The organism is Bacillus cereus group sp. Bc010 (genome assembly GCF_027716745.1).
GTDB classification, from domain to species: domain Bacteria; phylum Bacillota; class Bacilli; order Bacillales; family Bacillaceae_G; genus Bacillus_A; species Bacillus_A pacificus.
The window spans coordinates 1-57,671 of record NZ_JAQFUY010000015.1; the positions used below are offsets into that span (position 1 = coordinate 1).

Consider the following 57,671-nt stretch of genomic DNA (forward strand, 5'->3'; position numbering starts at 1 on the left):
TTGACCTCACTATCATCCCACCCCTAAAGGGGGTACTATCGCACCGTAGTGGGCTTTCCTATTCGGAAAATCTGTAATATGGGTGGGAGATGGAAAAGCTGATATTAGTAAATTGAGCATAAAAATTTCATATGCATCCAGATAAGTATTAATAACATTTCTCTCTCTGAACGTAAAACTATACACATATTATGCTAGATAATATAGGCGTTATTCTTATTATATTGCTCTAAAATAATCAAACCAGTTTATTTGAAGAAAGGAATGGGAATATGAACATTGGTGAACGGATTCGACAAATACGTATACATAAAGAATTCACGCAAGGGGAAGTAGTATCAGGGGTATGTTCTATAACTTATTTAAGTAGAATTGAAAATGGACAAATTAAACCTTCAAATTCTGTTTTAAAAAAAATCGCTAAAAATCTAGATATTGATTACAACTTTCTTGTAGGTGCAGATTATGAGGATATTGAAGCTAAGATTCTTGAAATATGTAATAGGTATAAAAATGATAATGTTATAAACTCTAAAGACTTATCATCTTTAGAGTTATATGTTCGCGATACAGACTCTATTCTCTTATTATTAAAGGCCTATGGTGTTCTAATATACTACCATTCTCGAAATAATAACTTATTACATGTAGCAACGATTGTAAATGAGGCTTCGCAAGTACTTCCAAATCAAGTAGCCTCCCTGTATACTCAAGACTTTATATATTATTTAATGGCTCGAGGTTATTATTTTTCTAATAAACAAGACTATATGACTGCAAATGAAATTTATATGCAGACAGAGAGTTTACTTGGTCTAGATGAAACTAGGCTACACGCTGATATATATTATAATCTAAGTCTAACAAATCAAAGTCTTTATAAAGATCAAACGATTAGTCGTTTGTATGCTAAAAAAGCCTACAGATTGTATGAAAAATTAAATGTAGAAAATCAAGTAATAAACATTCTTATAATCATTGCACTACAATATCAAAAAGATAATCTACCCGAGAAAGCTCTTGAATCTTTAAAACAAGCAGAAATTAAAGCAGAGGTTAGTGCTAATCCCATGTATTTACCTTTGATTGCATATAATTATGGGAAAATATATCAAGGATTAAAAGATTACACCAATTCTATTAAATACTATGAAAAAAGTTTACAGACTAGCAATCTCTATCCAGATCAAGCTCAAAAAATATACGCAGTAAGAAACTTAATAGAAATTTATATAGAATCTAAAGACTGGAAAATTGTTAATAAACTGATGGATGATGCATTAGAAATGTTATCAATTTCTGATATGCCACACGCATATGTTGAAATATATGGACTGAAGGGGAAAATATCCAAATTAAGGGGCGATAATCATGGATATGAGAAAAATATGCAAAAAGCTATTGAAAGGGGTCTAGAAAAAAAGCAATACCCTCTAGTTCGTGAACTCGCTACTGAACTAGGAAACTATTTTTATGATAATCGCGCTTATAAAATGTCAGCAAAGTACTTGAAAATATCTAGTCAACTCCCCACTTAAGCTACGCTTAAGTGGGTTTTTTTATGTATTGATCTAATAGGGAATTAACACTAGTAAAACTACTATGTTTATAACGCTCCCATTCAAGTACATTACTTTCGTCAAATATCTAGTTAGGGGAGTAAATCCTTCTGAAATTTCCAAAAAGGTAAAATATCAAGTTTAAAACAATTGATAATTCGCTAAAATTTTAATGGAATTTTACTAATTGTTATTAACATAAATGAACATGTATATTTTAAGTACAGAAACTCAAACAGCAAGGAGGGAGTTATTCTGATGCAAGAGAAAAAATGATCTACAAATATGATAGACAATATAAATTATCATTTGAATTAGAGTAAAGGTTATAATCAATATTTTAAAATCCTTTCAAATGAACGTGAAGTATTGCCATATCATGTTTATAAACACTCATAGCGGAAACATACATCACAAAAAGAATGGATGAAAAAGACAGTATTTAAGCAAATGCAAATGAGATGAACAAAAAAATTGATGGCACTGAAGATACAATGCAGCATACTTTACTTAATAAATAAGAAAGAGGGATACATATGAAAAGCAACGAAACGGGAACTAAGCGAAAAGTAGTAAGATATACGGGTGGAATTGCAATACTTTTATTATTGATATCCTTTATATATCAATGGAAAAATGGTTTAGAGGTTGATACTACTGAAAACTTCAGTCTGGCATTAGTTGTTGCCATTTTCCTTTCTAGTTTTATTCCTGAAAGAAAAAGAGATAGTTAAATAATTGAATAGGCAATTGGGATCTATTTCTCAATTGCCTATTTATGCAAATATAAATTCAAACTAAGAGATAAATGCTTAATATCGGTGATTACATACTTGAATAACAACTAATTTCTATTCAATATTTAATTATCTTTTAAAGTTTTTTAGATTTAGGCCTTGATAGTAGTGCTACTAGTTTTCTACTCTTTGAGGAATATAAGCGTTGCTACCAGGCTTTGCTTTTATTTCATTCCAAGCAGCGATAGCATCAGCTTTTGATTTCCCTTTGTTATTTGGATCTTCGAAAAAGTCGCGAGTAAAGCGATTGTATTCAAACTGCGGGCTGATAGTTGTTTTATAAGTAGGATCTTTTTTTCGTTCGTTCTCTTCATACCAAAACGTTATCGCGTCTTCATATGTTTTGCCAACATTCTCTTTAAAAAACTTTTGAAGAGCTACTGTAAAGCGGAAGTTTGCTCCAATTTTTTCTTTGAAAAAAGCACGAACATCTTCGCTACAGCGGTGATTGTTAGTAATAATTGTTTGAAGAGAAAGGTCTTTATAAGAGAGGGAAGCTTTACTCACCTTTTGAACAGAGTTGTTTTTTAATATTTTACCAGTATGTAAATAATGGGAGATACGCTCGGTTATTTCAATCTTAGAGCCACTAGCTGGCAAACCATGCTCACGACAAAATGTTTGGAGTTCTGCTTTTAACCAATAATAGTTTTGGAAATCTTCAAGTGATATAAACTTTGTTAAAGGTGGACGCATGAATGTAACAACTTCTTTCTTCCATAATTTTCTTTAATTATAAAACATACGTTCTTTTTGTGGAAGGATTAATTTGTAAATATAACGGGAAGAGGAGATTATATATGGAAAATGTAATGCAAGTTCGTGTAACCGGAATTTTAATTGAAGATGAAAAGGTATTGCTAGTAAAGCAAAAAGTGGCTAATCGAAATTGGTCTTTACCTGGGGGAAGGGTAGAGAATAGTGAAACGTTAGAAGTAGCGATGATTCGAGAAATGAGAGAAGCAACAGGGTTAGAAGTTAAAATTAAGAAGCTACTCTATGTTTGTGATAAACCAGATGTTAGGCCATCTTTATTACATATTACGTTTCTGCTTGAAAGGATTGAGGGAGAAATTACGCTACCTTCTAATGAGTTTGATCATAATCCAATTCATGATGTGCAAATGGTACCGATTAACGAATTAAGTCATTATGGTTTTTCGGAAACTTTTATAAAATTGGTAAATGAAGGGTTTGCAAATGCAGGGAGTTATCAAGGCTTGAAACAAAATGTAGGCCTGTAAATATAGTTGAAGGATAGCCGTTAGCTATCCTTCATAAACATGTTTTACACTGCTGACTGTAAAGAAGAAACAAGTTGATTTAAAAACTCATCCCCAGTCATAACCGCTTTTCCGCCGCCGCGCGCACTCTTTCTATTTCCGCCGCCTTTTCCTTCGATTGTAGGAAGTGCCTTTTTTAACAGAGCATTCATATCGAGCGTGACTGTTTTTCCGCAAGCAAGGATGCATTGTAGTTTGTCATCATTTTCAATGACAAAGTATGTAATGGCGTGCTCTTGTTGTTCTGTAATAATAGCAGAAAGCTTTGAGACTTCTTGCATAGAACGATTTGTAAACATTTTAGAAATAAGTATGCCAGCATGTATTTCGGTAGGGTGTTGAAGTAGTTCGTTTGCCTCTGCATATAATAATTTTTCAGTCATTGTTTGTATTGTTTTTTCGTTTTCTTTTTGAGAAGTAAGCAGTTGTGCTACTTTTGCTGGAATATCACTTTCGCTACTGTTTAATTGTTTGGAAACATCCTTCATAATTTGTTGCTGTTGCCCCACAAGTTTTAGTGTGCGCCAGCCAGCGATAAACGTTAGTCGTATGCCACCTTTATTGCGTTCCCAGCTAAGAACTTGAATAGGACCTACTTCACCAGTACGTTTCGGGTGTGTTCCGCCACAGCCGTTATAATCAAAGTTTTCGATCATAACAACGCGTATATTTTCAATCATAGTCGGTTCTTTACGAAGGGGTAACGTTTTTGCTGCTTCTAAGTTCATCCACTCTATACGGATTGGATGGTTTTCAAAAACTATATTGTTTGCAATTTGTACTGCTTTTTCAACTGTTTCTGTATGCAGATTTTCTGTTTCTAAATCAATTGTTACTATTTCTCTACCAAGATGGAACCCAATCGTAGGTATGTTAAAATGATCCCAAAAAGCAGCAGATAAAATGTGTTGAGCCGCATGTTGCTGCATATGATCAAAACGACGCTCCCAATTAATTTTACCTTCTACTTCTTCTGTATGTAATTGTTCTGTAATGAAGTGGCGGATTTCTTCATCGACTTCTTCAACATCGAGTACAGCAATACCATTTAAAGTTCCAGTGTCATGGGGCTGCCCGCCACCTGTCGGATAAAATGCCGTTTCGTTTAAAACAACGTATAAGTTACCGTCTTTATCATAATTTTGCTTTATAACTTTTGTAGTAAAGTCTTGTTTATAAGCGTCAGTGTAATATAATTTTTGCTCCAATTTTCTTTCCCCTTTCGTGTTCACTAGTTTCATTGTAAAGCAATCGAAATTAGTTTCCTAATATTTCAGAAGAAAGAAACTTTTTTTGGAATTTTCTTGCTATAATAAGAAAAAGAAAATGCGGGGGTGGAATGAATATGTTATATGAAAACGGCGTAGATAAACTGCTTAGTTTAAGCAAAAATATTTCTGAATTGTATCGAGAATTAAATGAAATGACCCGGATTTTAACGGATTGTAATCGAGAAAGTGTGAAGTTTGATCGGTTATATGTAAAAGAGGTACTGTGGAAGAAAGAAGATGTAATCGAGAAATATGACCAGCTGCTTGTGCAACTTTGTATAAATGAATGCTTTGATCTAAAAAGTGTTATTACAGGAGAATATAAGTATACATATGAAGAAGTAGAAAACATCGTTTTACAATTTAATGAGAAATATAATGTCGCAATTTTAATTAAAGATGTTTGTAAAGAATTACAGTTTACATATGGCATAGATATGGATATAACGAGAACAGCTCGGGTATCAACAACTCAAGTATAAAAAGGGAAAAGAGAGCAGATCCTTTGCTTTCTTTTTTTATGTGATAACAGGGAGAGTAGGTTTTTAAGATGAAGGGGAAGTTACAAAATATTCATCCGTTAGGAATGACAATTATAATAGGGACTTTATTTGCGAGGTTCGCCACGTCAATGAGTATCCCTTTTTTAGCGATTTATTTAACGACTATTAAAGGTGTATCAGCTGGAATGACTGGTGCTATTATTGGAACGAGTGCACTTGTTGGTGTTTTTGCTAGTTTTATCGGAGGGAATTTATCAGATCGATTTGGCCGGAAAATGATTATGCTCTGGTCCATGATTGTTTGGATGTTTGTGTTTATAGGTTTTTCACTTGCAGATCATGTTTTAAGTTTCTTTTTATTAAACGCTTTAAATGGATTATGTAGGTCGTTTTTTGAGCCAACATCAAGAGCATTATTATCAGATTTAACAAAGCCTGAGTATCGGTTACTCGTCTATAACTTGCGATATGGTGCAATAAATGTTGGAGTTGCAATTGGACCAATTGTTGGACTACAGATTGGAAGTGCAAAATCAACAATTCCTTTTTTAGTAGCAGCTGGGGTATATATTCTATATACAGCTATACTAGCGTTCCAATTTAAGAAGTATCCAATGGAAAAAAAGAAAGTGAGTACAGAAAAACCTGTTACAATGCTAAATGCAATGCGTATATTGCGAAAAGATATAGTATTTTTAGTTGCTTTAGTCGGTATTATTTTGAGTAATTGTGGTTTTTCACATTTGACGACGACGGTATCTCAATATTTTGCAAATGCACATATATTCCAGGATGGAGTGAAATTATTTTCATATATGTTAGCTTTAAATGCGATTGTTGTAGTCGTAATTCAATACCCTGTTATTCAAATATGTAAAAAGTATACACCGTTAGTATCCATTATGGTTGGAACTTTATTTGTGAGCGGAGGATTGTTTGGATTTGGAATAATAGAATCTACGCTAGGTGCTGCCATTTGTACAATTATTTTTACAATTGGAGAAGTCTTAATGTTTTCAATGACGGATGTATTTATTGATGATATTGCTGTCGCGCATCTAAAAGGAACATACTTCGGGGCGATGGGCTTTTCGGGAATTGGAGCAGTAATTGGTCCGTGGTTTGGGGGCATACTTCTCGATTATTACGGGTACCAAAATGGGTTTGTAGTATTTTCAGCGCTAGCTATATTTTCAACTGTAGCGTTTCCAGTGCTGTTAGTTACGAAAAGTTTATTGAAAAAAAGATATGATGGAAATTCTAATATGGGATTACATGCGAAATAAAATAAGCCCCAGTCACCTGCTGGGGCTTATTTTTGTATTTATCCCGCTATTAACGGGCAGTAAAACTCCTGTTGGTTAAAGTTTTACTTTATTTTAATTCTCAATTTGAAAAAGAACTTTTTCCTCATGTTTATGAGCAACTTCATTTTTGGAAATATGAATGGCTAAATATCCATTCTCTAAGCAGGCTAGCATCTTTTTATAAATAATATTATCGGGTAAAGGAATGATTCTCTGCAAAGAAATATTTTTATGAAGTATGCAAATGTTTAGGCCTGTCTTCATCTTTTTAATGACTACATTTTGTTCTTTTACATTTGGTACATCTGTTTCCAAAATGTATTCTTGTTCCGTTTCACAAAGGTCAATATGAATTTGATTTGGGAAACTAAAGTTGCTACAAGAATCAGAACAAAACTGATCCATCCATTCTTCGAAACCATCAACATGAAAAAGACAATCCTTCTTTTTCTTGCCCATGTAAGACACCCTCCGTAAAATCTCAATTCATACTATGTTATGCATGAATGAAGTAGGGGTGAAGAATAAATGGAAAAATATAAACATTGTATGTGGAAAAGGTAGCTAGTGTGCATTTTTTGTTTTACATATCATGATGTGCATGATGTTTTTGGCGTGAATGGTTACGGTTTTTTACTTTATGAGATCCGCTTAATGGTTCGGGTTGTCCTTTTTTTTCTTTCGCTTCACGATTGTTTTTGCCCATTGTCTGTGACACCTCCTCTTTCTTTTTAGAATGAGAGAAGTTTGCAAATTTATACGAGAATGTTTTTAGAAAAAAAGGTAAAGATAAGTGGGACTAACTATTATGGAAAGGGGATTGTATAATGCCATATCATAAAGATAAGCAACAAGCTTTTCAAGCAGCGCAGCAAGGCGTTACACAAGCAGAAAATGCATTTAACAACATTGTGAAAAATGATCCAAACTACGGTCATGATTTAAAAGAATTACGCCAAGAGGTTCAGGAAGCATATGAACAAATTCAAAATGCACTAGAGGTAGCTTCAGAAACACAACGTCCACAACTTGAGCAATATGAAAGTAATCTCCAAAACATTATGCGAAATGTAGATCAATTAGAAAAGTAAATGAGATTGTTGGTGTTCGACAATCTCTTACTTTAATGAATATTATGCTAAAACAGAAAGTTTTTTTAGTAATTTTTTCTTTACTATGCGCAGTACATATATTTCAAGTGGAAAAAGTGGAAGCGAAAATGTTGCTCAGAAAAGAGCTAGAACCAACTGGCTATGTAACGTGGGAAGTACCTAATAATGAAAAGATTATTGCCATTACATTTGATGATGGACCAGATCCAACTTATACAACACAAGTTTTACATTTATTACGTCAATATAAAGCGGAAGCGACATTTTTTATGATCGGATTTCGAGTGCAGCGCAATCCATATTTAGTAAAACAAGTGTTGAAAGAGGGACATGAAATTGGAAATCATACGATGAATCATTTATATGCGAATAGTTCATCAGATGAAAAATTAAAAAAAGATATTTTAGATGGAAAGAAATATTTTGAGAAATGGGTAAAAGAACCTTTGTTATTCCGTCCACCTGGTGGATATATTAACGATGCTGTATTTAAAACAGCGAAAGAAGCTGGGTATCAAACTGTACTATGGTCATGGCACCAAGACCCACGTGATTGGGCAAATCCAGGTGTTGAATCCATTGTAAATCATGTAGTGAAAAATGCTAAAAGTGGAGATATTGTATTGTTACATGATGGAGGAAATGATCGTAGTCAAACAGTAGCAGCGCTAGCAAAAATTTTACCGGAGCTTCAAAAGCAAGGCTATCGATTTGTAAAGGTTTCGGAATTGTTACGTTATAAACATTAGAAAAAATCCCAAAAGGTGAATGTTCCTTTTGGGATTTTTCGTTACTGGTTCTTTTTGCGTTTCTTATTATTTTGTCGTTCTGCAGCAGTTAAGTTTTCATTTGCAAACTCTTCGTTATAACCAGCACCTTGTCCTTGTGCAGATGCCGCATTCATTCCTGAAATAGTATGATTTGCTTTTCTTTTACCCATTTTATTTCACCTCTATAACTTTTTTTGTAAGTTGAATGATGAGCAGTTCATAGTATGTATGAACTGTAAGTAAAGCGCTAATAGAGCACTTTACTTTATGGTAATAGTATTCATAAGGAGCATGAACACTATTCAAATTTAGAAACATAAAGAAAACTTATGATAATCTATAAGTTTCTTATTATTTACTTATTTAGAAAGTTGTAATAAGATATTATCGTAAGGTATTGAAAAGTTTGTCTACATTTTATATTCAGACAACTTAGTCACGTTTAACAGGGGGGAAACATAATGGTCAAACATAATCCATTTCAATCACGCGCAACTTTTGAAGTAGATGGAAAAACGTATCATTATTATGATTTGAAAGCGCTTGAAAACGCAGGGGTTGGCAACGTATCTCAATTACCATATTCCGTGAAAGTTTTACTTGAATCAGTACTTCGTCAAGTAGACGGACGTGTAATTACAGAAGAGCATGTTACAAATTTAGCGAAATGGGGAACGAAAGATGTGCAAGATATCGATGTTCCATTTAAACCATCTCGTGTAATTTTACAAGATTTCACTGGTGTTCCAGCTGTTGTTGATTTGGCTTCGCTTCGTAAAGCAATGGCAGACATGGGTGGGGATCCTGATAAAATTAATCCAGAAATTACTGTAGACCTTGTAATTGATCACTCTGTACAGGTTGATAGAGCGGGTACGGCAGACGCGCTTGCATTCAACATGGACTTAGAGTTTAAACGTAATGAAGAACGTTATAAATTTTTAAGCTGGGCACAAAAATCATTTGATAACTATCGTGCAGTTCCACCAGCTACAGGTATTGTACACCAAGTAAACCTTGAATATTTAGCACCAGTTGTTCATGCTGTGAAAAATGCGGAAGGTGACTTAGTTGCATATCCAGATTCATTAGTTGGAACAGACTCACATACAACAATGATTAACGGTATCGGTGTTCTTGGATGGGGCGTTGGTGGTATTGAAGCAGAAGCAGGAATGCTTGGACAGCCTTCATACTTCCCAGTACCTGAAGTAATCGGTGTGAAATTAACTGGTACACTTCCAAGTGGTACTACAGCAACTGACGTTGCATTAAAAGTAACGCAAGTATTACGTCAAAAAGGTGTAGTTGGTAAATTCGTTGAGTTCTTCGGTAATGGACTAAAGAGCATGCCTTTAGCTGACCGTGCAACAATTTCAAACATGGCACCAGAATACGGCGCAACTTGTGGATTCTTCCCAATCGATGATATTTCATTAGAATACTTACGTTTAACAGGTAGAGATGAAGAGCAAATTCGAGTTGTTGAAGAATACTGTAAAGCAAACGGTTTATTCTATACAGCAGACAGCAAAGATCCAATTTACACTGATCTTGTTGAAATTGATTTAAATACAATTGAATCTAACCTTTCTGGACCGAAACGCCCACAAGATTTAATTCCACTTTCAGATATGAAAGATGCGTTCCACAAAGCTGTTGTAGCACCAGTTGGAACACAAGGACTTGGATTTAATGAGCAAGAGTTCGATAAAGAGGTGAAGGTTACATTAGAAGATAAAGAAGTAACGATGAAAACAGGTGCAATTGCAATCGCTGCAATTACAAGCTGTACAAATACATCAAACCCGTACGTATTAATTGGAGCAGGTCTAGTTGCGAAGAAAGCAATTGAAAAAGGACTTAAAGTACCTGAATACGTAAAAACATCATTAGCACCAGGATCTAAAGTTGTTACAGAGTACTTAGATAAGTCTGGTTTAACAACATATTTAGATCAATTAGGTTTCCAAACAGTTGGTTACGGCTGTACGACTTGTATCGGTAACTCTGGTCCATTAGCGCCAGAATTAGAAGAAGCAATCGCAGCAAACGACTTATTAGTAACATCTGTTTTATCTGGTAACCGTAACTTTGAAGGTCGTATTCATCCACTTGTAAAAGCGAACTACTTAGCATCACCACCACTTGTTGTGGCATATGCACTTGCAGGTACTGTTGATATTGACCTGAAAAATGATGAAATCGGTAAAGATGCAAATGGCAATGCTGTTTACTTCAACGATATTTGGCCATCAGCTAAAGAAATTGAAGATGTAGTTCAAAGCGTTGTTACATCTGAACTATTCAAAAAAGAATATGCACAAGTATTTAATAGCAATGAGCGTTGGAATGAAATCCAAACTTCAAATGAAGCTTTATATACTTGGGATAATGATTCAACATACATTCAAAATCCACCATTCTTTGAAGGTTTATCTAAAGAGCCAGGTGAAGTTGAAACGTTATCAGGCTTACGCGTAGTTGGTAAATTTGGTGACTCTGTAACGACAGACCATATTTCACCAGCAGGTTCAATCGGTAAGCATACACCAGCTGGACGCTACTTATTAGAAAACGGCGTACAACCAGTTGACTTTAACTCTTACGGTTCTCGTCGTGGTAACCATGAAGTGATGATGCGTGGTACATTCGCGAACATCCGTATTAAAAACCAAATTGCACCAGGCACAGAAGGCGGATATACAACATACTGGCCAACTGGTGAAGTAACATCAATCTATGATGCTGCTATGAAATATAAAGAAGACGGCACAGGCCTTCTAGTTGTTGCAGGTAAAGATTACGGTATGGGAAGTTCTCGTGACTGGGCTGCAAAAGGTACAAACTTATTAGGTATTAAAGCAGTAATCGCAGAAAGCTTCGAGCGTATTCACCGCAGTAACTTAGTGTTAATGGGCGTATTACCGCTTCAATTTAAAGATGGTGAAAGCGCTGAAACATTAGGTCTTGTTGGTAACGAGTCATTTGAAATTCAAATCGACAAAACAGTTAAACCACGCGATCTTGTAAAAGTAGTTGCAACTGATGCAGATGGCAACGAAAAACAATTTGAAGTAGTAGCTCGTTTCGATAGTGAAGTAGAAATTGACTACTACCGTCACGGTGGTATTCTGCAAATGGTTCTTCGTGAGAAAATCGAAGAGTCTAAAGTGTCAAACTAAACAATTGAAATGAATGATAAGGAAGCTAACAACTGTTAGCTTCCTTATTTTATGGAAAGGGATGAAACCAAATGGTTTCATCCCTTTCTTTTTACTATAAAAAATGGAGGGGATATTATGAAAGAATATAAAAGAATTTTGTTACCGTTACAGAAAGAAAAAATATTAGTAATAGCAGCAGTATGCAGTGGGATTTTTGCAGCTATTTTAAATCTATCCCGTCCGCTATTCATGGGACTAATTGTAGATAACCTAATTCAACGAGAGCTGAAGGGAGCGTATTTTTACATTACTTTGTTTACAGTTAGCCGCTTGTTGATGTGGGTGAACAATCTTTCATTTGATTATGTAAGCTCAAAAGCAAGTCAACGAATATTGCAAAAGAAGCGTATAGATGTATTGCGCCATTTTTTCTTATTACCATTTGAAGAGAGTGAGAAAATCAAACAAGGAGAGTTAGAAACGTTAGTTGTGTCTGATATTCCAAACTGGGTCAGATTATATGGTTCTATATTAATAGAATATATACATGCCATTGCACAATTTATAGGTGCGTTCATAGCACTACAACATATAGATATACAGTTTATATTGTGGGTAACTCCGTTTTTATTTTTAAGTGCAACGGTTCCGATATTGATGGGGAAAAAGGTAAGAAATATTGCAAGTATTGCTCAAAACAATCAGTCAACTGTTGTAGAGATGGTGTCACAGTTTGTAAAAGGAGTACAAGATTTGCGTAGTTTACAAAAAGAAAAATGGGCCATTCGCTTATTTAAGAGAGTAACAGCACAATCTTATAAAACAGAAGTAAAGAAGACGATGATGCAACATTGCATTGGGGTAGTTGGAACGGTGATGGAAACAGGAGCATATATCGTTGTTCTCATTGTAGGTGTGCAAAAAATAATGAAGGGGGAAATAGAAGTTGGTTCACTTGTTGCAGTGTTAGCGACAATTGAAATGCTCTTTTTCCCTGTCCGTTATGTGGGCGATTTATTAATGATGACACAAGTTGCAATTGCTTCGGCAAATAGAGTTTTTTCCTTTTTAGATAAACGAGTGGCAAATAGTAATGTAGAAAGAGCGATGGGGATGACATTAACAAATGTTTCATTTCAGGAGAATGATGAAGAGAAATGCAGAATTTATAATATTGATTTGCAAATTAAACCTGGTGAACTCATTATGATTGTAGGAGAAAGTGGTGAAGGAAAAACAACGCTTTTAAAATTAATGGCAGGCTTGTATAAACCATCTAACGGTAGCGTTGCTTATTATGGAAATGAGGCTCGATTGACTACAGTGTGGCAAGAACCACGTTTTTTTCGGACGACAGTAAAAGAGAATATGTATTTCGGTGAAGAGTATATAGAACACCAGTTAGAAAAAAATATTGAACTTGTAAATGGAACATCAATTATTAGGGACTTGCCTGAAGGGATTCAAACTGTATTACATAAAAGTGGTGAAGAGTTTTCGGGAGGAGAAAGGAAACGTCTTGCATTACTGCGAGCAATTGTTTCAAATCCAAATCTTATTATTTTAGATGAACCGACTGCCGGATTAGATCCGAGCAATCAAGAAATTGTTTGGAATATGATAGAAGGGCTGGGAGGCGAGGTCACGAGAATTGTGGCTACGCATGATGTAGAGAAAGTAATACTAGCAGATCGCGTTGTCATCATGAAAGAAGGAAGTATTGTAGCATGTGGAAGTCCTGAAAAATTAATAAATAGTCATTCATTTTTTAAGAGATGTGAATAAAGATAAGAGCAATGCTCTAATCTTTATTCACCGTCATTTAGTTAATACTCGATAGATTCGGAGTGATTTAGATCAACGTTAAAAGTAGCAGTCATAAGGAAAGTGGCAATTCCAAGAATTAAGAAAAGGACGAATGAGACTAGAGAAACGTAGAGACAAATACGCCCTACTTTCTTTTTTTCAAGATCGTTACTAAAGAGTGAAATGATCCATGTAATAATACCGATTGGGTATAAAAGAAAACTAAGAATATATAATGTTATTTTTTCGAATGAATTCATAAAAAATCCCCCTTTTGTTGAAGTTTATATAACTACGAAAGTAAAAAGGTGAATAGGTCCATAAGAAAATAAACAACACTGCATTTATTTTTCTAATTATATGATAAAAAGGAAAAAAATGCACTTTAAATAAGAATATTCTAATTATTTCGACTGTGAATATTTCCAAGCTTGTCCGTATAAGCTAAAATAAGGTATATAGTATTTGAGTGATTAAGTTATAAGAAGATAAATACGTTAGGGTGATATAAAATGTGGAGGAAGCTTACGATTATTGTAGTGTTACTTTGTTTAGCGGGATATGCAGCTTATGAACAGTTTGGTAAAAACGATCAGGTAGTGCAAGGGGAGCAAACAAAAAGTGAAGCTGCTATGAAAGAAATGATTGCAAGTAATGGTATTGAAATAGGGAAGAGTGCGCCAGACTTTGAATTAACGAAGTTAGATGGAACGAATGTAAAGTTATCAGATTTAAAAGGAAAGAAAGCGATTTTAAACTTTTGGGCAACGTGGTGTGGGCCTTGTCAGCAAGAAATGCCAGATATGGAGGCTTTCTATAAAGAACATAAAGAAAATGTAGAAATTTTAGCAATAAATTATACGCCTTCAGAAAAAGGCGGGGGGATAGAAAAGGTAAGTAATTTTGCTAAGGAAAAAGGAATTACTTTTCCTATTTTATTGGATAAGAACATTGATGTAACAACAGCGTATAAAGTCATTACGATCCCAACTTCGTATTTTATAGATACAAAAGGTGTCATTCAAGATAAGTTTATTGGGCCGATGACGCAAAAAGAGATGGAGAAACGGATTGCCAAATTAAAATAACAGTGAAAAGGTAGAGATGAAATATAATCATTTCTGCCTTTTCTTTTTCACGTAGTGATAACTGCATGGTATGATAAAAGAAATATAAACGTTGAAAGATAAAGGAGTGTATTTGGAGTGGGGAATATATCCTTACCGTTAGATTATGTTGTAATTGACTTTGAAACAACAGGATTTAATCCTTATAATGATAAGATCATTCAAGTGGCAGCAGTGAAATATCGTAATCATGAACTAGTAGATCAATTTGTTTCCTATGTGAATCCGGAGCGTCCAATTCCGGACCGAATAACGAGTTTAACAGGTATTACAAATTATCGTGTTTCGGATGCACCGACGATTGAAGAAGTGTTACCTTTATTTTTAGCATTTTTACATACAAATGTAATTGTCGCTCATAATGCATCTTTTGATATGCGCTTTTTGAAAAGTAATGTGAATATGCTTGGTTTACCGGAACCACAAAATAAAGTGATTGATACTGTGTTTCTAGCAAAGAAATATATGAAGCACGCGCCTAATCATAAACTTGAAACGTTAAAGCGAATGCTTGGAATTCGTTTAAGTTCTCATAATGCATTTGATGATTGTATTACTTGTGCAGCAGTTTATCAAAAATGTGCCTTTATTGAAGAAGAGGCGAAAAGGAAATCGAATACAGAAGTACTTGATGAAACAGCAGTATATGAAGCGGTAAAAGAGATACTTGTACGAAATAAACGTGATATTGAATGGATTCGTTGCATGAATGTAGGAAGCTATTTAGATATAAAAGCTTTTTATCCAGTTATGAGATTAAAGGTAAAAGGGCGAAAGAAATACGTATTAACAGACATATTAGAAGATGATGTGAAAGAAATATGTACGAGTTTAGCCTGTGAACCGGCGTTAAAAAGTGAAGTTGGTAACACGAGAATTATGCTTAATAGCTTAGAGGACGTCCTGAAATTAGAAAGTTATATTTTAGAACAGTATGATTTTGTATTGCAAGCGCTGCATGATTATAAACAAAGTGAAATGAATGCAGATGAAAAACTAAAAGAATATTTGAATATTATGGTGTAAAAAACTCCGTGTACATTTTACTGTACACGGAGTTTTTTTAGGAGTACTAAAACATAAAATTTTCTTGCAAATCTGATTAAATAGTTTTTCCTTTGCTCATACTATGTAATAAGAAAGCGAAGGAGAGAGGGTGAACAGCATGAGAAGAAGTCGCCGTAAATCGTTTGACGAGCTTGTGAAAGAAAATAAACAACAATTATTAAGCGATCGCGATGCAATCGATCGCATTGAAGAGCGTATTGAAAAACGTTATGAAATGAAACTTTTTAAGCAAGCTGAATAATTCTTAACACTAGTACGATACTACTGTTAAGGAGGCGATAGTAATGGGTAATCCGAAAAAGAATTCAAAAGACTTTGCACCGAATCATATTGGAACACAATCAAAAAAAGCTGGTGGCAATAAAGGAAAGCAAATGCAAGACCAAACGGGCAAACAACCGATTGTTGATAACGGTTAAAGAAAAGGAGAATATTGTATTCTCCTTTTTTATGTATAAATTTGAGGGAAGATAGGTAATTTAAGATGGTGTGTATATACAATATTAGGAGGAAAGTACATGCCAAATCCAGATAATCGAAGTGATAACGCTGAAAAGTTACAAGAAATGGTGCAAAATACAATTGATAACTTTAATGAAGCAAAAGAAACAGCGGAGCTTTCTAATGAAAAAGACCGTTCTGCTATTGAAGCAAAAAATCAAAGGCGTTTAGAAAGTATTGACTCATTAAAAAGTGAAATCAAAGATGAATCTTAACAGAATGTACAAAAAGGGCTGACTTTTGTCAGCCCTTTTTCGTAATTGTAAAGTTTTCAACGAGTAAACGCCAATTTTGTGGAAATGGCAAGCCAATCTTCCAATAACTAATACCGCCAATGCCTTGTTCTTTCATTAAATTGAATTTACTTTGAATAGATCTCGCATCTTCAAACCAAACTTCGTGTTGTACACCGTTTTCGTCAAAGTAATTGAAATGTGGAGCTTGAGCTGTGAAATCATAGCGGATAGGAACATTGTATTTACGAGCAAGTGCAACAGCTGCAACAGAGCTAACTGCTTTTGCTGGTGGGTTTCCTTGTTTGAACGGAAGTTTCCAATCGAATCCGTATAAATTTTGCCCCATCATAATTTTTTGAGGAGGCATTTGAGATTTTGCGTATTGAAGTACTTCTTTTACAGGGCCGATAGGAGAGATTGCCATCGGTGGTCCGCCCTGCCATCCCCAGTCATATGTTATAATGACGACGAAATCAACAATTTGTCCTTGTGCTTTATAATCGTGAGCTTCGAAAAATTTTCCCTTTTGATTGGAACTTGTTTTCGGTACAAGCGTTGTACTTAATGTGTATCCGTTAGGTAAGCGTGTTTTCACATTTCGTAAAAAACGATTATACGCTTCGCGATCTTCGGGTGCAACACTCTCAAAATCGAAATGAATATCTCGCATACCGTACTTCTCAGCAGTTTGCAAAATATTTGTAATAAATTTGTTTTGGATTGTTGCGTCCCGTAAAATAACGGATGTTAGATCGGCACTGAAATTTCCGTTTTCGATGTTCGTAATAACGAGCATAGGGATGGTATTACCTTGCGTTGCAATATTAGCGATTTTAGCTGTTTCAGTTGGTTCTTTTAACGTACCATCTCTTTTTGCCTCGAAGCTGAAGTAAGCTAAGTATGTTAAAAATGGATTAATAGCACGTGTAGCATTAACTAAACTTTCTTTAATAGGTATAGTGGAAGGTTGTAAATAAGCGATGGATTCTACTGCACGTTTCGTCCCTTTCGGTATATATAATTGCTGTCCAACGTGGAGAATGGATTTTAAAGATAAGTTATTCACTTTAGCTAAACTAGCGAGAGGAACGTTATATGTTTGAGAGATTCGATATAGGCTATCGCCAGGCTGTACATAATAATTATTCCCTTTCGTATTCACGATCAGTGCCTGACCAACAACGAGTGTTTCAGCTGGATTTAATCCATTGTCTTTTACTATCTCGTCAGGTGTTGATCCATATTTTGATGCCAAGCTATATACGCTATCACCGCTACGAACCGTTACAATTTGAATCATATGCTTGCTCCTTTCGGTAAAAGATTCACTGTATTATGATTAAATGTATGCAAGGTAGCAGAAGTGAAAGAAGGCGAATATATATGTTTGTAGCAGAACATGAAGTTGAAATCCGTTATGCGGAAACAGATCAAATGGGTGTTGTTTACCATTCAAACTATTTAGTGTGGCTTGAATTAGGTCGCACGAAACTTATACAAGATTTAGGGTTTTCATATGTTGAAATGGAGAAAGAAGGAATTATTTCTCCTGTGTTAGATTTGCAAATTTCTTATCGTAAAGCGATGCGTTACGGGGAAAAAGCAATTGTAAAAACGTGGGTTGATACAGTGAGCCCGCTTCGCGTTGTATATGGATATGAAATATATAATGGTGAAGGTGAACTTTGTATTACGGCAAGTACGACAAATATTTGTGCGAAAAAAGAAGGGTTCAGGCCCGTATCATTTAAAAAGTTCTATCCAGAGTGGTATGCGAAATATGAGGAAATTAAGAAAAAATAAAAAAGCGTGGCGGAAGCCACGTTTTTTTATTTTTCATAATTAAATTGCGGGAAATCATCACCGTCGTTAAATGTAACAGATAAATTATGTCCATCGAAGAACCATTCATCATCGCTTTCAATAAAGAAGTTAATACCTTCTTCTTGAATTTGAACAGCAGGATGTGCAGGATCATCTTTACGAATACCTAAAGAAAGTCCTTTTTGCACAGTACTACAACCGCCATATTGTACGAAAAGGCGCAGTGTTTCACCCGATTGTAAGTTTAATTCGTTTTTATACCATTGTGCTGCTTCTTTTGTTACGGAAAGATTCATGTATAGTTCCTCCAAATTATGTTGCTTTTTCTTTAGTATAAAAAATAACGCAAAAAGACGCTATTAATATGCTTCACGTTTTCTTTTTGCGTTATGTGGGTTACGATCTTATTTTTTCTTTTTTGAAAAGTTTGCTTTCGGTTCAGTTTTATTTATAATTCGTCCAATATTTGCACGGTGTTTATAAATAACCATACCTGCTAATAAACACATCGCAATAATGAAGATTTTATCCCCGCTAACAATTGATGCGATAACGGCAACGACAGCTGTTACCATAGAAGAAAGTGATACGTATCTTGTTGTAAATAAAAGGCTGAAAAAGACAACAGCTAAAATTGCAAAAACAACTGGTGAGTAGCATAATAGCACGCCAGCAGAAGTTGCAACTGCTTTACCGCCACGGAATTTCGCGAAAATCGGATACACATGTCCAAGAACAGCTGCTAATCCGAACCATAGTGGATGAATGTCTAACGCGAAAATAATCGGTAGACTCGTTGCTAATGTACCTTTTAAAATGTCAGCAATTGTAACGATAAAACCTGCTTTTTTCCCTAGTGTGCGGAATGTATTTGTTCCGCCTAAATTACCGCTCCCGTGCTCACGAATGTCAATTCCATAACCAATCTTTCCAACGACTAGTGCAAATGGAATCGAGCCAAGTAAGTAGGCAACGATAAATAAAAGATATGTAGTAATCATAAGTTCAGTCTCCTTTATTCAAATGTGTTGATAAAGGGTAAAAAGAGTTTTTCCCGTATATTGTACCATACATTTGTAAAGAGCACATTTCTTTTTTGTAAATGAAAAATTCATTATTTCGTGCAAAAAATTTCACAGGAATGTTACATTTCTCACAGAAACCCTTTGACTATATGTAGTAACATTTTAATTAAAAGACAACAACATATTGGTGGAGGGTTATAAATGTTACAAAAAAATACACGTGGAGAAGAATTAATGAGAATATTTGAGACAATAGTCCACGGCAATGAACAAGATTTAATGCAAGAAAATGCAAATGTAGACGGCCGCTCTCCGATGGGAGTAATGGGAACGTTCGCATCTGAGAGTGCGAAATATTACGCTGTTGAAAATTTATTGTCAGATTCAGTGAAAAAAGCGATAAATGAAAATATATTATATCCGCATGATTTAGATTTTTATGCGACTGGAACGACAACTTGTTCGCAAATTCCGTTAGCGCAAATGCTTGCGAACGGTTTTCATACCGGACATGGACATATGAGACAACCGCAAGACATTAAAAGTGCATTAGCTCTTTCATCTATTATTTTTCAAGCGAATCAAAATATGCAGCACGGTGGTCAATCGTTTGCACTCTTTGATGTTGATTTAGCTCCATATGTGAGAAAAACAGTAGAGAGACATAAGAAACGATTACAGTCATATCCGCTTACGAAAGAACAAATAGAAGAATTTGCGTGGAAAGAAACAGAAAATGATACGTATCAGGCGTGTGAAGCTTTTATTCATAATTCAAATAGTATGCATAGTAGGGGCGGGGGACAAGTACCGTTTATTTCTATTAATTATGGAACAGACACATCGAAAGAAGGAAGACTTTTAATTAAACAACTTTTAAAAGCGACACAAGCTGGTCTTGGTAAAGGGGAAACACCAATTTTTCCTATTCAAATTTTTAAAATGAAAAAAGGTGTGAATTTTGAAGAAAGTGATCCGAACTATGATTTATTTGAATTAGCGTTAGAGACAACGGCTGAACGATTATTCCCTAACTTTTCATTTTTAGATGCGCCATTTAATGCTGTGCATTATGATGGAAGACCGGAAAGTGAAGTATGTTACATGGGATGTCGTACTCGTGTTATGTCGAACGTACATGGAGAAGAAACGGCGATTGGAAGAGGGAATTTATCATTTACATCTATTAATTTAGTGAAATTAGCGTTAATTAGTGGTTCAAAAGAAGCGTTTTTTGAAGCGTTAAATTATTATTTAGATGTAGGAATCCAGCAATTATTAGAGAGATTTGAGTATCAATGTACGAAACGAGCAAGAGATTTTCGATTTTTATATTCACAAGGTGTATGGCGCGGTGGAGAAAAGTTACAGCCTGAAGATTCTGTAGCATCGATTTTAAAGCAAGGGACGTTAAGTCTTGGTTTTATCGGTCTTGCGGAGTGTTTAGTAGCTTTAACAGGAAAGCATCACGGAGAAGATGAAGAATCATGGAAACTCGGATATGAAATTATTTCCTTTATGAGAGATAGAATGGATAAAGCGACAGAAGAACATGAACTGAATTTCTCAGTCATTGCAACTCCTGCAGAAGGGTTATCAGGGAAGTTTGTGAAAAAGGATAGGGAAGAATTTGGCGTGATTAGCGGTATAACTAATCATAATTACTATACGAATTCATTCCATATTCCAGTTTATTATAACATGCAAGCGATAAATAAAATTCGTTTAGAAGGCCCGTTCCACGCTCTATGTAACGGGGGACATATTACGTATATTGAACTAGATGGAGCAGCAATGCATAACAAGAAGGCATTAAAACAAATTGTACAAGCGATGGCAGAGAATGGCGTTGGATACGGTTCAATTAATCACCCTGTTGACCGTTGTAAGTGCTGTAGTTATCACGGAGTTATTGGAAATGGATGTCCGAGCTGCGGAAATGAAGATGAGGCTAACATAGAAAGAATTCGCCGTATAACAGGTTATCTTGTAGGAGATATGTCGAAGTGGAATAGTGCGAAACGTAGTGAAGAGATGGATCGGGTGAAGCATAAATGAAAGTGATGAACATCATTCATGATAGTGTAGTAGATGGAGAAGGGTTGCGGACAGTCGTGTTTTTTGCGGGCTGTCCGCATCGTTGTTTCGGCTGCCATAATCCGAAATCGTGGAATATTTGTAATGGAACTGAAATGACAGTAGAAGAAATTGTGAAAGAGATTGCAAGTAATCCATTAACTGATGTAACATTTTCAGGTGGAGATCCATTTTTTCAAGCTGCTGAAGTGAAACAAGTAGCAAGAGCAGTGAAAGATTTGAAAAAAAATTTATGGATGTATACAGGTTATACGTTAGAAGAGATACAGAGTTCTCAAAATAATGATATGATAGAGTTGTTACATTATGGGGATGTTTTAGTCGATGGAAGATTTGAAATCGAGAAAAAAGATTTAACACTTCCATTTCGCGGAAGCTCCAATCAACGTATTATTCGATTGAAAGAGTAAAAAGGCGGGATAGATTATATGAATAAAACAGTATTACTTGTCGAAGATGAAAGAAGATTACGTGAAATTGTTAGCGATTATTTTCGTAATGAAGGTTTTGAAGTAATCGAAGCAGAAGACGGAAAAAAAGCGCTAGAATTATTTGCAGAGCATGAAATCGATTTAATTATGTTAGATATTATGTTACCAGAAATAGATGGATGGTCTGTTTGTAGACGAATTCGAAAAGAATCAGCAGTGCCAATTATTATGCTAACAGCACGTTCGGATGAAGATGATACATTACTAGGATTTGAATTAGGTGCAGATGAATATGTAACGAAACCTTTCAGCCCGAAAGTGTTAGTAGCTCGAGCAAAGACTTTATTGAAGCGTGCGGATGGCGTGGTGGGAGTAGCTGAAGAAAATGCTATGTCTTTAGCTGGAATAGAAGTGAATCGTCTATCTAGAACCGTTTTAGTAGATGGAGAAGAAATTATATTAACACATAAAGAATTTGAACTTCTCGTTTATTTAATGGAGAACAAAGGAATTGTGTTGTCACGTCAACATTTATTAGATCAGTTATGGGGATATGACTATTACGGTGATGACCGAACGGTTGATACTCATATTAAAAAACTACGAAATAAGCTAGGAGATAAAGCGAAGCATATCGGTACTGTTATTCGTGTTGGTTATAAATTTGAAGAATAACGCGGAACGTATTGTGCGCTTCACTCTAGGAAAATAACAATTTTATATCCTCTTTTGCAGGTAGAATGTACAAAAAATGCTTTTTTTGTCTACAATGTTAAATAAGCGTATTTTTTTAATTGGATTTCACGATGAGTTCACAAGAAGGACACAAAACGTGACTATACTGAAAATACGAATTCACCAGAGAGGGGAAGTAAACATGGGATATTACGACGGACCAAATTTAAATGAAGAGCATAGTGAAACGAGAGAAGTGAGAAAATCGGGCAGTAAAAAAGGCTATTTTTTCACAGGTTTAGTTGGAGCTGTAGTTGGGGCTGTTTCAATTAGTTTTGCAGCACCATATATGCCATGGGCTCAAAATAATGGAGCGGCGGTATCATCATTTAGTTCAGATTCGAAAGTAGAAGGTACTGTAGTTCCTGTTGTCAATAAAGCAAAAAATGAGACTGATTTACCTGGGATGATTGAAGGCGCGAAAGATGTTGTTGTAGGTGTTATTAATATGCAACAAAGCATTGATCCATTTGCAATGCAACCGACAGGTCAAGAACAACAAGCCGGTTCAGGGTCAGGTGTGATTTATAAAAAAGCAGGAAATAAAGCATATATTGTAACAAACAACCACGTAGTAGATGGAGCAAATAAACTTGCTGTAAAACTAAGTGATGGTAAAAAAGTAGATGCAAAGCTTGTAGGGAAAGACCCTTGGTTAGATTTAGCGGTTGTAGAAATTGATGGATCTAATGTAAATAAAGTTGCCACTTTAGGTGATTCAAGTAAAATCCGTGCGGGTGAAAAAGCAATTGCGATCGGTAACCCACTAGGGTTTGATGGAAGTGTAACGGAAGGTATAATCAGTAGTAAAGAACGTGAAATTCCAGTTGATATTGATGGGGACAAACGTCCAGATTGGCAAGCACAAGTTATTCAAACAGATGCAGCGATCAATCCAGGTAATAGTGGTGGTGCGTTATTTAACCAAAACGGTGAAATAATTGGGATTAATTCAAGTAAAATTGCACAACAAGAAGTTGAAGGAATTGGATTTGCTATTCCAATTAATATCGCAAAGCCAGTTATTGAATCACTTGAAAAAGACGGAGTAGTGAAACGTCCAGCCCTTGGAGTAGGTGTTGTTTCATTAGAAGATGTGCAAGCTTATGCAGTAAATCAATTGAAAGTACCGAAAGACGTAACAAACGGCGTTGTATTAGGTAAAATTTACCCAATATCACCGGCCGAAAAAGCTGGTTTAGAGCAATATGATATTGTAGTAGCATTAGATAATCAAAAAGTAGAGAATGCTCTTCAATTCCGTAAATATTTATATGAAAAGAAAAAAGTAGGCGAGAAAGTGGAAGTTACATTCTATCGTAACGGTCAAAAAATGACGAAAACAGCTACTTTAGCAGATAACTCAGCTACAAAGAATCAATAATCGGAATAAAAGAAAGTCTCTTTCATATTGAAAGAGACTTTCTTTATCGGCTATACTAAAGGAATAGGAGGGATTAATTATGATGATTGAAAACCCAACTCGTACGGAAATTGGTGAAGTATTAAAGAAAAGCAAAACAATTGCGGTTGTTGGATTATCAGATAAGCCAGAACGTACATCGTATATGGTGTCAAAAGCAATGCAAGATGCTGGGTATCGCATTATTCCAGTAAACCCAACAGTAGATGAAGTGCTTGGAGAAAAGGCAGTTGCTTCACTAAAAGATATTAAGGAACATGTTGACATTGTAAATGTATTCCGCCGTTCAGAATTTTTAATGGATGTTGCAAAAGAATTTGTGGAGATTGATGCAGATGTTTTTTGGGCACAATTAGGAGTACAAGATGAAGATACATATCAACTTTTAAAAGAAAAAGACTATACTGTAATAATGGATCGTTGCATAAAAGTAGAACATGCAATGACAAAATAGTATAGATTGTAAAGTTAGAAAGATTGCTTCAGCCCTTATTATAGATAAGTAGGGCCGATGAACGAGGTGTTCATCATGAGATTTTTTAAAGGCTGTTTTTGGGGATTGTTACTTGTAATCCCGTTTTGGATCTTGATCATTTGGATCATAATAAAGGTTTGGAATATGTAATCTTGGCATACATATCCATTTCTCGTTGACAAACGATTATTTTTCTGAAATAGTAGCCTAGAGGAATCCTTGTGAAAAAACAAGGATTTTTCTATTGAAAATGGTATATAAAAGAGATAAGATAACTTGCCAAAACTATAGTCGAGGCGTTATTCTATAATAGAAACATATGTTCTGATTTTGGATTAGGAAAGGGGCAAGGAGTTTGGCGAAGCATCAGTTCCAATATAATGAAGATGCGATTCAAGTGTTAGAAGGACTTGAAGCCGTTCGAAAACGCCCGGGTATGTATATCGGGAGCACGGACAGCCGTGGATTGCATCATTTAGTATACGAAATAGTAGATAACTCCGTTGATGAAGCGTTAGCGGGATTTGGCGACGAAATTTCTGTCGTAATACATAAAGATAATAGTATTAGCGTTATTGATAAAGGGCGAGGAATGCCTACGGGAATGCATAAACTTGGGAAACCGACACCTGAAGTTATTTTAACTGTACTTCATGCAGGCGGTAAGTTTGGTCAAGGTGGCTATAAAACAAGCGGTGGTTTACACGGTGTTGGGGCATCAGTTGTAAACGCCTTATCAGAATGGTTAGTCGTAACGATTAAGCGTGACGGAAATATTTATGAACAACGCTTTGAAAATGGTGGTGTTCCTGTAACGACGCTTGAAAAAATCGGAAAGACGAAAGAATCTGGTACGACAATGCATTTTAAACCAGATACAACAATTTTCAGTACAACAAATTATAACTATGAAACTTTATGTGAAAGATTACGCGAATCTGCATTTTTATTAAAAGGGATGAAAATCTCAATAAAAGATGAACGAAATGATTTAGAAGATGTGTTTCATTATGAAACAGGAATTGAAGCTTTCGTTTCATACTTAAACGAAGAGAAAGATTCGATTCATCCAGTTGTATATTTCTCTGGTGAACAAAATGGAATTGAGGCAGAGCTAGCATTTCAATTTAACGATGGCTACTCAGAAAATATTCTATCGTTTGTAAATAACGTACGTACAAAAGATGGTGGAACACATGAAGCTGGATTTAAGACAGCAATGACGCGTGTGTTTAATGAGTATGCTCGTAAAGTTTCGCTATTAAAAGAAAAAGATAAAAACTTAGAAGGTACAGATATTCGTGAAGGTGTAGCGGCTATTGTTTCTGTACGTGTACCAGAAGAAGTACTTCAGTTTGAAGGACAAACGAAGGGGAAACTAGGTACAAGTGAAGCTCGTTCTTCAATTGATGCCATTGTATCAGAGCATTTAGCTTACTTTTTAGAAGAAAACCCGGACGTAGCTACACTTCTTGTGAGAAAAGCAATTAAAGCAGCACAAGCACGTGAAGCCGCTCGTAAAGCGAGAGAAGAAGCGCGTACTGGTAAAAAGAAAAAGAAATCAGAAGGTACATTAAGTGGTAAATTAACACCCGCACAATCACGTAATCCGCAGAAAAATGAACTGTACCTAGTAGAGGGTGACTCTGCCGGTGGTTCTGCGAAACAAGGACGAGATCGACGTTTCCAAGCGGTATTACCATTACGTGGTAAAGTAATTAATACAGAAAAAGCAAAGCTTGCTGATATCTTTAAAAATGAAGAAATTAATACAATCATTTATGCAATTGGCGGCGGTGTAGGCAATGAATTCGATGTGGAAGATATTAACTACGATAAAGTTGTCATTATGACCGATGCTGATACAGACGGGGCGCATATTCAAGTATTGTTATTAACATTCTTCTACAGATATATGAAACCACTTATCGAAGCTGGTAAAGTGTTTATCGCACTTCCTCCTTTATACAAAGTAAGTAAAGGAAAAGGAAAAAGTGAAGTAATTGAATACGCATGGTCAGATGATGAATTAGATGAAGTAACGAAAAAAGTTGGAAAAGGTTACATGTTACAGCGTTATAAAGGACTTGGCGAAATGAATGCGGATCAATTATGGGAAACAACGATGAATCCTGAAACGCGTACATTAATTCGCGTGAAAATTGATGATGCAGCGAGGGCAGAGCGCCGCGTTACAACATTAATGGGTGATAAAGTAGAACCGCGTCGTAAATGGATTGAGCGTAATGTACAGTTTGGTATGCAAGAAGAAGGAAATATTTTAGAAAATGAAATGATTATGGAGACGGAGGTGGAATAACATGCAAGCAGAGAAGTTTCATGACCTCCCGCTTGAAGACGTGTTAGGTGATCGCTTTGCACGTTATAGTAAATATATTATTCAAGATCGCGCGCTTCCAGATGCGCGTGACGGTTTAAAGCCGGTACAAAGACGTATTTTATATTCTATGTATGTAGAAGGAAACGTGCACGATAAAGCATTCCGTAAGTCAGCTAAAACAGTCGGTAACGTTATTGGTAATTATCATCCGCATGGCGATTCCTCTGTATATGAGGCGATGGTACGTTTAAGCCAAACTTGGAAAGTACGTAATGTTTTAGTTGAGATGCATGGTAATAACGGTAGTGTTGACGGGGATCCAGCAGCAGCAATGCGTTATACGGAAGCCCGATTATCACCAATTGCATCTGAGTTATTACGTGATCTTGATAAAGAAACAGTAGAATTCGTATCCAATTTTGATGATACGAGTGAAGAACCGGTTGTTTTACCAGCAGCGTTCCCGAACTTATTAGTGAACGGATCTACAGGGATTTCCGCTGGTTATGCAACAGAAATTCCTCCGCATCATCTTGGAGAAGTTATTGACGCTACAATGATGCGTATTGATAAACCGAATAGTACTGTTGATGATTTATTAACAGTTATGAAAGGACCTGATTTCCCAACAGGTGGTATTATTCAAGGGATTGACGGTATTAAAAAGGCGTATGAAACAGGTAAAGGTAAAATTATTATTCGCGGGAAAGCAGAAGTTGAAACGGTTCGTGGTGGGAAACAGCAAATCGTAATTACTGAAATTCCATACGAAGTAAATAAAGCAAACCTTGTTAAGAAAATGGATGAGTTACGTCTAGATAAAAAATTAGATGGCATTGCTGAAGTGCGTGATGAGACAGATCGTACAGGTCTTCGCATTGTCGTAGAATTAAAAAAAGAAGCAAATTCTGAAGGTATTTTAAATTATTTATATAAAAATACAGATTTGCAAATACCATATAACTTTAATATGGTAGCGATTAATAATCGTCGTCCAACGCTTATGACATTACCGAAAATTTTAGATGCATATATTGGGCATCAAAAAGAAGTTGTTACGAGACGTTCACAATATGAATTAAGAAAAGCAGAAAATCGTCAACATATTGTAGAAGGTTTAAAGAAAGCATTATCGATTTTAGACCAAGTTATTGAAACGATTCGAGCTTCAAAAGATAAGCGTAATGCAAAAGATAATTTAAGTGCGAAATTTGGATTTACAGAAGCGCAAGCGGAAGCAATTGTATCCTTGCAATTATATCGTTTAACGAATACAGATATTACAGCACTACAACAAGAGGCAGATGAGCTTAATAAGAAAATTATTGAGCTACAGGCAATTTTACAAAGTGAAAAAAGATTACTTCAAGTAATTAAAACAGATTTAAAGAGAGTTAAGAAAACATATAGTGATGATCGACGCGCGATTATTGAAGATCAAATCGAGGAAATTAAAATCGATGTAGAAGTGATGATCCCACAAGAAGATGTCATCGTTACTGTAACGAAAGAAGGATATGTGAAACGTACTGGATGGCGCTCACATAATGCCTCAAACGGCAAAGACTTCGGTATGAAAGAGGGTGACATCTTACTTGAACGATTCGATACGAATACGACAGAGACAGTCCTCTTATTTACGAATAAAGGAAACTATATATATTTGCCAGTATACGAAATGCCAGATATTCGTTGGAAAGATTTAGGTCAGCACGTTGCTAATATCGTTTCACTCGACCGGGATGAAACCATTATTTGGGCAACTGTCGTACCGAACTTTGAGGAAGAAAAGCGATTTATCGTATTTGTAACAAAGAATGGTATGATTAAGAAGACAGAATTAAACCAATATAAAGTACAGCGTTACTCAAGAGCGTTCGTTGCTGTAAACTTGAAAAAAGATGATGAAGTTGTTGATATATTTGCGACAGATGGAACGAGTGATATCGTTCTTGCTACACACGGTGCATATGCACTTATTTTCCATGAAGATGAAGTAAGTCCAGTCGGTGTAAGAGCCGCTGGTGTGAAAGCAATTAATTTAAAAGAAGATGACTATGTTGCTGCTGGTAAGCCATTAAATGGTGACAAAGATCAACTTATTCTCGTAACGCAGCGTGGTGCTGTAAAACGCCTAAAAGCATCAGAAATTGAGAAATCAACGAGGGCGAAGCGAGGTCTTGTTATTTTCAAAGAGTTAAAACGTAATCCATACCGCATTGTCGGTATTGAAGTCGTTAGAGACGATGAACTAGTTTACATGAAGACAGAGAAACATATAGTAGAAGAAATTGATCCGAAAGCGTATCGAAATAAGGACAGGTATAGTAACGGTAGTTTAGTACTAGATGTTAATGATACTGGTGAAGTTATTGAAACGTGGACGAAAAAACGCCCGGAATAAAAAAAGCATCTTGCCATGAATAATGGCAAGATGCTTTTTTCTAGGCAATTTATTATGTGAATAATAATAATCTTGTTATAATAATTGAATGAAATCGTTCTCATGAAGTGAAACTTAAATGAGTGGGGGTCTAACTGCCCACAAATAGCGGGATAAATGGAGGGGCAGCAACATGAAAAAAATAGGTGTAGGGATTGTAGGGTTTGGATTTTCTAGTACAACATTTCACATCCCATTATTACAAACGATAGAAGAATACGATATTCGTGCCATATTATCTTCAAAAGAAGAGGTAGTAAAAGAAATATTACCGAATGCTAACGTCGTTAGTACAATTGATGAATTGGTGAAGCGAGATGATATTGACTTAGTCGTCATTACTTCACCAAATACAACTCATTTTCCATATGTAAAAGAAGCAATATTAAACGGTAAGCATGTTGTTGTAGAGAAACCATTTGTTGTTTCAATTGAAGAAGGAGAAGAGCTTATTTCATTAGCAGAGCAGCATAATGTCGTATTAAGTGTATATCATAATCGTCGTTTTGATAATGATTTCTTAACAATTAAGAAATTATTAGAAGAAAATAGAATAGGGAACCTATACGCATATGAAGCGCATTTTGATCGTTTCCGTCCACATGTACGTGATCGCTGGAGAGAAAAGAACTTACCAGGATCAGGAATATTATATGATTTAGGATCGCATTTAATTGACCAAGCATTATCATTATTTGGGAAACCAAATGCGATAAGTGCAGATGTAATTAAGCAGCGACCAGGTGCAGAGGTGGATGATTATTTCCACATAGTACTTCACTACGGAGTTAAACGTGTCATTTTACGTAGTAGCAGTTATGTGAAAAAGGCAGGTCCACACTTTACAATGCATGGAGATAAAGGCTCTATCGTGAAATACGGTATGGATTCACAGGAAGAACAATTAAAAAAGGGAATGAAGCCAGGCGATAACGGTTACGGAGTAGACATTGAAGAGAATTTTGCTACTCTAGAAACAGAAGAAGAGTTAGTACGTATTCCAACAGAAGTCGGCTGTTATGACATGTACTATAAAGGTGTAAGAGATAGTATTATAAGTGGTGAGAAATTACCTGTAACAGCGCAAGAAGGTTTAGAAGTAATTAAGCTGATTCAATTAGCGGTTGAAAGTAGTGAAACGGGTAGAGTTATCACTGTAAAATAAAAAGACACGAATTTCGTGTCTTTTTTATTAGGAATATGAAAAATTATTTAGTTTAATCGCTTATCATACATTAACTGGATTTGGATGCCGTAAGGATCTTCAATAATACCATATGCTTCACTAAATACATTTTTTTCTAGTGGAGAGATTACCTTCACATTCTTATAGGAAATTAAATTATTATAAAATCTTTGTATTTCTTCTAAATTAGCGCTTTGAATGCAAAGTGACATGTTATTTCCAATGTTATAACCTTCGTTAGGATTCATTGTATCTTCTGCTATCATTAGCTTTGTATTCCCAATTTGTAAAACAGAGTGAGCAATATGATCTTTATTTTCACTTGTAATTTTGAAAGAACTATCTCTTTTCGCCAGTTCTTCATACGTAACAACCATTAACTTTTTGGCTTCTAAATTACGTATATAAAAATGAATTGCCTCCTTTGCTTGCCCATTCATTGAAAGAAAAATAGCTATTTCTAATGTCATAAATTTATAACTCCTTTATTAGTTAATAATTATAATATAGACTAAAAAGGTTTCAATACATGACACCTTTCGAGGAGGGAAATATGAAAAAAACGGAACGAATAAATGATATGCTTATTTTCTTAAATAATAAAAGATATTTTAATTTAAAAGATTTAATGGTTAGATATGATATTTCTAAAAGTACCGCGTTGCGAGATATTCAATCATTAGAAGAAATAGGTGTACCAATATATTCTGAACTAGGCAGAAATGGAAGTTATAAAATTATAGAAAATAGTGTGTTGTCACCAATTTATTTTAGTGTGGATGAAATGTATGCATTATATTTTTCAATTCTTACATTAAATGGATACAAGACAAAACCATTCAATATAGAAAGTATTGCGCTTGAAAATAAATTTAAACATGTCTTACCTGATAATGTGCGTAAAAATATTGCAATTATGGAACGAACGCTTTCTTTTGAAGTAACAAATCATAGTAATTTTAGTCCGTTCTTAAAAGAAATTTTGCAGGGGATTTTTGCTGAGCGAGTTTATCATTTAACATATTTAAAAAAAGATGTGGAGAAAGCCTTGATTGCACAATTTATTCGAATAGAATCTAAATTTGGCCAGTGGTATGCTAAAATCTTTAATTTTGAGACAAATAATGTTCAAATAATTAGATGTGATAAAATTCTTTCTATTATGGAAACAAGTAATACGAAGCCAAAAAATCTTGAGGAATTATTAAATTATCTTGCTACTTTTCACAGAAAACCTGATGCAATTGATTTTATTGTCATTGTTAATCAAAGAGGAAAAGACATTTTTGATAAAGAGAATTATCCTTCCATGAGGATACAAAAAGAAAATGAACATTATATTATAACAGGCTATTTCAATAAACAAGAAGTTGATTTTATCTCGAACTATTTTCTGAATTTCGGTGAAACGATTATCTCAATTCAGCCTGTTATGCTAAAAGAGTTAATCTATAATAAGGTGTTATCTATAAAGCAGCATTTCACTTCTTTAAGGTAAAGTTAGTTTTAGCCATTTATTTGACATGAAAAAGCCCTTGAGATTTAAATATCAAAGGGCTTTTTGTTGATTTTATTTGTTCTTTAGATACAATTATTTTTCTGGGACGGACAGTCCATAAAAGAACATCGTAACGATATCTTGTATATGTTTTTCACGATCTCTTTCAAGAAGTTGTGCTCCGAAATCATCCCCTAATTTAGTGAACATTTGAATGTAAAGTAACATCATTTCTTTAGTAAGGTGGGGATTAATTTCATTTTTTTGCTGTGCTTGTTCTAATATTTCTAAATACCAAGGCAAGATTTTTTCGTTTTGATAACTATAAATAAACTTTCGGAGCTCTTCATCTCTTTGCATCATTTGTAGTAACATATCCGGCTGAAATAACCCACCAGTATTCATTTTTCTTACAATCATTTTTTGCATCATATCATGAAAAGGTAATTTTTCCGCTGCAAGATCTTTATAATATTGAAATTCAGATATAATAAATTCTTGTATAAGCTCTCGAAATAACGCATCTTTACTTCCGAAATGATTATAAATGGTTACTTGAGAAACGTTTGCTTCTTTTGCAATATGTTCTATTTTCACTTCATTAAATCCGCGTTCTGAAAATAATAAGAAGGCTGCCTCTTTAATAGCACGTTTTTTCTTTTCTTTCACTTTTTCAAAGCCGTTCAATGCAATCACCTCAATTAAAATATACAAGAAAAAATAATGAAAAACAATAATATTTGAAATATAGACATATAAATATTTCAAAAAGTTGTTGCGAATATGAAAGATGAGGAGTACAATAATTTTGAAATATCATATATTAAATATTTCAAAAAATGAGGTGGAATTATGATTTCAGTTCAAAATGTCACAAAAAAATTTTCAAATGGAAAAGGTTTGTTTCATATCACATTTGAAGTGAAAGAAGGGGAAGTATTCGGTTACTTAGGACCAAATGGTGCCGGGAAATCCACAACAATTCGTAATTTAATGGGGTTTATAAAACCGACAGATGGTAAAGCGACAATTTTTGGATTGGATTGTTGGAATGAAGCAGCGAAAATTCAAAGAGAAGTTGGCTATCTACCAGGAGAAATCTCTTTTATTGAAGGAATGAACGGATTAGAGTTTTTGAAGTTAATGCAAGGAATGCGTGGGCTAAAGGATACGAAAAGACGAGATGAATTAATAGAACGTCTTCAATTTGATGTGAAAACACCAATTCGAAAAATGTCTAAAGGAATGAAGCAAAAAGTAGGGATTGTCGCTGCATTTATGCATGATCCAGAGGTGTTAATTTTAGATGAACCGACATCAGGACTTGATCCACTTATGCAGCAAGTGTTTATAGATTTAATAGTAGAGGAAAAGCAAAGAGGAAAAACAATTCTTATGTCTTCACATATTTTCACTGAGATTGAGCGTACATGTGACCGAGTAGCGATTATTAAAGATGGGCGCCTTGTAACGGTTGAAAATATTCATGATTTACAAAGTATGAGACGACAAGTGATAGATGTAACCGTATCATCAGAGGAAGAGATTAAATCTCTTACGCAATGTAATTTACAATTTGAAGCGGTAAAAGGTAGAGAGGCATCGATTATTGTACAAGGAAACTATCAAATTGTTTTACAAATACTTTCAAACTATAATGTAACAGCGCTTCAAACGAGAGCGATGGATTTAGAATATTTATTTATGCATTATTACGATAAGAAAGAAGGGGTAAAGCATGAATAAGCAATTGTTTTTAGCTAGTTTGAAAGAGACGCAAAAAAGTATTTTGAGTTACGCAACTGGTGCAGCTCTATATTTATGGTTGTTAATTTGGATATTCCCTTCAATGGTATCAGCGAAAGGTTTAAATGAATTAATAAGCGCTATGCCTGATAGTGTGAAAAAAATTGTTGGCATGGAAAGTCCGATTCAAAACGTAATGGATTTTTTAGCTGGTGAGTACTATAGTCTATTGTTTATTATCATATTAACAATTTTTTGCGTTACAGTTGCAACACATTTAATTGTCCGGCATGTAGATAAAGGGGCGATGGCATATTTATTAGCGACACCTGTATCTAGAGTGAAAATTGCAGTCACGCAAGCCTCTGTTCTCATATTAGGACTACTAATTATTGTAGTTGTTACGTATGTAGCGGGCATAGTAGGTGCGGAATGGTTTTTACAAGATAATAATTTAAATAAAGAATTATTCCTGAAGATAAATATAGTCGGAGGGCTCACATTTTTAGTCGTTAGTGCTTATTCATTTTTCTTTTCTTGTATATGTAATGATGAAAGAAAAGCACTTAGCTACTCAGCAAGTTTAACTATTTTATTTTTTGTACTAAATATGGTAGGTAAATTAAGTGATAAGTTAGAGTGGATGAAAAGTCTATCGTTATTTACACTGTTTCGTCCAAAAGAAATTGCGGAAGGAACGTATAATATATGGCCAGTAAGTATAGGTTTAGCTGCGGGAGCGCTTTGTATTTTTATAGTAGCGATTGTATTGTTTAAGAAGAGGGATTTACCGTTGTAGAGTAGAAAGTCCACTATATGAGTGGACTTTTTTTGATGAGGAGGAAACGAATGAGTTGCAGCTATATGTAAATGATGTAGAAAAGTCATTATTGTTCTATGAAGAAGTAATTGGTTTAAAGTTGTATAAACGAAATATGCATGCAGCACGTTTTAATTTCGACCAGTTTTCTTTATTACTAGTTAGTGATTCAAGATTGAATGAAAATCACTATTTTTACAATCGAAAAGAGATGAAGGGGAAGGGCTTTGAACTAATTATTGTTGTCAATCGGATTGAAGAAGTATATGAACGTTGTAAAGAGAATCGGTGCACAATACAAGAAGAAATTCAAACTTATCCATGGGAGATGAGAGGATTTAAAATTGTGGATCCAGATGGGTATTTCCTTAGAATTACATCTAAGTAAAGGTAAACATGAAAAATGTTTACCTTTTTTTATGAAAATATTCAAAAAAATGAACCTTTTTCTAGGCTCATCCGTCTAATACATGTAAAGTTAAATTTGAAGTGAGGATGAAACAGGAGGAGCAATTGTGAAAGTAATCCCTTTATATAAAATGATTGTAAAAGAAGAAACCGATGTTTCTTTAGCGAAAAAAGGTGATCATGAAGCATTTATGAGGCTTATACATACAGAAAAAGTAAAGATGTATCGTATTGCAAAGGCTATGTTACGTGATGAGACAAATATAGAGGATGCGATACAAACAACAATTTTAAAAGCCTATGAAAATATAAAAAAATTAAAGAAAGAAGAGTTTTTTCAAACTTGGTTGATTCGAATTTTAATGAATGAATGTAATAACATTATTAGAACGTATAAAAAGATAATTGTGACAGAAGAGAATGATTACAATATGAGTGCGTGCGATCAGTATGAAGATATAGATTTGTGTAATGCGATTCAATCGTTACATGAAGAGTTAAGAGCTGTTACGGTGCTTTATTATTATGAAGATATGAATCAAGAGAGTATAGCGAAGCTTTTAGAAGTACCAAAAGGAACAGTGAAATCGAGATTGGCACGTGCGAGGGAACAACTACAGAAACGATTAAAGATGGAATAGGGGGTGCAAAGGATGGATAATGAAAAAATATTTGATGAGAAATTAAAAAAGAGAATAAAAGAAGAGAGTGTTATAGTGCCACCAGAGTTAAATGAAAAGATCAATTGTACACTACATAATCTCCCGGTAAAAAAGAAAGGTTACAGAGTTTATATGATGGCTATAAGTGCTGCGGTTCTAGCACTTTCAATTGTGTCTATGTCGGAGTTTTCTGATCAAATTTTTGCTCAAAACGGCGGAGTGTTTGAATATGTAAAGAAAAAGGCATTTTCTGATTACGAAAACGAAGAGGAAATAAAAGCGAATGCAAATTATCCAGATAAAGAAAAGATTCATGAAAAGATGCTAGATTCCATTGATCATTTTAATAATATTTCAGGACAATTTGAGGAATATTCTAGTTCTTCAAGAATTGCTACAACATACAAATATGCGATTGATACGGAGCAACAAAGAGGTATCTCTTCGAAAGAAGATAAACTAGCGAAAAAACGAACAATTATATATAACGAGGGCAAGAAAAAAGAGTTTGATGACGAGAAGTATACATACAAAGAAACAAAATGGAGCCCGAAAGAAAGAAACTATGAACTATTAAAATTAAATCCTACGGAAAGGTTATTGAGAAAATCAGGTGAGAAAAAAAGATATGATGATGAATATGTGGGATTCGCGAAGTATAGTATTCAATCCGAATTTGCCGATCTATTAATTCGATATAAAGATTGGAATTATAAAGAAGCGAAGTATCTTGGACTTGATTGCTACAAAATAGAAGGGACAATAAATATAGAAATGCCTGTAAGTACATCTGAAGATTTAAGAGGGAAATTTGAAATGGTTGTAGAGAAAAATACAGGGATTATGCTAAAATTCCTTAGTTTCCACGAAGGTATGATTCAATATTCGATTACGACTGAATGGATACAAATAAACAAAGGGTTGAAAGAGAATGCATTTCAAAAGGATAGCGCTAAGTATGAAAAATTGAAAAATATATTAGATGAATAGAAAACGGAGGAAACGATATGGAGAATCATTCTTCTTCAAGAGAACAGAAAAATAAACGAAAATATAAAAAGACAACGATAGTAAGTGTATTGTTAGCGATATTACTATTTTGCGGATTTGGATATGGTACTTACGTATATATGAAAACTTCTAATCTCGTACAAAAATCAAATGTTAATTTAGCACGTGGTGAAAAATCAAATTTACGTGAGGAAACTGTAAAACCTATTACGAATAATGTTTCACTTTTAATTATGGGAATTGATGAAAATCAAGAACGACAAAAGGAGTATAATGGTGCATTTCATACAGATGCACTACTGTTAGCTACTTTTAATAAAGATGATAAGACTGTGAAATTAACGAGTATACCACGTGATACATACACATATGTTCCGGTTGAAAAGAAAAAAGATAAAATAACGCATGCATATGGAAGTGGTTTCGTTAAAAATGGTAAAGATGGAGGGCCGCAAGCTTCAGTGGAAGCGGTAGAAAAGTTATTACAAGTGCCTGTTGATTATTTTGTAAAGTTTAATTTTAATTCATTTACTAAAATTGTTGATGGATTAGATGGGATTGAAGTAGATGTCCCAGTTGAATTTACGGAGCAAAATAGTAAAGATGAACCTGACGCGATCCATTTGAAAAAAGGACTACAAAAATTAACAGGGGAAGAAGCACTTGCCTTAGCAAGAACTCGCCATATTGATAGTGATGCAATGAGAGGACAGCGCCAACAACTTGTTATTGAGGCGATTTTAAGTAAATTAAAAAGTGTAGGATCAATTACGAAGCTAGAAAAAATAGTCGAGGCGGTTGATGGTGATTTTAAAACAAATTTAGCAATGGATGATATTTTATCTTTTTATAAATACGGTTTAAATTGTTCGATTGAAAAAATTCAATTAGCAGGTGATGATTTATACTTACCTAATGGTCCAAATGGGCAACGTGTATATTATTATAATCCTAATAAAAAAGATTTGCAGAGTTTGAGTAATACGCTTAGAACACATTTAGGGTTAAGTGAAAAACAGATTGAGGAAAATTAAAGCAGATGTAATGTCTGCTTTTTTATTACGTTTAATAGTATGTACTTTATTCATTAATGTTATATACTATTTTCAAATTTAAGATAATAGTGTAACATAAAATTGTAGTTTAAGTTACATAACAGGGGGGCTATTACATAGAATATATCATTAGCAATTATTGAAAAAGTATGGGAGAAATGAAAGAAGCAGGGGAGTATCAAAAATGAGAATCGTAAAGAATTTAACATTTCAAGTTATTGTGGCCATTATTTGTGGTATTGCAGTAGGAGCTATTTGGCCGAGTGTTGGACAAGAGATGAAGCCAATTGGTGAAACGTTCATCAATATGATTAAAATGGTCATTGCACCGATTATCTTTTTAACAATTGTGCTTGGTATTGCAAGTATGGGAAGTATGAAAAAGGTAGGTCGTGTTGGTGGTAAGGCATTATTATATTTTGAAATTGTTACAACTGCGGCTTTAATTATTGGTATCATCATAGCGAATGTTGTACGTCCCGGAGATGGATTAGATCCCTCAAAGCTAAAGGGCGGAGATGTTTCGCAATATGTACAAAGCGGGCAAGAAATGAAGTGGGTGGATTTCTTTTTACATATTGTACCGTCTAACATGTTTGAAGCATTTGCAAAAGGTGATATTTTACAAGTGCTGTTCTTCTCCATTTTATTCGGTGCTGGGTTAACGATGTTAGGGAAAAATGGACAACCGGTAATCGATTTTTTTGAAAGGTTATCGAAAGTATTTTTTAACATTTTATCAATTGTAATGAAATTAGCACCGATTGGAGCATTCGGCGGGATGGCGTTTACAATTGGCAAATATGGTTTAAGTACACTTATTCCACTTGGTAAATTAATGATTTGTGTATATGCGACAATGGCATTATTTGTTTTTATTGTTTTAAATTTTATTTGTAAACTGTACAAATTTAGTTTGTGGAAATATTTAGCTCACATTAAAGAAGAATTACTCATTGTTCTCGGGACATCATCATCAGAATCAGTATTACCGCGAATGATGACAAAGATGGAAGACTTCGGATGTTCGAAGCCGGTAGTAGGTTTAGTCATTCCGACGGGATACTCTTTTAATTTAGATGGAACGACAATTTATTTATCGATGGCTACTATATTTTTAGCACAAGTCTTTCACGTCGATCTTTCACTAGGTCAACAATTAACGATAATAGCTATTTTGTTAGTTACATCTAAAGGAGCAGCCGCAGTAACAGGTGGAGGCTTTATTGTACTAGCGTCTACTTTATCTGCCATGAATGTTATTCCATTAGAAGGGTTAGCGCTATTACTTGGTGTAGATCGTTTCATGTCAGAAGCACGTGCTATCGTCAATTTAATTGGTAACGGTATTGCGACTGTAGTTGTTGCAAAAAGTGAAAATGAATTTGATGAAGAGAAGTATACGAGAGTAATAGAGGAAATGAAAAAAGAGAAAATGGCCGGATAAAAAGTCAGCTTTGCTGACTTTTTTATTTTTGTAGAAAAGAGGTTTGTTACGATATACATTATTTATTAACAATAATTTACAGGTGTTTTATAGTGGAAGGATATAAAGGTTATTAAATCAGTACATATAATTCAATGAGGTATAGTGTTTCGAAAGATTATGGAATTTTTATGAATATTACTGTAAAAAAATAATTTTTTAAAAATTTTCAATAATAACACTTTACAAAACTCAAAAAATTAGTAGAATAATAGTTAATAAGAATCTTCTGATAAACATATAAAGAAAAACAGAATTATCAGAAAATTCTTGAATGAGAGCGTTTAGAATTAGGGAGGGTACAGAAAGTGAAAAAGAAAAAAATGAAAAAACTAACAGCAGTTGTAGCACCAGTTTTAGCAATGAGTATGGCATTAACAGCATGTTCTACATCAGGCGGAGATAAGAAGACAAGCACAAATTCTAGCTCAGGCGGAGATAGCAAATCAGAAGAAAAATTAGCAGCGAAACAAGTACTAAATCGTACTGAAACAAATGAGATTCCAACAATGGATACTTCTAAAAATACAGATACATTAGGTTCTCAAATTTTAGGGAACACGATGGAAGGTTTATATCGATTAGATAAAGATAACAAACCAATCCCAGCTGCGGCAGAATCAAGCACGAAGAGTGAGGATGGTAAAAAATATACATTCAAATTACGTAAAGATGCAAAATGGTCAAATGGTGATCCTGTAACAGCGAAAGATTTCGTATATGCATGGCAACGTTTATTAGATCCAAAAACAGCTGCTGAGTATGCATTTATCGCATTCCCAATTAAAAATGCAGAAGCGGTTAATAAAGGGGAAAAACCTGTAACGGAACTAGGAGTAAAGGCAGTAGACGACCTTACTTTAGAAGTTGAATTAGAACAAGCAGTACCATACTTCTTAAACTTAGTAGCATTCCCATCGTACTATCCGTTAAATGAGAAATTTGTAACAGAAAAAGGGGATAAATTCGGTTTAGAGTCTGATACAACAGTATATAACGGACCGTTCGTTCTTACTGATTGGAAGCATGAGCAAGGCTGGAAACTAAAGAAAAACGATCAATATTGGGATAAAAAGACTGTAAAACTAGACGAAATTAACTATAGTGTAGTAAAAGAAGTAGCGACAAGAGTAAACTTATATGATACAAATGCAATTGACTTCGCGCTATTATCGGGTGAATTCGTTGATAAGTATAGAAACAATAAAGAAGAGTTTGGCACATACTCACAAGTAAGTACTTACTTCTTACGTATGAACCAAAAACGTGGCGGGCAAGATACACCGTTAAAGAGCCAAAAATTACGTGAAGCAATTGCATTATCAATTGATAAAAAGAATTTATCAAATGTTATTTTAAATGATGGATCTAAGCCTGCGGACTTCTTAGTACCAAAAGGATTAGCGACTGGACCAGACGGTAAAGACTTCCAAGAAACATTTAAAAATGGTATTAAACCAGATGCGAAAAAAGCAGCAGCTGCATGGGAAGAAGCGAAAAAAGAGCTTGGAAAAGACCAAGTTACAATTGAGTTATTAAACTATGACACTGGTAATGCGAAAAAAGTTGGGGAATATGTAAAAGATCAAATTGAGAAAAACTTAAAAGGTGTAACTGTTAATATTAAACTTCAACCATTCAAACAAAAACTGAAATTAGAAACAGAGCAAGATTATGATTTATCATATGCTGGTTGGGGACCTGACTACGCTGACCCAATGACATTCTTAGATATGTTCCAGTCTAATCATTCTCATAACCAAATGAGCTTCGCTGATCCGAAATATGATGATATGATCAAAAAAGCTGGCGGAGAATTAATGGGTGATGCGAAGAAACGTTGGGAAGAGCTAGGAAAAGCTGAGAAATTACTTCTTGAGCAAGATGTAGCACTTGTACCTTTATATCAACGTGGTGATGCATACGTTCAAAAACCAAATGCAAAAGGCATCGTTCACCATAACATTAGCCCAGAGTATAGCTTCAAGTGGGCATATATGACTGAAAAAGATGGGAAATAATTTTAAAGAATAATACTATCTTGAAGTGGATGCATACAAGTTTCTTAGCTTATTTTGTAGTAAGAATCTCGTTGTCCACGATAGAAAGATAAAATGATAGAGCATTCCAAAAGTAGACTATTGACTTTTGGAATGCTCTTTTATTATGAGATTAAATGTAAATGAACCGATAGATATAGATAATTTGTATAGTAACAACTGTGAAAAATGTCTTTTACTATTACAAAAAAATAATTTTTAGAATATTTTAAAAATAACTTTACAAAACCAGAAAAATTAGTAGAATATTAATTAATAAGAATTTTCTGATAACTAATTATTAGAAAATCTCTCAAAATGAGTTTCGTACATATAATTGGGGAGGGTATAAAAATGAAGAAAAAGATGAAAAAGTTCACGGCGGTTGTAGCGCCAGTTTTAGCGATGAGTATGGCGTTGACAGCGTGTTCTGGATCTGGTGGGGAGAAGAAAACAACTACGACGTCTAGTGGTGGTGGGGAAGAGAAAAAATCTGAAATTAAATACGCAGCGAAACAAGTGTTAAATCGTACAGAGAATCAAGAAATTCCGACGATGGATACGTCTAAATCTACTGATACGTTAGGGTCACAAATTTTAGGGAATACAATGGAAGGATTATATCGTCTTGATAAAGATAATAAGCCAATCCCAGCTGCAGCGGAATCTAGTACGAAGAGCGAGGATGGCAAAAAATATACATTTAAATTACGGAAAGATGCAAAATGGTCAAATGGTGATCCAGTAACAGCGAAAGATTTCGTATTTGCATGGCAGCGCTTACTGGATAAAAATACAGCGTCAGAATACGCATTTATTGCTTACTATATTAAAAACGCAGAGGCAATTAATAAAGGTGAAAAGCCACTAACAGATTTAGGGGCAAAAGCGGTAGATGATTATACGCTAGAAGTAGAATTAGAAAAACCGGTGCCGTATTTCTTGAATTTAATGGCATTCCCATCGTACTATCCTTTAAATGAAAAGTTCGTAAAAGAAAAAGGAGATAAATTCGGTTTAGAAGCAGATACAACGTTGTATAACGGACCGTTCGTTATGGCTTCATGGAAACATGAACAAGGATGGCAGCTAAAGAAAAATGATAAGTATTGGGATAAGAAGACTGTGAAATTAGAAGAAATTAACTATAGTGTAGTAAAAGAAGTTGCGACGAAAGTAAACTTATATGATACAGGATCAATTGATTTCACACTATTATCAGGAGAATTTGTTGATAAATATAAATCGAACAAAGAAGAGTATGGTGAGTACTCAGAAGCAAGTACATTCTTCTTACGTTTAAATCAAAAACGTAATGGACAAGACACACCGTTAAAGAGTAAAAAACTACGGGAAGCAATCGCATTATCAATTGATAAAAAAGGTTTAGCAAACGTTATTTTAAATAACGGTTCAAAAGCAACAGATCAATTGGTTCCAAAAGGGCTTGCGACAGGACCTGATGGTAAAGATTACCAAGATACATTTAAAAATGGTCTGAAATATAACCCGAAAAAAGGTGCAGCAGCTTGGGAAGAAGCGAAAAAAGAGCTTGGTAAAGATCAAGTTACAATTGAATTACTAAGCTATGATGATGGAACAGCGAAAAAAATTGCTGACTACTTTAAAGATCAAATTGAGAAAAACTTAAAAGGTGTAACGGTTAATACGAAAATTCAGCCGTTCAAACAAAAACTAAAATTAGAATCGGCACAAGATTATGAAATTTCATTTGCTGGTTGGAGTCCGGACTATGCGGATCCAATGACATTTATTGATATGTTCGAATCGAAGAGCCCATATAACCAAATGAGTTATTCGAATCCAAAATATGATGAAATGGTGAAAAAAGCAGGGAATGAATTAATGTCTGATGCGAAGAAGCGTTGGGAAACGTTAGGGAAAGCAGAAAAATTATTACTTGAAGAAGATGCAGGAATGGTACCTTTATATCAAACAGGTAGAGCATATGTAATGAAACCGAATGTAAAAGGCATTGTGAAACATAACATTAGTCCAGAGTATAGCTTTAAGTGGGCTTATGTAACGGAAGGGAAATAATAAAAAGGAGCGTGTTAAAAGATAATTACCTTTAACACGCTCTTTTTCTATTAAATTAAATAGAGAAGAATAAGAAAAGTGGTACTGACATATAGTAGATGGGGGAGAATTCGTATAGTAGTAATAGTAAAATACTTAGTTACTATAAAAATAAAATAAGTGAAACTTCAAAAATGAGGATAATTAACAGGATGTTAATTAGTGAAAAGGTATTAATAACTAAGTTCATAGAAAAATCTCTCAAAGTTAGTTTCGTACATATAAATTGGGGAGGGTACAAAAATGAAGAAAAAGATGAAAAAGTTTACGTCGGTTGTAGCGCCAGTTTTAGCGATGAGTATGGCTTTAACAGCATGTTCTGGATCTTCTGGTGGGGAGAAAAAAACGACTACAACGTCTAATAATGGTGGGGAAGAGAAGAAATCTGATATTAAATATGCGGCAAAGCAAGTGTTAAATCGTACAGAAACGAATGAAATTCCGACGATGGATACTTCCAAAAATACAGATACACTTGGTTCACAAATTTTAGGGAATACAATGGAAGGTTTATATCGCCTTGATAAAGATAATAAGCCAATCCCAGCTGTAGCGGAATCTAGCACAAAAAGCGAGGATGGTAAAAAATATACATTTAAATTACGGAAAGATGCAAAATGGTCAAACGGTGATCCTGTAACAGCGAAAGATTTCGTATTTGCATGGCAACGTCTAGTAGATCCAAAAACAGCTGCTGAGTATGCATTTATTGCATACTATCTTAAAAATGCAGAAGCGATAAATCAAGGAAAAGCAGAAGTTTCGACATTAGGTGTAAAAGCGGTAGATGATTATACGCTTGAAGTAGAACTAGAAAGACCTGTACCATATTTCTTGAATTTAATGGCATTTGCTTCATACTATCCATTAAATGAAAAGTTTGTAAAGGAAAAAGGAAATAAATTTGGTTTAGAGTCTGATACAACGCTTTATAATGGTCCATTTGTGCTTACTGATTGGAAACATGAGCAAGGCTGGAAATTAAAGAAAAATGATCAGTATTGGGACAAAAAGACTGTAAAATTAGATGAAATTAACTATAGTGTAGTAAAAGAAGGGGCTACTCGAGTGAATTTATATGATACAGGTGCAATTGACTTCGCGCTTCTATCAGGTGAATTTGTTGATAAGTATAGAAATAATAAAGAAGAGTTTGGCGCATATTCGGAAACAAGTACGTTTTACTTACGTTTAAATCAAAAACGTGGTGGGCAAGATACACCATTAAAGAGCAAAAAACTACGTGAAGCAATTGCATTATCTATTGATAAGAAAGCTTTAACGAATGTTATTTTAAATGATGGTTCAAAACCAGTGGATTACTTAGTACCAAAAGGTTTAGCGAGTGGACCAGACGGTAAAGATTTTGCAGAAACGTTCAAGAATGGTTTAAAACAAGACTCCAAAAAGGCAGCGGCAGCCTGGGAAGAAGCGAAAAAAGAACTAGGAAAAGATCAAGTGACGATAGAGTTATTAAATTATGATACTGGTAATGCGAAAAAAGTTGGGGAGTATGTAAAAGATCAAGTTGAAAAAAACCTAAAAGGCGTGACAGTAAATATTAAACTGCAACCATTTAAGCAAAAACTAAAATTAGAATCAGACCAAGATTATGATTTTTCATATGGTGGCTGGAATCCAGATTATGCGGATCCAATGACATATCTTGATATGTTTGAAACAAAAAATTCGCAAAACCAGATGAGCTACTCAAATTCAAAATATGATGACATTATTAATAAAAGTAAGACAGAATGGATGGCTGATGCAAAAAAACGTTGGACAGAGTTAGGGAAGGCTGAAAAAATATTACTTGAAGACGATGTAGCGCTTGTACCATTATATCAAAATGCTAGATCATATGTAATGAAACCAAATATAAAGGGAATCGTGAAACATAATATTAGTCCGGAATATAGTTTCAAATGGGCGTATGTAGAAGAGAAATAAAAAAGATAAGAGCATTTTCAAGTTGCGGTATTGCACTTGGAAATGCTTTTTTATGTGCACTATTTATTGATGGGTGAATATATGTATTATAGAAAATTTAAAGGAGAATTTTATGGAACGAAATACTTACATCGATTTCCTGGCTTATTACGGAATAGGGAGTGCTCATCCTGGTGGTTTTACGTTAACAAAACAACTGTTAGCCCAACTTCCTTTTAGACATGGAGCGAATGTTCTTGAGATAGGTTGCGGCACGGGAAAAACCGCAGCATATATGGCAAAAAATTTTGGATATAAAGTAACAGCGGTGGAAAAGAATGAAATTATGATTCAAAAGGCGAAAGATAGATGGTCGTTTGAAGGATTAGATATACAATTAATTGAAGAAAATGTAGAGAATTTACCGTGTTTGAATAACTCATTTGAATTGGTACTCGGAGAATCGATACTTGCTTTTACAGAGAAAGAAAGGCTTATTTCGGAGTGCTATCGTGTACTACAGAAAGACGGTAAGCTTGTTGTCATTGAAATGATTATTGATAGGCATATTGGTAAGGGTGAGGAAGAGAAAATCGCTCAATTATACGGGATGAAAGAGCTATTAACTGAGAGTGAGTGGGTACAATTATTTCAGAAAGCAAATTTTAAGCGGGTTACTATTGCTGGCGGTGGTACAATTGCAGAAACAATCACTGCTTATATAGAAGAGCCGGAATGGAATGTATCACAATTTATTCCGAATGAGTTATATGAGGCATGGGTGCAACATGAAAATATAAGGCTTATGTACCAACACATTTTAGGGCATCGTATTTTTATATGTGAAAAATGAAGAAAAAGAGTTGGCTAAAAATAGTCAACTCTTTACTTATATTAAATGAAAAATAATGCAGCTAATGTAATTCCGAAGATAAAACCAAATCCGAGTTCAACACCCCAGCCGCAACCGCCGCCCCAGCCACAACCGCCGCCATCACAATTACCACAACCTCGACCACCACAACCGCAACCACTGAATCCACCGCCGCAACCGAACCCACAGCTGTCACATCTACTAAGGCCACCGCAAAGGTCACAGCCACCATTTGCATATGCGTCATAGTATCCGAATCCTGTATCAAAAGATGAATGCTGTTGCATGGGCTCAATCCATACGGAATCTTTTGTCACATCGATTATTTTACCTAAATGAATACGACCATCAATGTCTTCAATTCGAACAACTTTACCGAAATAACGTCGGCACGTATCATAACATTTTTGTCTATGCATGTTTCTTCTCCTTCCGCATTACAGTAATACGATATGTAAAGGGGACAAGTGCGGCTTGTACGAATGCCCTATCTATCATAATTGTTATAGGAAAGGGGAAATATAGGAAGAGGATATATAAGGAGGAAAAGGCATGAAATCTACAGATCAGTTTCAGACATACGAAGTATCATGGGAAGAGTTTATTGAAGCATTGCGAGAGGAAATAAAGAAACAAGTAGGGGCAGATATTATTGATACAGTAGTTTGCAATTTAGAAGACGGTTTTGAAGTGTATACATATGTGCAAGGGGATTTGGATTTTGAATATAAGGAAGCACTGGAAAGGAAATATGGGAGTGATGCAAAAACTCCTAACGTGTTAACAATTATGTTATTAGCTAGCATATATAGTACAAGTGAGGAGAATATACGCTTGCATGCGGATCATAAAGATAATCCGATTGTTGAAGTGTATGTGAAGCAATAAATCAAACTTTTTGTTATGTGTTTTTAAAATAAAAAGTAGGAAAAGTCTGTTTTAAGTGTAGAGCTTAAACAGGCTTTTTTACTTATAGTATTGGATAGAAAACGCTAGAAGGAATCATATTCAGCTTTTATAACTGTTTACATAATAAAGTTATGCTGCGCTAGTTGTCCTAAAATACAAGTCATATATCTTGTATCCTCTCATAAATTTAAACATAGGAATTTGTCTACAAAGGTGGCGAAGCCTCATCATGAAAATTCGAATTTGTGCCACATTCATGTTGTTTCTATTTATATGGTTACATCCTTTTTGGACTTTTGCAAAAGGAGAGGAGGCAAAGGAAAGGGTCGTTTCACTTGTATATGATGATTCGGGCAGCATGAGAAATAACGATCGCTGGAAATATGCCAATTATGCTTTGCAAAGTTTAGTTGCGCTATTAGATGAAAAAGATAAATTTTCTTACGTTCCAATGAGCAAGCCGAATGATCCATTAAACATTTCGTTAACGAAGGATAAGAGACAAACGGAAATTGAGGGAATTGGAGCGTGGAAAACGTATTTAAATACTCCGTTTAGCGCAGTAGAAACGGCGATGCAATCTATAAAAAAGGAAGCAGATATAGATGGGAAACGTGAATTTTGGCTTATTGTCTTAACTGACGGGGCATTTAATGATTTAGAGAAAGATAAGATTGGCGGAAAAGAACAAATTACACAAAAGTTAGCACAGTTTAAGAAAGAAATGGATGCAAAAAAGATATCGTTACATCCAATTTTAATTACGATGGAAGAGGATTTAGGACAGCAAGAAAAGGCACAACTAAATACGTTTAAAGAAATATGGAAAAAAGAGATAAATGGAGTTACGATGCCATCTAGTGGAGAGGATGGTATTGTAAAAAGCGTCAATCAAGTGGCGGCATTAGTTGCAAATCGTGATCCGTTCTCCTCTGTTGAATCGATTGTGAAAACGAAAGTGGTAGGAAAGAAAGTAGAGATTACAACACCATTTCCGTTAAAACGTATGACGCTTGTGCGACAATCGCCTTCTTTGTCTAATTATCAGGTCACACAAATTTCTAAACCATTACAATTACAATCTTCTTTTTCCATACATGCACCAGGTGAAGCGAAATTGTTCGGAAATATAGTTCATATCAGTACGGAAAATGAAGAAGTTATTAAACCAGGAACGTATACGATAGAAGTGGATCGAGATATTGAGAAAGAAGGGTTACAAGTACTAGTCGAACCGGCGCTTAATTATACTGTTTCTACTTATGACAAAGAGGATAAGGATAGAAAAAATGTTGAGGAAATGTATGAAGGTGTGACAGCTGTTATTGAAGCAAAACCTACTGAGTTGCCAGTTCAGTCTTCTTACTTTCAGGCAGAAGTAGAAATAGGCGGAAAGCAATATGCGATGAAGTGGGACGATAAAAGACATGTATTTTATTACGAAACGAAGCTTACTAAAGGATTAGTACGCGGGAAAGTTCATATGAACATAAAAGGATTTTACAGACAGACGAAAGAATTTAAAATCGAAACAACGAAAAAGCCTGAATTATCTCTTCGAACTGTCACGAAAGATTATGAAGAAAAAGTAACGAATTTAGAGAGTAGTAAACCATTTATTATACAACCACAGTTAGATGATAAGCCGATGACAGAAGAGGCTGTAAAAAAACTATTAAAATCTACTGGTGTCACATCTAAACAATCCATCAACTATGAAATAAAACAACATGGTAATCAAATTTATATTTATCCTCGACCTCATTACTCCGACACGTTCAATTTTACAGATACCGGCACCGTAGAAGCTACCATCGTAGTGCAGGATTCAAAGTTACAAGAAGTAAAGAAAAACATAAAACTCCACATTCAAGATGCACCGTTTTATGAAAAGTATGCGCTTATTTTTAAGTTTGTTATTCCTATCACTTTATTACTGTTAATAGTAGGAATAATCGTTTTAGGATGGATTGTCCGTCCGAGATTTCACCGTAAAGCACTATTGTATTACGAATGGGATCAAGAGGTAGCGAAAGATTGGTTATATCAATCTGAGCCAGAATTACTGAAAAATAAATGGTGGAAGCATTATTTTGGTATTCCGTTTAGGGCAGAAAGAAAGACTGTGCAATCCGTTACGTTTATAGCGAAGAAAGGATCAAAATCGATATTTGTAGCGAAAGAGTCACAAGTAGTAGGAATGATTATTGATGGGATGTTTATAACAGAGGATGAGGTTGGAATGGAACATAAGACACTATATCCAAATGAACTTTTAGTAATTGATAGAGGATATGGTAAGGAGATTTACAAATACGAGTGTGAATAGTAGGTGGGGAGAAGAGGAGAATGTTATCTTTCCCTCCTCTTTTCAAACAAGCAAGAATAGGAAGGTGGTTCACATGACGTTACAAGTTCCAACGATATTAATTGGTTTAGGTGGAATCGGTAGTACTGTGACACATCAAATATATGAAAGACTGCCTGAGGAGCGTCGAAAAAAGGTAGCAATGCACGTATTTGATACAGATGTGAATACATTAAGTAAATTTGATCATATTCGAAAGTTTAAGACGCAAACGAGTTCGAGCAAAACGCCTAGGGAGTATATTGCAGGAGATCCAACGATTCCAGAATGGTTTCCAATGGACCCGACTATACTTGATAAACCACTGACAGAAGGGGCAGGACAGTTACGCGTCATTTCCCGTTTAGCGCTACGTGCTGCGATGAAAGAAGATAAACTCACGTCCTTTTGGCAAGAAATTGAGAAGATTTTTCCAGTTACGAGCGATCAAACAGAATATGGAGTGCGTGTCATTATCGTAACATCACTAGCGGGCGGAACAGGTTCAGGAATGTTTCTACAAATTGCATTATATTTACGTGAAATGCTTCGGAAAAAACTGCAGCATCACAACATTTTAATACGCGGTGCATTTCTAATGCCAGATGTGTTAGTGAAGACGAGAACGGTTAGTGCGAAAGAGTTTGAAACGGTGCAAGCAAATGGCTATGCCTCGTTAAAAGAATTACATGCCATTACGCTTGGCTCTACTGGAGAGTTATCAAAACGCGGCGGGGTTACGATTGAATTAGAGTATCGACCGGATCAAGTAGATGAAGACGGAAGAACGAATCATACAATTAAACAACATCATTTACCGTACAATTATTGTTTCTTATATGATTACGAAAATTTACATGGACACCATCTGCACAATTTATCAGATTATATGGAGCAAATGGCAAATACGATTTATTTACAGTTATTTAGTCCGATGTCCGCAAATCATTTTGCACAGGAAGATAATCAAATTCAGCAATTAGCAGAATCAAGTGGGAAAGGACGATATTGCGGAGCAGGAACGGCAAAGATTATTTATCCATATGAGCATGTGTTAAAATATTGTGCTTTAAAATGGGCCGTGCAAGGTTTAGATGAATCGTGGCTTCATTTAGATCAATTGTTTCAAGAGAAGAAGCATAGATATGACCAAGATGTAAAACGTGGTATGCAGCGTGAAAAGCCAGAGCGCGGGAAAAGTTATTTAGAAGATTTAGAACATCTTGCTACTCGTCCAGAGCAGGCTCATATTTTCTATAGACAAATGTACAATGAAACGCGTGAAGGAGCAGAAGGCGGTAAGGTTGGTGTTGCGAAATCTAAACTGTTTTTAGAAGCTGTAGAAAGCTATGTACAGCGTACGGTACAAAAAGACGAGGAATTAAATCGTCTGCAGCATGAGTGTAAAATTTCGGCTGCGAAACTGAAAATGATGGAACAAATGAAAGGTGAAGTAGCAAGGGTCGATCATGCGGTTCGTTTATATGCGTATGCGATTCCGAGCCGTGTACATGAACATGTAACGACACTTTTATATGACATGATTGAATCAGACCGTTTTTCACCGAGTGGTTCTGAAGGCCAGTCATATCAATTAAATACATGGTTTTTAAAGAAAACAGATCCAGTTCATCCAGTAGCAGCTCGTTTTATGTTGTATGAAATTCGAAAGCAGTTAGTGGAAAAAATGAATCGACTACATGAAAATAATGAACAAAAGCGTAATTTAATTCAAAACTACGATAAGAAATTTAATGTGAGTAACATTGATGGAACGGTAACAGCTGTACGCCGAGTAGAAATTGCGCAACAACAAGGTTGGTTCGGAAAAATGATTAATAATCAGCAGCGTTTATTTAAAAAGGAATTTGAAGATATTGTAACGCAGTACGTACACAAATTAAACGAATACCGTAAAGAAATGCTATTAGAACTCGTTTATCAATCGCTATATCAAGCAGTTAATAAAATGATTCAATATTGGGAAAGGTTTTTTGATAATTTACATGAAACACGTGAAAATTTATTGTTCGAAATTCAAAAACGAAGCAAAGAATTTGAAGGGAAAACAAACCCAACGAATGTATACGTATTAGCGGAAGAGAAGTTACAAGAAAAGATATGGCAAGATATGCAACAACATTTAAATTTAGGTGTATTACCGAAAGATATATCAGCAGAAATTTATATGAGCTTATACGGGGAATATTGCCGGGATGCGAAAACAGAAGAGATTCAATCGAAAAAGGTAGAAGACTTTTATCGTGAGCACATACTAAGCTATTGCTATGACGAATTACAAATACGCTATCGCGATAAATTAGAGCTGAATATCGTTGAGGCATTACGAAAAGAGGCAGATTATAAGAATCGTGATCGTGATGAATATGTTCGTGAAAAAATTGAAGACTTGTTCCATTTAGCAAGTCCATTCGTGCCGAAAGTTTCTCATCATAGGGAATTACAATACTGGGGTATACATCCATCTTTAAAGAAAGAACTGCAAGAGGAATTAATGCAAGAAATGTTTAAAGAAAAAGATACAGTAAATGAAGCTTTCTCGCCATTTGAAGTCATTTGTTATCGTGCACATTACGGTTTATCACTACAAGACTTTCCTAAGCTTTCGTCTGGACATATTGCAAATGGATTTATGAATGATAAAGGTGATTATTTTCAGTCGTACTATCGCCGTGTAAACAAGTTGAATAGTAAAAAATCTAGTTTAACACCGCATTTAGATAAGTATTGGCACTTACCAGCATTCATGCCAGACTTAAATGCAACGCAAACGAAGTTAGATTATGATAAATGTAATCGAGCTCTTCTATACGCGTATATGTATCGCTGGATAAGTTTAGTTGCTGTTGATGGTCAGTTCGTGTATCAATATAACGGTGTTGGACGTAGCTTCTTAATTCAGTCGATGGGTAAAAATATTTCAAGTGAAAGTTATAAATTACACAGAGCATTGCTTCATAACCCATTTATTTATGAAAACATTTTGTCCAGATTTGAAGAAGAACAAGAAAAGGCGATGATACAAGGTGGACATTTATATACGCATCCATTTGTATTAGGTGCTCAAGATATTAGATGGCTACGTAAAGAGCATGTCCATAATATTTTAGATATGATTTTAATGTATGACCGTGAAGCGAAATATGATCCAACGTTAGAAGAAACTTCTGATGAATTATTAAGACTGTTCCTTGATGAAATTGAGTTATATTTCCAAAACTATTACGGTACAGGTGCCGATATGGTTGCCAAGAAAGAGAAAGAAATGTTTATTAAACAATTGTGGGATCGTTCGTACGCGAAAGGATATGTAGATCCAAATAGTGCGCCTTATAAAAAGTGGCAAAATTTATTAAGCGTTCATGATGAAGAAGAAACGCCAAAAACGAATGTATAATGAATGAAAAGGGAATCCTTAAAAGTGGCAATACAACTTTAGAAAAGAGGGATTCCGATGCCGTTTTTAGGAAGTGTATATCAAATATTTGGATTGTATCCAGAAATTTATTATGGAATGATTTCAGCTGAGCTTGCAGAGCAGCAAAGATTGGAAGAAGTGGAAAACGAAGAACCAGAAACAGAAGTGTAACTGTATAAGAAGCTTCAAAATAAAGATGATAACACGCTACTTGTTCTTTAAACGTATAAGAACAAGTAGCGTGTTTTTGCTATTTAATAATCCCATTTTCTAAAATTTTAATAGTAGGTGCTACTTTTACGTTAGCTTTTGAAAAGGCACTCGGCCAATCGTCTTCAACTCTTTTCCATTTTTCATATTGAAACGCTCTCGCATAATCACCAAATCCGAATGGATCAAGCTGCTGTTTTTGAATGTTGTGGATTAAATCGTTCAAATCTTTGTTTAGTTGTTTTGTAATAAGAGAAGTTAATTTCTTTCTATCTTTGTCTATATCCATATTGAATGTAAGTTCAGATACAGCGATTTTTAAATTCATTTTAACATTAAATTTGAAGCGGTTATCGCTATAGTCTGTATGGATATCACGATTCATGCTAAGAACATTTATTGTTACGAAATCGCCGCCATCGGTATCTTTTAAATCACTATTACTTTCAACTGAAGTAGAAGGGATTTTCAATGTAAGCGAAACCGGTGTATTCGCTTTCTTTTGTAACAAAAGAAGAAGGGCGCTTTCATAACGATTTAATGACATTTTATAAATTCCGCGAGAAGTTAATAGCGCGGAACCGGTAACGATAACATCTTTTTTACCTTTTTTTATTTCTGAAATAGCAGGTGTTATACCTTTATTAAACGTTTGCCTGTGAAATTCATGGAATGTTGTAAAAACGGTCCGATTGTACAGTTTGTTCGTATTAATTAAATCTGTTAAATACTCGGGAAGGGCAGGCTTGTCTTTAAAGTTATTATATATAACTGAAGAAATTGGACCGTCTACTGCAACCATACGCATGTTTCCAGTGTTTTTAGGATCACGATACCAAACATCAAGGTAAGGCATAGCCCCTTCTTGTTTTAAAAAATTTGTGCTAAATAAAATGAGCTGTAACTTTTCTGTAGATACTAAACCGCCACTTGAACTATTAAACGTTGCTTTTGCTTCTCGAGGTGTACGTACTTTCGCTTCATGTGTTTCGTACTTTTTTTCTACGTCTTCATTAAAAATAGGATTTACGTGGTACACAATTAATTTTCCTTTTGCTTTTGCGTCAAAGCCGTAAATTAATGAAATCGATTGTTTTTCTAAGTCGAGTCGATCTCCACAGCCTGTTAAAAAGGTTATGAGAAAGTAAAGTATAGTGAAATGAATAAAGCGCCTCATTTAAACTCTTCTCCTTTTCCAATGCTGATAAAGTGTCATGTATAAGAGAAATACGACTGGAAATAGAAAAACGATAAAATAACTGGCAGTTCCCCAAAAGTCTCGCAAAGCACTTATTTGGTAAGAGGAAGGGATATAAAAGAATAAGACAACAATACACCCGAATAATAAAAACCAAATAGGTAAGGAACTCCCTTTTTTGTTAAGTAATTGATTGATTCCATCTGAAGCAGTAAATATGTAAGGAATGCAAGAATCAAAAATAATGAAGAGATAAAAAGATAAAAAGATAATTTCAAACCGTTCAAGAAATGAAAAGTGAAATGATGTAACAAGAGAAAGGGTGGGCCATAAAAACTTTGTTATACCATCTGGACTAAAATAAACGAAAGAAACGAACGTGACTTGAAGATAGAGAAATAGTGTAATTAAATTTGCGATAACAATCCCTTTTTTTGCAGAGGATTTGTTATTCAAATAAGGATAAAGGATAAATGCAAACTCAAATCCAAGAAATGCAATAATAGTTGATTTTACGGTGTTTAAAACTGGTATCCAGCCCTCTTTGAGGAGAGGGAGAAGGTATATCCAATGCCCATCTTTAAGAGGGATAAACAATAGCAAAGGCATCCACAGTGTGAAAAACACAGTGAAAACAGCATAGCGACTTATAATAAGAACGCCTTTACATGCGAGCATAAGCATGGGAATAGATAGTAAAATCATAATTAAAAACATTGGAGTTCTAGGTAAAATCCAAATGTGAATAACGTATAAGAGGGAAAAAATTAAGGAAATAGCTGCAAGGACAGCATATAAAATCCAAAAAATCATTCCTGCTCTTCCTAGCCACTTCCCAAGATAACGAGTTAGCACATCGAGTAAAGTATACCCAGGGTGTTTTTTCCATGATTTTCACAATACATAGACTGACTAAAGTAGTGATAGCGCATCCAATAATAATAGAAATCCATCCATCTGTATTTGCTCCTTGTGCAACTTCACGAGGAAGTGTAAGGACACCGAATCCTACTTGAACACCACTAATCGTTAAAATGTATTGAAATAAACTAATCTCCCTCTTTGCACGCTTTGTCACTTCTCTTCCTCCGTTCCTTCTATATCGCTTTGTCGATTCTCTTGTTTTAAGTTAAGGGATAATGGGCGTTTCTTCATTATTTTCCATGGTAAACGTATAAGAATATCTTTTAAATCCGAAGCAAATAACGGAGAAAACGGACTACCATAAGGAACACCGAGAGATTCCATGGAAAGTATATGAATAATAATGATTGCCATCCCAACCATAATGCCAATGACACCAAATAAAGAGGCAATTATCATCATTGGGAATCGAAGAAGGCGAATTCCTGCAGACATTTCTAGGTTAGGGATGATGAAAGAAGCGACTGCAGTAATAGATACGACGATAACCATAACATTACTTACTATTCCTGCTTGAACTGCAGCTTGTCCAATAACAATTCCTCCTACGACACCAATGGTTTGTCCAACGGGTCCAGGAAGCCGAACTGCAGCTTCGCGGAGCATTTCAAGTACTAATTCCATCAAAAGTGCTTCTAATATAGGAGGAAAAGGAATTTTAGCTCGAGATTCTCCAATCGTTAACAATAATTTAAGGGGAATCACTTCATAATGAAAGGAAATCATAGCAATATAAAGAGCAGGAGCAAAAATTGCAATAAATAATCCAGTGAAACGAAGTAATCGTATAAAAGATGGAATCATTGGTCTGAAGCTGTAATCATCTATCGTCTGAAAAAAAGCTGAAAAAGTCATTGGTCCTATTAATACGCCTGGTGAACGATCTACAACAACAGCAATTCGCCCATCCAGAATATGATGTGCTGTTGTGTCAGGGCGTTCAGTTATTGATAATTGCGGAAAGAGAGTATAGGAATTATCTTCAACAAATCCTTCTAATTCTCCGGTAGTAAGAATGGCATCTACTTTGATTGATTCGATGCGGCAGGCCATCTCTTGTACAACATCTTCGTTTGCAATGTCTGCTAAGTACAGCAAAAAAACTTTTGAAGTAGCTCGTTCACCAACAGTGAATTCCTTTACTTTCAATTCGCGATTTGGAATATATCGACGAATAAGTGCAAGGCTGTCGCTCGCTACTTCATTAAATCCTTCGTGTGAGCTTTTTATGGAGCTCTCTGTTGTAGGCTCTTCAATGCTCCTTTTTGGTGCCGCTTGCGTATCAAGCTCTAAAGCGGATAATTGCCCGTTTATAAATAAAATACTTTTGCCGTGTAAAAGAGATTGTTCAATGTCTGTCCACTGTTGAACTTTTTTAATATTTCCGATAGAAACAGAGGCTTCCCAAAAATCGTCTTCATTCCACTCTTTAAACAAGAGAGGACGAAGGATGTTTACGTTAATAACAGTTTTGTCTACAAGTCCTTCCATATATATAAGTGCAGCTTCCTGTCCGTTTTTTAATGGAAAAGTGCGTGTTATTAATTCTGGAATACCGCTAAACAGTTTGGACAAGTGCTTTAAATTAAGGGAAAGGGAAGAAGAGATAAATTTATTTAATGTGTGATCAGCTTGCTCTTGGGTAGAAAAAGATTTTTCACCACGAATCCATTTATTAAAAGACCCCATTTGTTTGCTTACTCCTTGTTATGTTTTATCCCGATTGGTGAGGGTTGATTAAAGTTTCACTTTATATGGGTTATTATGGATAGTTCCAAGCTCACATATGCGTAGTTTAAATTTTATATTGTATATTTTTAACTTTAACGCTATAATTATAGTGTTAAAGATGGAATCGTGATATGACCTGTTATGAATCTATCGTTTTATTTATGAATAAATGGATTGGTATTTTAGCAAGATGTGCTAATAAACTACTCCACCATGATAATAACGTGCCGAAATGTGGTGCGTATATTTTCGTGGTGGAGTTTTTTTATTCTCAAAAAGGGGGAAAGACCATGAATAACAACATGGTTCATATTACAATTGACGGAAAAAAGTATACAGCGGAGCCCGGTTCAACGATATTGGGTGTTATAAATGAGAACGGGATTGAACATCCGCAAATTTGTTACGTGCCAGAAGTAGATCCTATTCAAACATGTGACACTTGTATTGTAGAAGTTGACGGAAAGTTAATGCGCTCTTGTTCGACAGTAGCGACAGAAGGTATGAACATTGAACGTAACTCTACTCGTGCGAAAGAAGCACAAACAGAGGCGATGGATCGGTTATTAGAAAATCATTTATTATACTGTACAGTATGTGACAACAACAATGGGAACTGTAAACTGCATAATACAGCAGAATTAATGGAAATCGAACATCAAAAATATCCTTATGAACCGAAAGTAGATGTAAGTGAAGTTGATATGACGCATCCGTTTTATCGCTATGACCCTAATCAATGTATTGCATGTGGTCAATGCGTTGAAGTGTGTCAAAACTTACAAGTAAATGAAACGT

The 57,671-nt window shown here is 34.9% G+C and carries 54 protein-coding genes and 1 pseudogene (1 of these 55 running past the window's edge); 40 read left to right on the plus strand and 15 right to left on the minus strand.

The window, feature by feature from the left end:
- Positions 1-272: 272 nt before the first annotated feature.
- On the plus strand, positions 273-1,538 hold the full coding sequence (locus PDQ68_RS16860) for a helix-turn-helix domain-containing protein (RefSeq protein ID WP_001020463.1): 1,266 nt from the start codon (positions 273-275) through the stop codon (positions 1,536-1,538).
- A 557-nt stretch (positions 1,539-2,095) separates the two neighbouring features.
- Positions 2,096-2,293 (plus strand): hypothetical protein, encoded by a 198-nt coding sequence (locus PDQ68_RS16865; RefSeq protein ID WP_000840055.1) that lies wholly within the window; start codon positions 2,096-2,098, stop codon positions 2,291-2,293.
- Positions 2,294-2,470: 177 nt separating this feature from the next.
- On the opposite strand, the gene PDQ68_RS16870 is transcribed toward PDQ68_RS16865, so the two are convergent.
- Positions 2,471-3,052 carry a DUF6434 domain-containing protein gene (locus PDQ68_RS16870; protein ID WP_001247723.1) on the minus strand — a complete coding sequence of 194 codons (582 nt, stop codon included), beginning with the start codon at positions 3,050-3,052 and terminating at the stop codon, positions 2,471-2,473.
- A gap of 104 nt (positions 3,053-3,156) precedes the next feature.
- On the opposite strand from PDQ68_RS16870, the gene PDQ68_RS16875 reads away from it, so the two are divergent.
- Positions 3,157-3,600 (plus strand): NUDIX hydrolase, encoded by a 444-nt coding sequence (locus PDQ68_RS16875; protein WP_061183388.1) that lies wholly within the window; start codon positions 3,157-3,159, stop codon positions 3,598-3,600.
- A 44-nt stretch (positions 3,601-3,644) separates the two neighbouring features.
- Here the strand turns inward: PDQ68_RS16875 and PDQ68_RS16880 are convergent, their stop codons facing one another.
- Positions 3,645-4,847 carry an alanyl-tRNA editing protein gene (locus tag PDQ68_RS16880; protein WP_153016941.1) on the minus strand — a complete coding sequence of 401 codons (1,203 nt, stop codon included), beginning with the start codon at positions 4,845-4,847 and terminating at the stop codon, positions 3,645-3,647.
- 137 nt (positions 4,848-4,984) lie between these two features.
- Between PDQ68_RS16880 and PDQ68_RS16885 the strand changes: the two genes are divergently transcribed.
- Both PDQ68_RS16885 and PDQ68_RS16890 read left to right on the plus strand, forming a co-directional pair.
- The gene (locus PDQ68_RS16885) at positions 4,985-5,392 is read left to right on the plus strand and encodes a hypothetical protein (protein WP_016718225.1); all 408 of its coding nucleotides are present in this window, start codon (positions 4,985-4,987) and stop codon (positions 5,390-5,392) included.
- 68 nt (positions 5,393-5,460) lie between these two features.
- Entirely contained in the window at positions 5,461-6,699 is a 1,239-nt protein-coding gene (locus PDQ68_RS16890; protein WP_061183386.1) for an MDR family MFS transporter, read from the plus strand.
- 93 nt (positions 6,700-6,792) lie between these two features.
- Here the strand turns inward: PDQ68_RS16890 and PDQ68_RS16895 are convergent, their stop codons facing one another.
- Positions 6,793-7,179, minus strand: a complete 387-nt coding sequence (locus PDQ68_RS16895) for an Hsp20/alpha crystallin family protein (protein ID WP_000516732.1) — start codon at positions 7,177-7,179, stop codon at positions 6,793-6,795.
- Positions 7,180-7,303: 124 nt separating this feature from the next.
- Positions 7,304-7,426 (minus strand): small acid-soluble spore protein P, encoded by a 123-nt coding sequence (locus tag PDQ68_RS16900; protein WP_000517649.1) that lies wholly within the window; start codon positions 7,424-7,426, stop codon positions 7,304-7,306.
- Between the two features lie 121 nt (positions 7,427-7,547).
- Here PDQ68_RS16900 and PDQ68_RS16905 point away from each other — a divergent pair, with 121 nt between their 5' ends.
- Positions 7,548-7,811, plus strand: a complete 264-nt coding sequence (locus PDQ68_RS16905) for a hypothetical protein (RefSeq protein ID WP_001146297.1) — start codon at positions 7,548-7,550, stop codon at positions 7,809-7,811.
- Between the two features lie 44 nt (positions 7,812-7,855).
- On the plus strand, positions 7,856-8,581 hold the full coding sequence (gene pdaB, locus PDQ68_RS16910) for a polysaccharide deacetylase family sporulation protein PdaB (protein ID WP_123805654.1): 726 nt from the start codon (positions 7,856-7,858) through the stop codon (positions 8,579-8,581).
- Between the two features lie 41 nt (positions 8,582-8,622).
- Here the strand turns inward: pdaB and sspO are convergent, their stop codons facing one another.
- Complete coding sequence (sspO, locus tag PDQ68_RS16915) at positions 8,623-8,772, minus strand: acid-soluble spore protein SspO (RefSeq protein WP_000518051.1); 150 nt, start codon at positions 8,770-8,772, stop codon at positions 8,623-8,625.
- A gap of 291 nt (positions 8,773-9,063) precedes the next feature.
- On the opposite strand from sspO, the gene acnA reads away from it, so the two are divergent.
- Positions 9,064-11,787: an aconitate hydratase AcnA gene (acnA, locus tag PDQ68_RS16920; protein ID WP_000238560.1), complete on the plus strand. Its 2,724-nt coding sequence runs from the start codon at positions 9,064-9,066 to the stop codon at positions 11,785-11,787.
- Between the two features lie 51 nt (positions 11,788-11,838).
- Complete coding sequence (locus tag PDQ68_RS16925; protein ID WP_153016940.1) at positions 11,839-13,554, plus strand: ABC transporter ATP-binding protein; 1,716 nt, start codon at positions 11,839-11,841, stop codon at positions 13,552-13,554.
- A gap of 41 nt (positions 13,555-13,595) precedes the next feature.
- On the opposite strand, the gene PDQ68_RS16930 is transcribed toward PDQ68_RS16925, so the two are convergent.
- On the minus strand, positions 13,596-13,835 hold the full coding sequence (locus PDQ68_RS16930) for a hypothetical protein (protein ID WP_001083878.1): 240 nt from the start codon (positions 13,833-13,835) through the stop codon (positions 13,596-13,598).
- A 252-nt stretch (positions 13,836-14,087) separates the two neighbouring features.
- Between PDQ68_RS16930 and PDQ68_RS16935 the strand changes: the two genes are divergently transcribed.
- The 5 genes from PDQ68_RS16935 to tlp all read left to right on the plus strand — a co-directional run bounded on the left by PDQ68_RS16935 (position 14,088) and on the right by tlp (position 16,486).
- A complete protein-coding gene (locus PDQ68_RS16935; protein ID WP_000269070.1) occupies positions 14,088-14,663 on the plus strand; it encodes a TlpA family protein disulfide reductase in 576 nt (191 codons plus the stop codon).
- Between the two features lie 117 nt (positions 14,664-14,780).
- Positions 14,781-15,728 (plus strand): 3'-5' exonuclease, encoded by a 948-nt coding sequence (locus PDQ68_RS16940; RefSeq protein ID WP_000526908.1) that lies wholly within the window; start codon positions 14,781-14,783, stop codon positions 15,726-15,728.
- A gap of 139 nt (positions 15,729-15,867) precedes the next feature.
- A complete protein-coding gene (locus PDQ68_RS16945; RefSeq protein ID WP_001254697.1) occupies positions 15,868-16,011 on the plus strand; it encodes an FbpB family small basic protein in 144 nt (47 codons plus the stop codon).
- 43 nt (positions 16,012-16,054) lie between these two features.
- On the plus strand, positions 16,055-16,189 hold the full coding sequence (gene sspN / locus PDQ68_RS16950; protein WP_000527987.1) for an acid-soluble spore protein SspN: 135 nt from the start codon (positions 16,055-16,057) through the stop codon (positions 16,187-16,189).
- Positions 16,190-16,288: 99 nt separating this feature from the next.
- A complete protein-coding gene (gene tlp, locus PDQ68_RS16955; protein WP_001133509.1) occupies positions 16,289-16,486 on the plus strand; it encodes a small acid-soluble spore protein Tlp in 198 nt (65 codons plus the stop codon).
- Between the two features lie 28 nt (positions 16,487-16,514).
- On the opposite strand, the gene PDQ68_RS16960 is transcribed toward tlp, so the two are convergent.
- Positions 16,515-17,807, minus strand: a complete 1,293-nt coding sequence (locus PDQ68_RS16960; RefSeq protein ID WP_061183384.1) for a glycoside hydrolase family 18 protein — start codon at positions 17,805-17,807, stop codon at positions 16,515-16,517.
- 83 nt (positions 17,808-17,890) lie between these two features.
- Here PDQ68_RS16960 and PDQ68_RS16965 point away from each other — a divergent pair, with 83 nt between their 5' ends.
- Positions 17,891-18,310: an acyl-CoA thioesterase gene (locus PDQ68_RS16965; RefSeq protein ID WP_000495815.1), complete on the plus strand. Its 420-nt coding sequence runs from the start codon at positions 17,891-17,893 to the stop codon at positions 18,308-18,310.
- Positions 18,311-18,336: 26 nt separating this feature from the next.
- Here the strand turns inward: PDQ68_RS16965 and PDQ68_RS16970 are convergent, their stop codons facing one another.
- Together PDQ68_RS16970 and plsY are read right to left on the minus strand one after the other, a co-directional pair.
- A complete protein-coding gene (locus PDQ68_RS16970) occupies positions 18,337-18,627 on the minus strand; it encodes a HesB/YadR/YfhF family protein (RefSeq protein ID WP_001054446.1) in 291 nt (96 codons plus the stop codon).
- A 108-nt stretch (positions 18,628-18,735) separates the two neighbouring features.
- Positions 18,736-19,332 (minus strand): glycerol-3-phosphate 1-O-acyltransferase PlsY, encoded by a 597-nt coding sequence (gene plsY, locus PDQ68_RS16975; RefSeq protein WP_061183383.1) that lies wholly within the window; start codon positions 19,330-19,332, stop codon positions 18,736-18,738.
- Between the two features lie 225 nt (positions 19,333-19,557).
- On the opposite strand from plsY, the gene PDQ68_RS16980 reads away from it, so the two are divergent.
- The 8 genes from PDQ68_RS16980 (at position 19,558) to PDQ68_RS17015 (ending at position 30,466) form a co-directional block, all read left to right on the plus strand.
- Positions 19,558-21,414, plus strand: coding sequence for an anaerobic ribonucleoside triphosphate reductase (locus PDQ68_RS16980; RefSeq protein WP_061183382.1), 1,857 nt, complete (start codon positions 19,558-19,560; stop codon positions 21,412-21,414).
- Entirely contained in the window at positions 21,411-21,863 is a 453-nt protein-coding gene (nrdG, locus tag PDQ68_RS16985; protein ID WP_000867064.1) for an anaerobic ribonucleoside-triphosphate reductase activating protein, read from the plus strand. Before PDQ68_RS16980 ends, nrdG begins: the two co-directional genes overlap by 4 nt.
- Positions 21,864-21,881: 18 nt before the next feature.
- Entirely contained in the window at positions 21,882-22,559 is a 678-nt protein-coding gene (locus tag PDQ68_RS16990; RefSeq protein ID WP_001044683.1) for a response regulator transcription factor, read from the plus strand.
- A 202-nt stretch (positions 22,560-22,761) separates the two neighbouring features.
- Positions 22,762-24,003 (plus strand): S1C family serine protease, encoded by a 1,242-nt coding sequence (locus tag PDQ68_RS16995; RefSeq protein WP_000542636.1) that lies wholly within the window; start codon positions 22,762-22,764, stop codon positions 24,001-24,003.
- A gap of 79 nt (positions 24,004-24,082) precedes the next feature.
- Complete coding sequence (locus PDQ68_RS17000; protein WP_000972424.1) at positions 24,083-24,496, plus strand: CoA-binding protein; 414 nt, start codon at positions 24,083-24,085, stop codon at positions 24,494-24,496.
- Positions 24,497-24,872: 376 nt separating this feature from the next.
- The gene (parE, locus tag PDQ68_RS17005; protein WP_001062200.1) at positions 24,873-26,837 is read left to right on the plus strand and encodes a DNA topoisomerase IV subunit B; all 1,965 of its coding nucleotides are present in this window, start codon (positions 24,873-24,875) and stop codon (positions 26,835-26,837) included.
- A gap of 1 nt (position 26,838) precedes the next feature.
- Positions 26,839-29,262, plus strand: coding sequence for a DNA topoisomerase IV subunit A (gene parC / locus PDQ68_RS17010; RefSeq protein ID WP_061183381.1), 2,424 nt, complete (start codon positions 26,839-26,841; stop codon positions 29,260-29,262).
- Positions 29,263-29,434: 172 nt separating this feature from the next.
- Positions 29,435-30,466: an oxidoreductase gene (locus PDQ68_RS17015; protein WP_061183380.1), complete on the plus strand. Its 1,032-nt coding sequence runs from the start codon at positions 29,435-29,437 to the stop codon at positions 30,464-30,466.
- 47 nt (positions 30,467-30,513) lie between these two features.
- Here PDQ68_RS17015 and PDQ68_RS17020 read toward each other — a convergent pair whose 3' ends face one another.
- A complete protein-coding gene (locus tag PDQ68_RS17020) occupies positions 30,514-30,957 on the minus strand; it encodes a VOC family protein (protein ID WP_000171334.1) in 444 nt (147 codons plus the stop codon).
- 59 nt (positions 30,958-31,016) lie between these two features.
- Between PDQ68_RS17020 and PDQ68_RS17025 the strand changes: the two genes are divergently transcribed.
- Positions 31,017-31,985 (plus strand): helix-turn-helix transcriptional regulator, encoded by a 969-nt coding sequence (locus tag PDQ68_RS17025; protein ID WP_062821458.1) that lies wholly within the window; start codon positions 31,017-31,019, stop codon positions 31,983-31,985.
- 93 nt (positions 31,986-32,078) lie between these two features.
- On the opposite strand, the gene PDQ68_RS17030 is transcribed toward PDQ68_RS17025, so the two are convergent.
- Complete coding sequence (locus PDQ68_RS17030; RefSeq protein ID WP_116733341.1) at positions 32,079-32,699, minus strand: TetR/AcrR family transcriptional regulator; 621 nt, start codon at positions 32,697-32,699, stop codon at positions 32,079-32,081.
- 138 nt (positions 32,700-32,837) lie between these two features.
- On the opposite strand from PDQ68_RS17030, the gene PDQ68_RS17035 reads away from it, so the two are divergent.
- The 11 genes from PDQ68_RS17035 (at position 32,838) to PDQ68_RS17085 (ending at position 46,094) form a co-directional block, all read left to right on the plus strand.
- Entirely contained in the window at positions 32,838-33,731 is an 894-nt protein-coding gene (locus tag PDQ68_RS17035) for an ABC transporter ATP-binding protein (protein WP_061182417.1), read from the plus strand.
- On the plus strand, positions 33,724-34,530 hold the full coding sequence (locus PDQ68_RS17040) for an ABC transporter permease subunit (protein WP_001041456.1): 807 nt from the start codon (positions 33,724-33,726) through the stop codon (positions 34,528-34,530). The genes PDQ68_RS17035 and PDQ68_RS17040 overlap by 8 nt, the downstream gene beginning before the upstream one ends.
- A gap of 55 nt (positions 34,531-34,585) precedes the next feature.
- A complete protein-coding gene (locus tag PDQ68_RS17045) occupies positions 34,586-34,939 on the plus strand; it encodes a VOC family protein (RefSeq protein WP_061182418.1) in 354 nt (117 codons plus the stop codon).
- A 127-nt stretch (positions 34,940-35,066) separates the two neighbouring features.
- Positions 35,067-35,600 (plus strand): sigma-70 family RNA polymerase sigma factor, encoded by a 534-nt coding sequence (locus tag PDQ68_RS17050; RefSeq protein ID WP_000864742.1) that lies wholly within the window; start codon positions 35,067-35,069, stop codon positions 35,598-35,600.
- Positions 35,601-35,612: 12 nt separating this feature from the next.
- Complete coding sequence (locus tag PDQ68_RS17055; protein WP_000368230.1) at positions 35,613-36,611, plus strand: hypothetical protein; 999 nt, start codon at positions 35,613-35,615, stop codon at positions 36,609-36,611.
- A gap of 17 nt (positions 36,612-36,628) precedes the next feature.
- Positions 36,629-37,666 carry an LCP family protein gene (locus PDQ68_RS17060; RefSeq protein ID WP_061182419.1) on the plus strand — a complete coding sequence of 346 codons (1,038 nt, stop codon included), beginning with the start codon at positions 36,629-36,631 and terminating at the stop codon, positions 37,664-37,666.
- 205 nt (positions 37,667-37,871) lie between these two features.
- Complete coding sequence (locus PDQ68_RS17065; RefSeq protein WP_061182420.1) at positions 37,872-39,134, plus strand: dicarboxylate/amino acid:cation symporter; 1,263 nt, start codon at positions 37,872-37,874, stop codon at positions 39,132-39,134.
- A 347-nt stretch (positions 39,135-39,481) separates the two neighbouring features.
- Complete coding sequence (locus PDQ68_RS17070; RefSeq protein ID WP_000727524.1) at positions 39,482-41,194, plus strand: peptide ABC transporter substrate-binding protein; 1,713 nt, start codon at positions 39,482-39,484, stop codon at positions 41,192-41,194.
- A gap of 372 nt (positions 41,195-41,566) precedes the next feature.
- Positions 41,567-43,273, plus strand: a complete 1,707-nt coding sequence (locus PDQ68_RS17075; protein WP_000728459.1) for a peptide ABC transporter substrate-binding protein — start codon at positions 41,567-41,569, stop codon at positions 43,271-43,273.
- Between the two features lie 282 nt (positions 43,274-43,555).
- Positions 43,556-45,262 carry a peptide ABC transporter substrate-binding protein gene (locus tag PDQ68_RS17080; RefSeq protein WP_000728487.1) on the plus strand — a complete coding sequence of 569 codons (1,707 nt, stop codon included), beginning with the start codon at positions 43,556-43,558 and terminating at the stop codon, positions 45,260-45,262.
- A gap of 112 nt (positions 45,263-45,374) precedes the next feature.
- Complete coding sequence (locus PDQ68_RS17085) at positions 45,375-46,094, plus strand: class I SAM-dependent methyltransferase (RefSeq protein WP_061183404.1); 720 nt, start codon at positions 45,375-45,377, stop codon at positions 46,092-46,094.
- 41 nt (positions 46,095-46,135) lie between these two features.
- Here PDQ68_RS17085 and PDQ68_RS17090 read toward each other — a convergent pair whose 3' ends face one another.
- Positions 46,136-46,534: a hypothetical protein gene (locus tag PDQ68_RS17090; RefSeq protein WP_000554981.1), complete on the minus strand. Its 399-nt coding sequence runs from the start codon at positions 46,532-46,534 to the stop codon at positions 46,136-46,138.
- Positions 46,535-46,667: 133 nt separating this feature from the next.
- Here PDQ68_RS17090 and PDQ68_RS17095 point away from each other — a divergent pair, with 133 nt between their 5' ends.
- From PDQ68_RS17095 to PDQ68_RS17110, 4 genes are all read left to right on the plus strand, one after another.
- Complete coding sequence (locus PDQ68_RS17095; protein WP_062821455.1) at positions 46,668-47,003, plus strand: hypothetical protein; 336 nt, start codon at positions 46,668-46,670, stop codon at positions 47,001-47,003.
- Between the two features lie 250 nt (positions 47,004-47,253).
- Positions 47,254-49,353, plus strand: a complete 2,100-nt coding sequence (locus PDQ68_RS17100) for a vWA domain-containing protein (RefSeq protein WP_000702086.1) — start codon at positions 47,254-47,256, stop codon at positions 49,351-49,353.
- Between the two features lie 73 nt (positions 49,354-49,426).
- On the plus strand, positions 49,427-52,789 hold the full coding sequence (locus PDQ68_RS17105; RefSeq protein WP_000175139.1) for a tubulin-like doman-containing protein: 3,363 nt from the start codon (positions 49,427-49,429) through the stop codon (positions 52,787-52,789).
- Positions 52,790-52,846: 57 nt separating this feature from the next.
- Positions 52,847-52,981, plus strand: a complete 135-nt coding sequence (locus PDQ68_RS17110; RefSeq protein WP_001116176.1) for a hypothetical protein — start codon at positions 52,847-52,849, stop codon at positions 52,979-52,981.
- Positions 52,982-53,060: 79 nt separating this feature from the next.
- Here PDQ68_RS17110 and gerSC read toward each other — a convergent pair whose 3' ends face one another.
- From gerSC to gerSA, 3 genes and pseudogenes are all read right to left on the minus strand, one after another.
- On the minus strand, positions 53,061-54,197 hold the full coding sequence (gerSC, locus tag PDQ68_RS17115; RefSeq protein ID WP_001252220.1) for a spore germination protein GerSC: 1,137 nt from the start codon (positions 54,195-54,197) through the stop codon (positions 53,061-53,063).
- A pseudogene (locus tag PDQ68_RS17120) lies at positions 54,198-55,296 on the minus strand (endospore germination permease).
- Complete coding sequence (gene gerSA / locus PDQ68_RS17125; RefSeq protein ID WP_061183407.1) at positions 55,293-56,831, minus strand: spore germination protein GerSA; 1,539 nt, start codon at positions 56,829-56,831, stop codon at positions 55,293-55,295. The pseudogene PDQ68_RS17120 and the gene gerSA overlap by 4 nt, the downstream one beginning before the upstream one ends.
- Before the next feature lie 332 nt (positions 56,832-57,163).
- Between gerSA and fdhF the strand changes: the two genes are divergently transcribed.
- Positions 57,164-57,671, plus strand: partial view of a formate dehydrogenase subunit alpha gene (gene fdhF / locus PDQ68_RS17130; protein WP_061183408.1) — the 5' end (the start) only. It continues 2,432 nt past the right edge of the window; 508 of the gene's 2,940 nt are visible here — the first part of the coding sequence; its start codon is at positions 57,164-57,166; its stop codon lies beyond the right edge, outside the window.

Coding starts and splice junctions, on each gene's coding strand:
- PDQ68_RS17065 (WP_061182420.1), top strand. CDS start 37,872: ATGAGAATCGTAAAGAATTTAACATTTCAAGTTATTGTGGCCATTATT.
- PDQ68_RS17095 (WP_062821455.1), top strand. CDS start 46,668: ATGAAATCTACAGATCAGTTTCAGACATACGAAGTATCATGGGAAGAG.
- acnA (WP_000238560.1), top strand. CDS start 9,064: ATGGTCAAACATAATCCATTTCAATCACGCGCAACTTTTGAAGTAGAT.
- PDQ68_RS16860 (WP_001020463.1), top strand. CDS start 273: ATGAACATTGGTGAACGGATTCGACAAATACGTATACATAAAGAATTC.
- PDQ68_RS17040 (WP_001041456.1), top strand. CDS start 33,724: ATGAATAAGCAATTGTTTTTAGCTAGTTTGAAAGAGACGCAAAAAAGT.
- PDQ68_RS17110 (WP_001116176.1), top strand. CDS start 52,847: ATGCCGTTTTTAGGAAGTGTATATCAAATATTTGGATTGTATCCAGAA.
- PDQ68_RS17015 (WP_061183380.1), top strand. CDS start 29,435: ATGAAAAAAATAGGTGTAGGGATTGTAGGGTTTGGATTTTCTAGTACA.
- nrdG (WP_000867064.1), top strand. CDS start 21,411: ATGAAAGTGATGAACATCATTCATGATAGTGTAGTAGATGGAGAAGGG.
- PDQ68_RS17000 (WP_000972424.1), top strand. CDS start 24,083: ATGATGATTGAAAACCCAACTCGTACGGAAATTGGTGAAGTATTAAAG.
- PDQ68_RS16870 (WP_001247723.1), bottom strand. CDS start 3,052: ATGCGTCCACCTTTAACAAAGTTTATATCACTTGAAGATTTCCAAAAC.
- PDQ68_RS16980 (WP_061183382.1), top strand. CDS start 19,558: ATGTTACAAAAAAATACACGTGGAGAAGAATTAATGAGAATATTTGAG.
- PDQ68_RS17105 (WP_000175139.1), top strand. CDS start 49,427: ATGACGTTACAAGTTCCAACGATATTAATTGGTTTAGGTGGAATCGGT.
- PDQ68_RS16930 (WP_001083878.1), bottom strand. CDS start 13,835: ATGAATTCATTCGAAAAAATAACATTATATATTCTTAGTTTTCTTTTA.
- PDQ68_RS17085 (WP_061183404.1), top strand. CDS start 45,375: ATGGAACGAAATACTTACATCGATTTCCTGGCTTATTACGGAATAGGG.
- PDQ68_RS17025 (WP_062821458.1), top strand. CDS start 31,017: ATGACACCTTTCGAGGAGGGAAATATGAAAAAAACGGAACGAATAAAT.
- PDQ68_RS16875 (WP_061183388.1), top strand. CDS start 3,157: ATGGAAAATGTAATGCAAGTTCGTGTAACCGGAATTTTAATTGAAGAT.
- parC (WP_061183381.1), top strand. CDS start 26,839: ATGCAAGCAGAGAAGTTTCATGACCTCCCGCTTGAAGACGTGTTAGGT.
- PDQ68_RS17060 (WP_061182419.1), top strand. CDS start 36,629: ATGGAGAATCATTCTTCTTCAAGAGAACAGAAAAATAAACGAAAATAT.
- PDQ68_RS17035 (WP_061182417.1), top strand. CDS start 32,838: ATGATTTCAGTTCAAAATGTCACAAAAAAATTTTCAAATGGAAAAGGT.
- PDQ68_RS16960 (WP_061183384.1), bottom strand. CDS start 17,807: ATGATTCAAATTGTAACGGTTCGTAGCGGTGATAGCGTATATAGCTTG.
- PDQ68_RS17100 (WP_000702086.1), top strand. CDS start 47,254: ATGAAAATTCGAATTTGTGCCACATTCATGTTGTTTCTATTTATATGG.
- PDQ68_RS16905 (WP_001146297.1), top strand. CDS start 7,548: ATGCCATATCATAAAGATAAGCAACAAGCTTTTCAAGCAGCGCAGCAA.
- PDQ68_RS17090 (WP_000554981.1), bottom strand. CDS start 46,534: ATGCATAGACAAAAATGTTATGATACGTGCCGACGTTATTTCGGTAAA.
- PDQ68_RS16965 (WP_000495815.1), top strand. CDS start 17,891: ATGTTTGTAGCAGAACATGAAGTTGAAATCCGTTATGCGGAAACAGAT.
- PDQ68_RS16865 (WP_000840055.1), top strand. CDS start 2,096: ATGAAAAGCAACGAAACGGGAACTAAGCGAAAAGTAGTAAGATATACG.
- PDQ68_RS16900 (WP_000517649.1), bottom strand. CDS start 7,426: ATGGGCAAAAACAATCGTGAAGCGAAAGAAAAAAAAGGACAACCCGAA.
- PDQ68_RS16885 (WP_016718225.1), top strand. CDS start 4,985: ATGTTATATGAAAACGGCGTAGATAAACTGCTTAGTTTAAGCAAAAAT.
- PDQ68_RS16890 (WP_061183386.1), top strand. CDS start 5,461: ATGAAGGGGAAGTTACAAAATATTCATCCGTTAGGAATGACAATTATA.
- PDQ68_RS16945 (WP_001254697.1), top strand. CDS start 15,868: ATGAGAAGAAGTCGCCGTAAATCGTTTGACGAGCTTGTGAAAGAAAAT.
- gerSA (WP_061183407.1), bottom strand. CDS start 56,831: ATGGGGTCTTTTAATAAATGGATTCGTGGTGAAAAATCTTTTTCTACC.
- PDQ68_RS16970 (WP_001054446.1), bottom strand. CDS start 18,627: ATGAATCTTTCCGTAACAAAAGAAGCAGCACAATGGTATAAAAACGAA.
- PDQ68_RS17075 (WP_000728459.1), top strand. CDS start 41,567: ATGAAGAAAAAGATGAAAAAGTTCACGGCGGTTGTAGCGCCAGTTTTA.
- gerSC (WP_001252220.1), bottom strand. CDS start 54,197: ATGAGGCGCTTTATTCATTTCACTATACTTTACTTTCTCATAACCTTT.
- PDQ68_RS16925 (WP_153016940.1), top strand. CDS start 11,839: ATGGAAAGGGATGAAACCAAATGGTTTCATCCCTTTCTTTTTACTATA.
- plsY (WP_061183383.1), bottom strand. CDS start 19,332: ATGATTACTACATATCTTTTATTTATCGTTGCCTACTTACTTGGCTCG.
- sspO (WP_000518051.1), bottom strand. CDS start 8,772: ATGGGTAAAAGAAAAGCAAATCATACTATTTCAGGAATGAATGCGGCA.
- PDQ68_RS16995 (WP_000542636.1), top strand. CDS start 22,762: ATGGGATATTACGACGGACCAAATTTAAATGAAGAGCATAGTGAAACG.
- PDQ68_RS17055 (WP_000368230.1), top strand. CDS start 35,613: ATGGATAATGAAAAAATATTTGATGAGAAATTAAAAAAGAGAATAAAA.
- tlp (WP_001133509.1), top strand. CDS start 16,289: ATGCCAAATCCAGATAATCGAAGTGATAACGCTGAAAAGTTACAAGAA.
- sspN (WP_000527987.1), top strand. CDS start 16,055: ATGGGTAATCCGAAAAAGAATTCAAAAGACTTTGCACCGAATCATATT.
- PDQ68_RS16935 (WP_000269070.1), top strand. CDS start 14,088: ATGTGGAGGAAGCTTACGATTATTGTAGTGTTACTTTGTTTAGCGGGA.
- PDQ68_RS17080 (WP_000728487.1), top strand. CDS start 43,556: ATGAAGAAAAAGATGAAAAAGTTTACGTCGGTTGTAGCGCCAGTTTTA.
- PDQ68_RS17020 (WP_000171334.1), bottom strand. CDS start 30,957: ATGACATTAGAAATAGCTATTTTTCTTTCAATGAATGGGCAAGCAAAG.
- PDQ68_RS16990 (WP_001044683.1), top strand. CDS start 21,882: ATGAATAAAACAGTATTACTTGTCGAAGATGAAAGAAGATTACGTGAA.
- pdaB (WP_123805654.1), top strand. CDS start 7,856: ATGCTAAAACAGAAAGTTTTTTTAGTAATTTTTTCTTTACTATGCGCA.
- PDQ68_RS16895 (WP_000516732.1), bottom strand. CDS start 7,179: ATGGGCAAGAAAAAGAAGGATTGTCTTTTTCATGTTGATGGTTTCGAA.